Origin of the sequence: Paenibacillus sp. IHB B 3415 (assembly GCF_000802655.2) — a bacterium.
Lineage (GTDB): Bacteria > Bacillota > Bacilli > Paenibacillales > Paenibacillaceae > Paenibacillus_AQ > Paenibacillus_AQ phytohabitans.
In genome coordinates, this window is the sequence record NZ_JUEI01000073.1 from 57,672 (window position 1) to 104,143 (window position 46,472).

Genomic DNA, 46,472 nt, shown 5'->3' on the forward strand with positions numbered 1-46,472 from the left:
AAAGCCTCCGTGATCCGGGGCGGAATCTCACCGCGCAAAAGACGGTGAACTGCAAGACTCCGGGTATCCTGCTCACGCTCCTGCAGCAGCTGGAACAGGCTTTCCTCTTCCTCCTGCATGCGTTTGAACGCCATATCCAGGAAGGCCAGCTCATTTTTATTCACCACACCCAGGTCGCTCTTCGAGCGGATCGTCCGCACCAGCTGCCGGAGGGGCCTGGACAGCCAGGTCGCAAGAAAGATGGCAAGCAGCGTCCCGAGTAAAATGATAGCTCCGGTAAGCAGAATGATATTCCCCTGCATATCCCGTGATTTGATCATCAGCTCATCCATGGAGCTCCAGCTTACATTCCACCATCCGGACACTGCCGAACGGCTCCATGCGTATATCATCCGCTTGCCGTCCAGCTCGTGGAATGTATAGCCTTCACTGGATTCCTGGTTCAGTATTTCCTGAAGGTAAGGCAGCTTCTGACCGTCAGAGAGCAGCAGTGAATGATCATTGTAGGAAATGACTTTACCGTCCGAGTCCAGCAGGAGGTAGTTGCTGTCTCCGATCTCTGTAGCATGCAGATATTTGCCGATCTGGCTCTCTTTCAGGTTGACTACGATAATCCCGCGGGTGGTGGAGGACAGGCGGTTGAGGGGATAAACATACGACACAACATTTTCACCCGACTCCAGCTTACGGGGAACCCACACCCCGCTGATGCCTCTGCGTCCTTCAAGCGCTTCTGTGATCCAGTCGATGGACTCGTACCGTTCCAGCGTCGTGATGCTACTGTCAGTAGAGAACACATAATCCGAATCATTCAAATAAAAGTACGAAGAGTACACACCGTCTACCCGGCGGTTCAAGTTCAGCAGTTCTTTCGTCACGGAGAGTGCCAGGCTCACGTTGTTGTAATTTGCGTTAATTTCATCGTACGTCTCAAAGCTGCGGATACGGTCAAAAATATTCGTCGCCGCCAGACGCGACGTGTCCTGGGCCAGATTGGCAAGCGCGTTCTCATTTAACTTGCGGTTGGCATTCAGCCCGGCAAGCGTGGATTCTCCAATGGCTACTTCTGAGTTCTGTATAATCTGTGACCCGCTGTACCATGTCAGAATCGCTGTGGGAATTGCCATGATGCAGAATAGTATCAGTGCCAGCTGCAGGATCATCGGTGTTTTTTTCATATTGCTATCCCCCTAAGGATGTCTCTATATATAACTGCCTTGAAATTATCTTCTGTCCATACCTCAGCTGGCTGTATCAATATGTTATCGCTTACATTTAAATTTTCCAACCCCCTGAGACAATTAATCTGTGCCTCGCGGCCAATCTCTCCGTCCGGATCACTTCAACGTTTTTATTTTAACATTTCAGATTACATTTTACATATGTGTATAGGAAATTTTTTCAAACAAATTCGAAATATTGCAGACCACCTGACAATGATTTCTTAGCCGAAGCCCATTTCCGTCATTTGCAGGTGAATGCCACTTGACACCGGACCGATTTCCGTTTAAGGTTAGTTACATGAGTAATTAACCAATTAGGTGGTGAAGCGGTGGGTATCCAGATGGATGACAACCGGCCGATTTTCGTGCAGATTGCGGAGCTGATTGAGAATGACATCATCGATGGAACCGTGCCTGAGGAGACCCAGGTGCCTTCCACGAACCAGTTCGCAGCCTTTTACAGCATCAATCCGGCAACGGCGGCCAAAGGTGTGAATCTGCTCGTAGAGCAGGGAATCTTGTATAAAAAGCGGGGGATCGGAATGTTTGTTACAGCGGGAGCACGCTCCGAATTGACGAATAAGCGCAGACAGCAGTTCTATGAGCAATATGTGGTGGCAATGATCCGCGAGGCCGCGAAGCTGGGCATTACAACGGAGCAATTGTCTGAAATGATCCGTAAGGGGGATGAGAACCGATGATGGTTACGGGGAAGAAGCATGAAGCAGCGGCAGCTCCATCCGGCGCAAAGCTCGATTTAAGCCATGTAAGCAAGGTTTTCCGCGGAGGCCAGGGCGTTCATGATATCTCGCTGAGCCTGGAGCCGGAGATGATTCATGGACTGATCGGAGCCAACGGCAGCGGCAAAAGCACCCTGCTCTCCCTCATTGCCGGCCAGAGGTTCGCAGACAGCGGACTGATCACGTATGGCGGCGATCACGTGAATGAGCATGCACCGGCACTGAGTCAGATCTGTCTGGTCAAGACCTATGAACGCTCCTGGGAGAACTACTCATTGAAGGAAATCTTCAAGTTCGCCTCGATCTTCTACCCCCATTGGGATGAGCAGCTGGCCAGAGAGCTGATGGACAAATTCCAGCTAAAGGGCAGCAAGAATTACCAGCAGCTGTCGCGCGGCGGCCAATCCATGGCAGGGATCATTAAGGGGCTGGCGAGCCGTGCTCCGCTGACGCTGCTGGATGAGCCGGTAATCGGCCTGGATGCCTCGATGCGCGAAATCTTTTACCGGACCCTGCTTGAGGATTACAGCAATTATCCCCGCACCTTTGTAGTGACTACACATCTGATCGAAGAGGCGGAGAACCTGTTTGAACGGATGGTTTATATCAAAAGCGGACGTATCGCCTTCCAAGGTCCTGTAGAGGATTTTGCCGCAAACGCCGTCTATGCTTCCGGGCCCGCTACCGTGCTGGAGAAGCTGCTGGGGGATGTGCGGGTACTGCACAGTGAACGCCTGGGGGGCAAGCTGCTGCTTGCGCTTGAGGATCTCTCCGGCCCCGCCGAACGCAGAATGCTCCAGGATCAGGGCATTGAGCTGTCACCGGTTCCGCTGCAGAAGCTGTTCGTATATCTGACGCTGCGCGATGCAGAGAATTCGCTAGGAGGCGGAAACCGATGAGCTACCGGAGTTTAATGAAGTTTCACCTGAAGGATTACCGCAGAGGCGCCTTGATTCTGCTAAGTATATTCGTTTGTGTGGACACCGCCCTGGTACTGTTGATGAAATTTCTGCCCGCCTGGGATATGGGAACGGCGGACAATATCTTCAGCGTTAACCGGAATATTATGACTATCTTCATGATCGTCAGCATGATCGTTACGGTGGCCATTACCTTTCCGCTGATGAGCAGCTTCAGTGTGACCCGCCGGAACTTCTACGTCAGCTCGCTGCTGGCCCTGCTGGCCTTCTGTATAACGGCTGCGCTGGCGGAGACTGCCGTGTATCTGATCAGCCGGGCTGTTCTTCCTTTGATCGGACTCCCGGTTGATGTGGACCGGCCGCTCCTGCTCTCTGCGTACGTGTTCATGCTGACCCTGCTCGATGTCTCGGTAGCCACCTTCCTGATCGGCGCCTGTTATTACAGATTCAAAGTAATCACCGGAACCCTGCTGGCTATCGTGTATTTCGGAGCTGTCGCCCTCATTTCCCAAATGTTCCCTTCGATGGAGTACATGGAGAATTTCGCATCCTACCCGGCAGAATCCGGAATGCTAGAGCCTGGAACCACTCTCCTCCTGTGGGGGATCATCGCCCTGTGCGCGGGGGCCGGGTGGCTGGTATACCGCCGGACTGACATCCGGATGTAGCCGTCTTTCTGAAGAGCAAAAAACGCCCGGCTGCACATCAGCGGACGTTTTTTTGCATTCTTTTATAGAGATACGCAGACTGGTCTTCCGCACCTAATCCGCATTCACCGCTTCATCCTCGAACTCCCCGATGCTGTCATTGGAGCCGATAACCACCATAATATCCCCCTGATGCACATGGTCATGCGCCGTCGGGGCAACGATGATGCCGTCCTCACGGTTCAGGGCGATGATGCTGCAGCCGTATTTGGCGCGCGTGTTCAGCTCGGAGAGGCTTTTGCCGTCCATACAGGCAGGCACCGTCAGTTCAACAACCTTGTAATCCTTGGAGATCTCAATATAGTCCAGTAAGTTTGGTGTCACCAGCTGGTGGGCCACACGGATTCCCATATCACGCTCCGGAAAAATCACCCGGTCCACGCCCAGCTTCGACAATGCGCGCCCATGCAGTATCGAGATCGCCTTGCCGACCACCTGCTTGACGCCGAGCTCCTTGAGCAGAATTGCGGCCAGTATACTCCGCTCCATATTATCGCCGATCGCCACAATCCCGCAGTCGAAATTGCGCACTCCAAGAGAGCGCATAATCCCTTCATCCGTAGCATCCGCCATCACCGCATGGGTCAGCCGGCCGGTCATTTCCTCCACCCGCTCCTCCTGATGATCGATCCCAAGCACCTCATAGCCCATGGACATCAGCTCTAGCGCCAGACTTGAACCGAAGCGGCCCAGGCCGATTACAACAAACTGTTGTGCTTTCATGTCTCTATTTCCCCTTATCCAATTATCATTTTGCCTTCCGGATACTTATACAAAGGTTTACCCTGTTTCGGACCCAGTGCATAGGCCAGCGTCAGAAGTCCAAGCCGTCCGGCGAACATCGTCAGGCAGATCAGGATTTTGCCGACCTGTGTCAGCTCCGGCGTCAGTCCCAGACTTAGTCCCACATTGGCGAAGGCCGAGGTCGTCTCGAACAGAATCATCAGAAAAGGCAGACCCTCCGTAGTCGACAGCATCATCGATACCGCAACGATCAGCAGCAGAGCCAGCAGCGTAATGGTCAAGGCCTTGAATACGCGCTCCTGGGCCAGCCGGTAACGGAAGAGTACGATGTCCTCCCGGCCGCGCAGCATGGAGATTACTGCTCCGATCATCAGCGTGAAGGTCGTCGTCTTGATGCCGCCGCCGGTTGAACCCGGGGAAGCGCCGATAAACATCAGAATGACGATGAAAAACTGTGTCGCCTGGCGCAATCCTGTGATATCCAGCGTATTGGCTCCGGCTGTACGCGGTGCAACGGACTGGAACAGGGATGCCCAGATTTTGGTTCCGGGGTTCATAGGTCCCAGTGTCCGTGCATTGGTGAACTCGAAGATGAAGATCACTGCCATCCCTGTCAGAATAAGTCCGAAGGTCATCGACAGCACTACCTTACTGTGCAGCGACAGCCGGCGTTTCCGCCGGTACTCGGCCAGATCGGACATCACGATGAAGCCAATCCCGCCGGAAACGATCAGAAACATGACCACAAGATTGATCACCGGATCACCCGCGTACTCTGTTAAGCTGTTGTAATAGCCACCAAACAGATCAAATCCCGCGTTATTAAACATTGAGACTGCATGAAACAAGCCATAATATACAGCCTGGCCCAGCGGCATATCAAACGCCCAGCGGACCGACAAAAGGACTGCACCGGCAGCTTCAATCACCAAGGAATAGATCAATACCTTACGGATCAGCCGGACAATCCCCTCCATCGAGCTCTGATTCATCGCTTCCTGAAGAATCAGCCGGTCACGCAGTGAAATTCTGCGTTTGAATACTAACGCAAACAGCGTTGCCATAGTCATGAATCCGAGTCCACCGATCTGGATCAGCACCAGAATGACGGCCTGTCCGAATCCGGTGAGGTGGGTTCCGGTATCCACAACGGCAAGTCCGGTCACACAAGCGGCAGAGGTCGCAGTAAACAGCGCATCCATGAAATGAAGCGGCTCCCCGGCTACACTTGATACCGGAAGCATGAGCAGTAAAGTGCCTATCATAATTACTGCGGCGAACCCAAGCACCAGGATTTGCGGAGGAGCAAGCTTCAGAAATCTGAAGCCCGTTATCTTGGGAAACGGTGAAACCAAACTCCTCATCCTTTCAGGTTCCTTATTTGGAAGTTAAGAATTGTACAATATCAAATAAACATACAAAATTATATACGTTATTGCCTAACTTCACAAAGAATCATTTTCAAAATAAGCCGGAGTACAAATAAAGAACAATCTGCAAATAAACAAGCATAAGCTTGGACCTCTCCACGTAAAAGGATAATACGGCAATTTTTTGTAACTGCCGGGCAAGTAATATTATAATGGAATGTACAAGAGTATTTCATTTCAAGGAGGCGTTTCATGAATCCCGTCGGCCAGCCCCTACAGCAGCGGCCCCTTACCACCAAACTTATCCTTGCTGGAATTCTCGGACTTATTGTGTTTGTCATGTTCCAGGTCGCCCCCCAGCTCTTCCAGGGCTCCGGTGAGGACACAGCAATTATCAGCAAAAGCGAAGTACGGGGCAAAGCCGCCGCATTCGCAGCACAGCAGCTAGGCCACGAAGCTGGAGTGAAGGATGAATGGACTATCCTCTATAAGACAGACTCCTCTTTCTACGGCTATATGTCCCGGGAGAAGCTGCTTGAGGATTACACCAAGAACAAGCTGGACCAGCGGTACCCGTTCGATGTCTACCATGCTACGCTTTATACTTCCGGTGAAGCGGATGCCCTGCTCTCCGTGGATATCAATATGTATACCGGTGAAGTAGTCGCCTTTGCCCGCGGAGCCGAGGCCGATGCCGCAGGACTCGATTACGGGGAAAGGCCGGCCAAGGTTGTAACGAGCCCTGCCGGTACTGCAATAACTGCAAGCAGTGAAGCGGGTCTTACCCTTGAGCAAAAAGAAAAGCTGGCCCGCCCGTGGCTGCAGCTATGGGGTGCTAATCCGGCGAAGCTCCAGATAGAGACGGGCAGCGATGAGTACGGGCTTGTCTACACGGAGAGCTCGGTTAAGGTCGGAGATGCGCTGCTGCATTATAACTTTAACTTCTCCGGTGAGCAGGTCACCTATTTCCGCGCCGGATTCACTGCCCCGGCCTGGCATGATAGCTATGTTGAAGACCAGACCGCTCTTGCCAAGAAGCTCACCTTGTTCGGCTATGGTCTGCCTACACTGCTTCTGGGTATTCTTGCGCTGATCTACAGCATTCTGCGCCGGGGTCACACGTCCTGGAGGCGCGGGCTCTTCCTTAGCTCCGCCCACTTCCTGATTATGATGGTCAGCAGCTACAATGTGCTTCCCGAATCAGGCGGTGACAGTGCCGAAGCGCGGATTACCGCTGTAGTGATGTTCATCATCTATGTTCTGTACAGCCTGCTAATGTCCTCACTGCTCTACTTCTCACTGGTTGGAGGCGACGGCCTGTGGCGCGCAGAAGAGAAGCTTAACCCCTGGCCCCGTGCCAAAGAGCCCGGTTACGGCCAGTATGTACTGGACAGTATCCGCGCCGGATATGTATGGGCATTCGTCCTGCTCGGCGTACAGACCATCATGTTCATTATTCTGTCGTTCGCCTTGGATAACTGGTCCACCACGGACGCCAGCCAGTCTCCCTACAATATGAAATACGCCTGGCTGCTCCCGATTGTCGCCTGGCTTGCCGGTCTCTCTGAAGAGGCTGTCTACCGGTTGTTCGGCATCCGGATGCTCAAGAAGCTCGTGAAGAATACCTTCATCGCTGCACTGATCACTACGCTGATCTGGGCGCTCGGGCATACCCTCTATCCGATCTATCCGGTCAGTTCACGGCCGATTGAGCTAACCGTAATCGGTTTGCTGTTCAGCTATATTTTCCTGCGCTACGGCTTCATCGCTGTGATGTTCAGCCATGTGGTGTTTGACAGCATCCTGATGGGGGCCACGCTGATCTTCATGCAGGATAAGGTGAACATCGGCGCCGGTATTGTCACGATCATCCTGCCGTTCATCGTCGGCTACATCGTGTACCGCTTCAATCCTCCGCGGGGGCCGGAGCAAGCGGAGCCGGTCCAGCCTCTGACTTAGACATAGACGGAACCGTATCGATCCGCCCTGCATATCCAAAGGGGGCTGTCCCAAAAGCCATGAATGGCTGCTTGGGACAGCTCTTTATTTTGTAGTAGCATCAACGTGGGCACTTGGGTGGACGCTCCGCGAACGGACCGTTGCTCCAATTGCTGTTGTCCCCAGATTTTATTGATTCTCCTTAGCGGTGAAAATCCGGGGACAAAGGCGGCCGCTGCCGCTTTTCCGCGGGTCGTTCCGGGACGCTCCGCGAACGGACCGTTGCTCCAATTGCTGTTGTCCCCAGATTTTATTGATTCTCCTTAGCGGTGAAAATCCGGGGACAAAGGCGGCCGCTGCCGCTTTTCCGCGGGTCGTTCCGTCCTCTCCGCTGTTTAAGGGGGATACGAAACACTTTTTTCAACAAACACAAAAAAGAAATTGCCTGTTTGGTAAAATGGAGGTACCACCCAACCATTTCAAAAGGAGCGATTTCTTTGTACATTCAATAGTCCATGGACCAACTTTGCTTGCCAATGGATCTGGAAGAAGATATCCCGGAAAATCACCTCGTTCGTGTCATGGATGCAGCCGTCAACCGGCTGAACGACACCCTCTTTGACGCTGCCTATTCCCGGTGGCGGCCGCGACAGCTCCCCTCCTGAAAGGCTCACCATAGCGATCATCTACGCCAATCCCCAGCGCACTTATTCGTCCCGCCCAATCGTTTACAGTGACCCGATTACGGTATGCGGTATGCGGTGCTTAATTGCACTTCGTACAACTAAATCGTCTGATTAATAACCGATTCTCCGTTTAGTTGTATTTCGTACAATTAAATGGCCATTTGAACCTTAATTTTCACCATTCAGGCAGATTTAGTTGTACAGACTACAGTTATAAGAGGCAAGCCTGCCTTTTCGCAGTTTTTAATTGCACATTATACAACTATTAGTGAATTCCCACTTGGAACTGAATACATCAATTGCTGCATTGTTGGATGAACTCGGCGAGTCCTCCAAATCAGTGGTGAGAAACTTGAACTTGCGACGCGGGAGCTCGAAGAACGACTGCTGCAGAAGTCCAAAGATAAACCGCTGGGAGCCCGAAATAGGTGTCTCAAATAGAAGAAATTCTACTTATGGGACAACCCCTTCTGCTCATAATCCGGTAGGCACACCGTTTCTAGGCCTCGTCCTGCACAGATTGATACGGACGGCAGGGAAACCGGAGCCGGATCAGCGTCCCTTCACCAAGCGAGCTGTGAATGGCTACGCCATACTGCTTGCCGTACTGCAGCTGAATCCGCTGGTCCACATTGCGGATGCCATAGCCGATTCCCTGGCCCGCAGGCTCCAGAATCTGCCCGATCAGCTCTTCCTTCATCCCCAGCCCGTTATCCTCCACCTCGAGGATCATATCCGCTCCTTCCCGGTAAGCCCGGATGATCAGCGAAATCTCATCATCGTACCAGGCATGCTCCAGCGCATTCTCCACAAACGGCTGCAGAATAAACTTCACGCTCTCGCTCTCCAGAACCTCCGGTGCAATATCATAAGCCACCTGGATACGGTCCACATTCTTAATCCGCTGAATATCCAGGTAAGACTCGGCAATCTGCAGTTCCTGCTCCACCGGAATAATCATCTCCCCGCGGTGCAGCGTCAGCCGGTAGAACCTGGCCAGCGAACGGATGACCTCATGCAGCTTATCGATCTCCCCCAGCTTGGCCATCCGGCTGATCGAAGAGAAGGTGTTATACAGGAAATGCGGATTCATCTGGGAATGCAGCACCTGCAGCTCGGTCTCTTTCTTCTCCAGGCTGACGACATAGACCTCGTCGATTAACCGCTGTATAGTTGAAGCCATGTCGTTAAAAGCACTGCCGATTTCCGCAAACTCATCATTGCCCTGCACCGGCATCCGTTTGTGGAAATCCCCTTCCTTAAAAGACTTCAGGGAAGCGATCAGCTTCTGGAAGCTCCGTGCGAAATACTGGGACATCACCAGACTGATCAGAAAGAGCAGGATCAGAGTGATCAGACAGATGCCGATGGTCACATTACGGACCTGCTGTGAATTCTTCTGCAGTGAAGAATACGGAATCCAGGCCACTACGCTGGCGGGCATATTCGTAACCGGCTGTTTAATTTGCATATAGGAATCAGGCTGCTGAATATAGCCTGAAGCCGCTGAGGGCAGCAAATCCGGTTTAACCTTGTTCCGGGAGCTTATGAAGAGCAGGCGGTTGTCGTTATCCACGATGAACAGGATGCTGTCCTCGCCCAGTTGCCCTGAGCCGGCATCAGAGAAGATATACTTCATATTCGCCGTCATTTTGATCAGGCCGTTCAGCTGCAGTGTATCGTAATTGATCAAGGGACGCAGGTAGGAGATGCTCGCGTCCGTCCTGTCATTGCCCACCTGCCGCCATTCATAGGAGCCGTAATGCAGCTTCAGCCCTCTATACCAGTCTTCATTCTCAATACGGTCCATGTGAAATAGGGAATACTTACGGACATCGCCCGCTGCACTCTCGTTGTAATAGAATTCTCCGACATTAGGGTTGCTGACATACACGGACAGCTTAACCTCCGGGTCCGGCAGATTCGCAGCATTCTCCAGCCTCGGAAGAATATACTGCGACATGATGCTATATTTCTCCCAGCCGGAATGATAACCTGTCAAATAACGCGAGAGGGTCTGATCCGCGTACAGCTCGTCGGTGCTGCGGACCACATCCTTCAGCCGGTAATCGACGTTGCTGGCAATTTGCCTGACAGCCACCTCCAGATTGCTTCTGGTGTGCTCCTCAGTGGAACGCACGGAGGAGACATAGGCGTAGCTTCCGATGCCGATAACCGGTGTCAGCACCAGCAGCAGATAGGAAATAAGCAGCTTGTAGCCCAAGGGCATGTATACGGGTTTCGCACGCTTCCTCTGCATGCCGGATCAGCTCTGCTTTCTGTAATCGGCTGCGGTAATATTGAAATATTCACGAAATTGCCTGCTGAAATAAGCGATATTCTTGTAGCCCACCTTATCAGCGACTTCGTAGATTTTGTATTGATGCTGATCGAGCAGGAGAATCGCCTTCTCCATCCGGAGCCGCACAAGGTATTCATTGAAGCTCTCGCCTGTGTGCTCCTTGAACAGGACCCCGAGATGGTTCGGTGAATAGGCGAAATGGCTGGCCACCAGCCGTAAGGTAAGATTCTCCGTCAGCCGCTCCTGAATATAGGCCTCAATTTGCTCCATCAGCCGGCGGTTCTTATGCTGCTTCTTCATGAACAGGATCTCGGAAATCTGGAACAGCGTATACCGTAGCCAGCGCTTAATATCATCCACCGTCTCCAGATGATGAATGGCGTCCATTTGCTGCAGACTCTCATAGGTTTCGTTCAGCGTGCCCAGATAGGCTTCAAGCCGGGTGACGATATGAATGGAGAAATGATAGACCTTCACCGGATGCTCAAACAGGGCCGCCATCTCGAACAGCTCATCGATGCAGTCGCAAATATCAGCCAGCCTGTAGCCTGCCATAGCTCCGAACATCCCCTCCAATACAACGCTCAGCTCTTTAATATCCTGGGTCATTCCCGGCTTGTTCATTACGGGGGGAATCACCCTGTTCTTGCCGAGGAACATTTTACCGTTCATATATGCCTTGGCCTGGGAAAAAGATGAGGTCAGCGCTTCCAGAGCAAACACCTCAGCTCCATAACTCATAGTAATAGTGTAAGCAGTGTGCCCGCGAACCTTCAGCACCAGCTGCTGAAGCCACTCCTCCAGCTCCAGGCGCTGCCCGGTATACACGAAACCAAGCTGTGAACGGTTCAGCCGGCACCATTTCCCGGCACCGGCGGATTCGATCTCTGTCCCAATGTATTGGAACAGCCGGTCCAGACCGGCATAGACCTCCTCCGGGTGCTCCTGCACCCGCCGGAGGACATCATCTGCCTCAATCAGCACCGCGGAGGCGCTGGAGAAGGCCAGATCCAGCGGATACCGGGCCAGGAAGGCCCCCAGTGTCGCACCGTCAATACTGCCTTCCAGCAGGTGCTGCAGCACATCATTTTTGATGAAATCAAAGGACGCCATCACGCCGCCGTCTTCCGGACCTTTGCTCCGCTCAAGATTCAGTTCAGCCGTAGCGGTACGCAGCACGCCGATGAGCTCCTCATCATCAACCGGTTTCAGAATATAGGCATGCGCCTTCAAATCAAGCGCCTGCTTCGCATAGTGAAATTCCTGGTATCCGCTGATGAACACGATCTTCAGCCCCGGATTCAGCTCCAGCGCCAGGCGGGACAGCTCCATGCCGGAAACCACAGGCATCCTGATGTCCGTAATCAGCAGGTCAATCTCATGATTCTCGAGGTATTGAAGAGCGGCAAGCGGATTGCTCTCGCTGCAGACCACTTCAATGGCAAGCTCACTCCAGGGAATCAGGCAGCGCAGACCCTCCAAGTCATAATTTTCATCGTCCACCAAGACGGCTCTGTACATCGCAATCAGCACTCCTTCATGCGGAAAAGAGGGTACGTATCGTATCCCTCTTCTTTCCAAACGTTTAGTATTGCAGGGAATAGGCCTTGATCTTCTTAAGATTGTCCCGCCATACTCCGGTTTTCCAGGCGAGCAGCCTGTCATATCCCAAACCCGCTGCTTCCCTGTCTGCTTCCTCCATCAGCTGCCTGACCTCTTCCCCGCTTGCCGCAAAAATCATCCGGGGGATTACCTGCGCATACTGGTCTTTCAGTCTTTGTAGAATAATTCCCTCTTCGGAGGCAGGCGCCGGATCGAGATTGGAGAATTCGGTGATGTTCATCGCCGTCCTGAACGTTACCTTCGCTTGCCCGAGTGTTGTCCAGTCCCGGGCTTCCGCAGGCAGCAGCTTCTCGCGTCTGGCTTTGGCTGAATCAATATATGAGGTATTACCGTACCAGTTGAATTCCCCGATCTTCAGATCATCATACTGCTTCAAATTACGGCCAATATAGGAATCATTTGGAACCGGAATTCCATCCTCCACTTTATCATAAAACATTCCCTGCGGCCCGAAGAAAATAATGCGCTGTCCCTCCGGGCTCGTCGCCCAGTTCATATAGGAGAAAATGGCCTCCGGATCTCTGGCCCGGGTTGTAATCACATTGACATTCCAGCCCAGCGTATTGTATCCGGAAGGGTACACCTTATCTGGATCAACGCCTGCCCGGTGCACCGGCCAGATGATATCGTATCCGTCTTGCGGATCTTTGGCCGAGAGCTGATTATCCGCCTCGCGGCCGATCCCTTCCACGATGGCGTCATACGCGCCGAATATAGCGATCCGGCCGGTTTTGAGCTTCTCAAGCACCTGATCCCGGGTTTCGGTTAATAGATCCGGAGACGTCAGCCCTTGGCGGACCAGCCGGTTAGCCAGCAGCAGCGTCTCCAGAAATGCCGGATCCCGGTACACAGAAGTCAATCGGGAGCCGGCGGGCACACCGAAGATTTGTCCTGAACCTGGAGAGATGAAGCTTGGTGTCCGGTTATCCGCCGCACCGCTGTACAGCATGCCGATCATCTGTATATCCGCTTCGTCCCGGGTCTCCCCGAAGTCAATCGGGACGAGTTCAGGATACTTTTGCTGCACCCGCTTCAGATAAGCCTCCAGATCATCCCATGTCTCCAGCTTAGGGGAGCCAAGCGCCCGGTAGATCTTCTTCTCAACCAGGAAACCGGCGTTACCGCTGCCGTTGCTGCCGTTAATATACCAGTTCGGAATCTGGTACAGCTTGCCGTCTTCACTGCGCAGCATGTTCAATGTATCCTCGCCTATGGTCTGGACAAATTCAGGATATTCCACCAAATAAGGGTCGAGTGCCACCAGCTTGCCTGCTTTTTGCAGCCGTTCCACATCCTTGCCCCGGTCCATGACCAGCACATCGGGAAGCTGATCCGAGACAATCATCGCGTTCAGCTTCTGGGCGGCAGCCCCGCTGGATTGTACCGGAGTGAGCGTAACCTTCAGATTATCGGAGATCCACCGGCTATGCGGCCTGCCCTCCCAGGTCGGCGCCGTATACCAGTCATAGTTCACAAAGACGGTGAACTGGACCGGCTTCACCTTGGCAGCCAATGCTGAAAGGGCGGTGGCCGGATGATCCGCAGGCAACGTATTGCCGGGATCACCGGAACTGCCGGAATTGCTGCGATTAGCGCTATCAGCATTACCAGTCCTGTCAGTGGTATTGGCGTTACCGGCGCTACCGGCATTGACAGTTCGGCTTGAGTTCAGTGCGTTAGGGCCGTCCTCCGCAGTGGCCTCCTGCGTTTGGAGGTGTTTTAGTTTATCGCCGTTTGAGCAGGCAGCAAGACCACCCAGAACCAGCATAACTAACAGCAATTGCAGCAATTCGCCTCCCTTTATCCTATTGCAGGCAGCCCGCTTCTGCCTCTCCTGCAAGAACCGCAATAACATTGACCTATGCATAATCCTCACCATTTCTTTACGTTGATGCCTCTATTCTATCGCCAATGCCGCCCTGATTAATAGACCGACATTTCCCATAAAGAATAGCCGTACTGTGTGCCCCGCTCCGTACCGTTCACCTTCACATACCGCGCGCTGACCGGGGTGAAGCTGATATCGTCCAGTTCCCCGTCTCCGGTTGCCGCCGAATATGCCGTTGTCCAGTCCGTGCCATCTTCCGAAGTCTCAATGGTATAGGATTTGGCATACGCTCCCTCCCAGTTCAGCAGGACGCGGCTGACCGTCTGAGCAGAGCCGAGGTCAACCTGAATCCACTGCGGATCACTGAAGGCCGATTCCCAGCGGGTGCCAGGATCCCCATCTACTGCTCCTGCAGCGGGCTGTTTCGGATTCTCCGAAGCGGTAACCGCCTTATTCAAGGCGAGATTCACGGAAGGTGTTCCGCCGGTAATTACCTGCTGCACGGAAGCATCATTGTATCCAGCTGCAGTTACCGTAACCGCGTAAGTCTTCGCAGTTGGGAACAGCGCGGTGTTCAGCGTAATCTTACCGGCTGTCACGGTATAATCCGCTGCCGCCGCTGTAGTTCCATCCACCTTCACCGCACTGATTGCGCCTCTCCAGGCTGCATTATCCGTGAATGTCAGCTCAAGCAGCTGGCCGGCTGCATTCTGCGTTGTATCGGCTGCAAGGGCAGGCGGAGTAAGCGGCGTCACGGTGTCCCCGCTGCCGTACACTTCCAGTTCCCATAAAGAATACCCGTACTGCGTGCCGCGCTCCGTCCCGTTTACCTTCACATAACGAGCGCTGACCGGGTTAAAGCTGACATCGTCGAGGGTCCCGTCTTCAGTTGTGGTGGAATACGCTGACGTCCAGTTCGTACCATCTGCTGAAGTCTCGATCGTATACGATTTGGCATATGCTTCCTCCCAGTTCAGCAGGACACGGCTGACCGTCTGAGCAGAGCCGAGATCAACCTGAATCCACTGCGGATCACTGAAGGCCGATTCCCAGCGGGTACCCTGATCTCCGTCCACTGCACCCGCAGCCGGCTGTCTCGGATTCTCCGAGGCCGTAACCGCCTTGTTCAGGGCCAAATTCGCAGAGGTTGCTCCGCCAGTGACCACTTGCTGCACTGAAGCATCGTTATAGCCCGTTGCAGACACCGTAATCGTGTAGGTCTTCGCCGCAGGGAACAGCGCGGTGTTCAGCGTGATTTTACCGGCTGCCACGGTATAATTCGCTGCCGCCGCTGAGGTTCCATCCACCTTCACCGCACTGACCGCGCTTCTCCAGGCCGCATTATCCGTGAATGTCAGCTCAATCGGCTGGCCGGCTGCATTCTGCGTTGTATCCGCTGTCAGAGCAGGAGGAGTGAGCAGTGTCCCCGAATTCACCTTCGTCGGGTCAACCTTCACCAGCTTCTTGGCTTCAACTACAGCTGAGCCCGTAATTCCTCCCGCGTTGCGGAACGTAACGGTAATTGCCGCATTCGTCGGATTCCAGACCAGTGCACTATATGCCGATCCTTTCTTATACACAGTTGCACTATACCCGTTCGCTGCCCAAATGTCTTTGGTGCGTGATCCAAGAGTTGCCATGTTATGCACGAACCAGTACGTGTTGAACAATTCATTCTGCTGCGGAAGTGCCGGATTCCATTTATTCAGTACAGCCTGCGGATCGCTCAGCGCCTGAATCGGCCAGACAATATGGTACCAGTCCGTTTCCGGCCCGCCGTTATCGGCTACGAAGCCGCTGTATAATCCGGCAGCCTTAGCTGTGTCGAACCCGTAGCTGGTTAAATATTCTGCCGTAGGCAGCCAGTGAATCCCATAGACATACACCGGATTGCCGTTGAAAAAGGTTCCGAAGAAGTTCGAGCTTCCGTAAATCTGCCCGACAGATTTATGCGTATAGCCCGGCAGCCAGTTGTCCTGGTCGTAGTTGAACCAGTACTGCTGCACTGCTCTAAGCTCCGTCGTGAAGCCCATAATGGAAGCATCCCGGAATGCTGTGTTGCCGGTCAGTGTGCTCCACATATACTGGCCTACCCAGCCGAACAGTGATTCCCCTGCCGCTTCCTGGTTATTGCCGCTGTCATTGTCGGCATAACCGCCGGCCCATGAATGTCCTTCATACGGGTCGAAGTTGCGGAAGTACGGATATTTCGGATCGGTCTTCGACGGATTGGCATAGTCGCGGATCAGCTCATCAACCATCCCGCTGAATTTGTTCCTGAAGTCGGTATCGTAAGTGGCCAGTACAGCGGAAGCAAAGACATAATAGCCATACGTGAAATGATGGTCTGTAATGCCGGAGTTCGCGCCGAACTCGCTGTTCTTATAGATCAGGGTTCCCCAGTCGGAGTTGTAGTCAAAATAGTAGTTAGCTTCTCCCGAAGTGTACGTATACCAGTCTGTAAGCACCGTCTTCATCCGGGAGAGGAACAGATTCTTGTAGCTCTCGCTGCCGATTTGATCGGCGATCAGCACACCCATTGCCAGCGGATGCAGCTTCTTGCCCTGCCAGTACGCATCGGCCTGCATCAGATTGGTGGCGGTGTCCGTATCAAGCAGCGCCAAATAATTAAGCAGATCCTGACGGGAGTAGCCGGAATCGCCGGGCTCGGTGAACTGCGGCACAATGCCGTAGAATTTATCGGCAGTGGCAAAGGAATTGCCCTCCGTAACCTTCATCGTTCCGCGGATCGACGGGAAGGAGACAGCAGTCAGCGGCGTAGTAGTAACCTTCCACTGGTGGGGAAGCTGCGCCATCAGCGTTGTATTCGGGAAGCCTGAACGTTTGAGTTCTGTAGTCGCATTGAAGGTGGTAGTGACATCCGATGTGGTCTCGTTGAACGTATAAGCTACCTTCGTATCGGTCACGAATGCATATCCGTGCTGGTAGAAGTAATTCAGATTTGCGGGTGCCGGAAGAGCCGACAAGCTCAGGTAGTTCTGGCCTCCGCCCAGCTGGATTTTGAGCTTGGCGCCGACTTTCTTGAAGGTTGTGCCAGCCGGTGCATACAGCCCATAGTTTCGGGTAACCATTACGGGCGTTGGCGCGCCATTGGAATTCGTGACCGCAATGCCGATATGGTCTCCAGTAACCGTGGCGCCGTCAGCCGCCAGAATCGTATTATTGCTGTCATCGAAGAAGCGGGCCGTTGCCGGCAGATAGACTTCAGGACTGGCCGGATCGCTGAATTGTGAATAGAGATAAGGCGAGCCTTTGACGAAGGTCGTCTTCATCTTCTCAGCAGTGCCATCGCTTAACACGGCAGTTGCTGACCAGTCGCCGTAAGCGGTTATCCGGTTCGACATCCCTGAAGTATTAATGTTGCTGGCCATCAGGAACAGATCCGGGCTTCCCCCGGCTTCCTGCGCCTTACCATCGGCACTTAAGTAGCCTGCACCCGGGTTCAGAACGCTTAGTCCCTGCTTGGTATATTTCGATTTGAGCGGAAGGGTAATAATACCGTTGCCAAGCTGATTGATCATGATCGACTGCCACCAGTCATTGGAAGGCAGCGGCGCAGTCAGTGCATCAGATTTATACAGCGGATATTTGGGCTGTGGAACCGAGAGGTCATCGGCGGCATAGCTGCCTTGACCTACGGCCACTGTTGTCAGCGCCGGCAGTGCAGGAATGTTATAGACCGGCTTGGCATCACCTGTCACATAATCATACGCCTGGAATTCAAAGATCGAGTAACCGAAGGAGGTCGCTCTGCTGATGCCGTTCATCCGCAGATACCGGCCGGTGGCGTAGATTGGAAGATTAAGTGTGCCTCCGTCGCCGTGAAGCTCCCGGTAGATTGTAGTCCATGAACTGCCGTTATTTGAAACCTGGATATCATAGGTCCGGCCGGCGGCAGCCTCCCAATTGAGGATGACCCGGCCAAGCGTCCGTACGCTGCCAAGGTCTACGCTAAGCCATTCATTATCGGTAGCGTTGGAGGACCAGCGTGTAGCCCCGTTGCCGTCCACTGCCAGTGTCGGCAATGTGGAGCCAGCAGGGAGATAGTCAGCCACCTGATAAGACGATGCCGTCGCCGGCTTGTTCAAGGCCACGTTCGGCCCCAGCACTACCGGAGGAGGATTAACCCCGCCCGTGCCGTAAACCTCGAACTCAAAGAGGGAAATGCCGTATTGCGTCAGGCTCCGCACGGTTGCCAATACCCGCACATAACGGCCGGTGCCGCTGAGCGTGAGATCATCCACGCCGCCATCTCCCGTAGTTGTGGAATAGACATCACTCCAGTTCAATTCGTCCGCGGATACCTGAATTTTGTAGGACTTGGCGTACGCCCCTTCCCAGCGCAGGACAACGCGGTCTACTGCGGCAGATGCCCCGAGATCAATATAAATCCAGTTCGGGTCGGTTCCCCACGCGCTGCTCCAGCGGGAACCCGTATTGCCGTCAACGGCCAGATCCGGGGTGTTATTGCCCTCCGTGCCCGACGCATAGGCAGGCCGGTCCTGGGAGAGCAGATAAGAGCCAGCGGCATGCGCCCGGCCGGGCGGAATGACCAATGCGACACTTAGCAGCATGATTATGCTCAGAAAAAAAGCGGTGCCGTTTATGCCTTTCTTGCGTTTTAACCTTTTGGAATATGTCATTACCCTTAATCCTCCTCATGTCTATTGGTATGCAGCCATCCAGCCCATAACAAAATCTTTCCCGGTGTGATCATTAGCCTCCTTTACCTTGGTTTAAGCAGTCTACATCTCCACATATATAAGCGCTTTCATAGATTCAAGATAAGCGTACCTTTTACCGAAACCGGTTGCAATTATACAAATCAACGATTTTATGCAGAAAGTAAGGATTAACTTATTTTCGCAGCAAAAGCCCGGTCCTTCATCATCTAACGGATAAAAATCGAGACTACTTCTGGGGCAGCCTCCGGCGAAATTAAGGGCCCTAATGCTCCTCGTTTCTTTCGGGGAAACACATTGTATTCGATTTTTCGCATACATTTGGCCCGGTCAGCTTCACAGAAGCATATTGTATTCGATTTTTCGCATACATTTAGCCCGGTCAGCTTCACGGAAGCGCATTGTATTCGGTTTTTCGCATACATTTGGCCCGGTTACCTTCACGGGAGCACATTGTATTCGATTTTTCGCATACATTTGGTCCTCCTTTGGCCCGTCTTCCGGGGGGCAGCGGGATTTTCTGACGAATAGCATAATTTCCTAAGTCACTAAAAAACCGGCCCCATGGGGCCGGGGGCCCGGCCTCTGTTTCGTTACCGTTTGAGCCTATTTATAATGACGGTTCCTCATCCTTGAGCGCATCCAGAATCTGCCGGGCCAGCTTCTCGCCAATAGACAGAACACGGAAATCTTCCACGGAAGCTTCCTTGATCTTCTTCAGTGAGCCGAAATGCTTCAGCAGTGACTTCCGGCGCTTCTCCCCGATTCCCGGCACCGAATCCAGCTTCGAGGTGACCATGGATTTGCCGCGCTGTTCGCGGTGGAACGTAATTGCGAACCGGTGAACCTCATCCTGAATCCGCTGCAGGAGATAGAATTCCTGGCTGTCCCGGGCCAGCGACACCGGTTCGGCGGAATCCCCGACCAGCAGCTGCGCCGTTCTGTGCTTATCATCCTTGACGATACCGCAGACCGGAATGAACAGACCCAGCTCATTCTGCAGAATATCGATGGCCGAGGAGATCTGGCCTTTGCCTCCATCGACCACGATCAGGTCAGGCTGCGGCAGATTCTCCTTGAGCACCCGTTCATACCGGCGGCGGATGACCTCACGCATTGTCTCATAATCATCCGGCCCCTGCACAGTGCGGACCTTATATTTACGGTACTCTTTGCGGGCCGGCTTTCCGTCAATGAACACAACCATCGCCGAGACCGGATTCGTTCCCTGGATATTCGAGTTATCGAAAGCTTCAATCCGGTTAAGCGAAGCAAGTCCCAGACTCTGCCCCAGACTGCTCGCCGCACCGGAGGTGCGCTCCTCATCCCGCTCAATCAGGCGGAACTTCTCATCCAGCGCCACCCGGCTATTCTGGCAGGCCATGCCGACCATCTGCTTCTTGAGCCCGCGCTGCGGCACAAGTACCTTAATGCCTAGCCATTCCTGCAGGGCTGCCGCCCCTCCGGCCGCATCCACGGTTCCTTCAGCAGCCGCTTCCTGTTCCGCCGGATTCTGCGGCTCCGCTGCAACCTCCGCCCTATCCTCCGCTTCCAGCGCCGCCTGCATTTCCTTACTGCCCAGCATGCCTGCAGCAGTCTGCAAGCCCGTTACCGCAGCACCTGTACCGGTCTCTGGCGTTAGCGCTTTGACGGCTCCGTCACTCAGCATATCCGGCAGCAGGATCTCCTGCGGCAATGCCGGGTTATCGCTGTAATACTGCGTAACATAGGACATGAAATCACTGTACGCTTCCCCGTAGAACGGAAAAGCCGACGAGTGGCGCTGAATCATTTTACCCTGCCGCATATACAGGATTTGCACACACATCCAGCCCTTATCGACTGCATAGCCGAAGACGTCCCGGTCCTTGGTATCAACCGTGTTGATCTTCTGCTTCTCCATTAAGGCATCGATATGGATGATCTGGTCCCGCAGCTCCTTGGCCCGCTCGAAATACAACTCTTCTGCGGCTTCCTGCATCTTCTTCTGCAGATCCTTCTTCACCGCATCATGCCCCCCGTTCAGGAAGGACGAGATACTCTGCGTAATCTCCTCGTAAGCGGACTTCGGCACTTCCTTCTCGCAGGGAGCCAGACACTGGCCCATGTGATAATACAGGCAGACTTCCTTCGGCATCACCCCGCACTTGCGCAGCGGATACATCCGGTCCAGCAGCTTCTTGGTCTGCTGGGCCGCATAGCTATTCGGATACGGACCGAAATATTTAGCTTTATCTTTCAGCACCCGCCGCGTAACCTCAAGGCGCGGATGCGTTTCATTCGTTATTTTTAAATACGGAAAAGTCTTATCATCCTTCAGCAGCACGTTGTAACGCGGCATATGCTTCTTGATCAGATTGCACTCCAGAATGAGTGCTTCCATATTGCTCGATGTGACGATATATTCGAAATCAACAATATTGGCGACAAGCCGCTGCGTCTTGCCGTTGTGGCTGCCGGTGAAATAAGAGCGCACGCGGTTCTTCAGCACTTTGGCCTTGCCCACATAAATAATCGTACCCTCATCATTCTTCATCAGATAGCAGCCGGGCAGATCAGGCAGCAGCGCCAGTTTGTTGCGGATATTATCCATATAATCCATGAGTTCTCCCCCACCTGTTACTACACTGTTATAAGGTAAGTTTAGAATAGAATGTACTACAGATTCAAGCCTTATTATAGAACACCCGTTTCTATTTGACACACAAAGCGGGCCCCCCGGATACAGCGGATTTAATCTCTTATTGATGTTTAGCTACGATATTCTTAAGGGAATCCTTGGAGTTCAGTCCTACGACTTTGTCCACGGGTTGGCCGTCTTTGAAGAAGATCAGAGTAGGGATACTCATCACTCCAAAACGGGAAGCCGTCTCAGGATTCTCATCTACATTCAATTTAGCAATTTTTACGCCGTCTCCCAGCTCGGTGGACAATTCCTCCAGAATAGGGGCAAGCATTTTGCAAGGGCCGCACCAAGGTGCCCAGAAGTCTACTACTACAGTACCTTGACCTTCCACTTCATTAACGAAGGATTGGTCAGACACGTTCACGATAGCCATGATATTGTTCCTCCTCAAAGTTTTGTGAGCATCCGCTTCCTGAAACAGTATTGTTCAAAATACTTGGAAGCCTAAGCTTAGCTGTACGAAATAAGATCCGCTTCTATAGCCTGAGCCAAGGCGGCGAAAATTACTCCGAGAATATAGCGGGATAAAATGCTTCATGTAATATGATAACCAGATTACCATTTAGCGACACATCCACAGTATAACATAATTACAATGCATTTAATATATGTTTTATAAAATTATATTGTATAAAATCAAATTCCCCTGATTCGCGCGCCGATCTTATCTTTACATCTTCCCGGCAAGTTCGTATACTTGAAGAAAGCGCATTAATTGTCAATGACTTCTCTCACATGTATAACTGTAACCCACTTTGTGCAGTCATGCAACAGCAAGGAGGAAGAAGCGATGGATGTCAACGCGCAAGTCCGTGACCCGCGGGAGCATGTCAACGAAGAGCCCCGTAATGACCTTGGCGACCTAATGGCCGGTTTTTTTGGAATGACAGGATTTATGACCGTAGTTTTCTTCGGGATGGTTATCATCAAGTTCATTATGTCCGAATAAGGCTGCAGGCAGCAGAGCGACAGCTAAGTTTACGCAAAAGCTAAACGCATACGGAGAACTCATACCAAACAGCGGCGGGGCCAGGGACTTCAATGTCCGGGTCCGCGGGGCCAGGGACTTCAATGTCCGGGTCCCGCCGCTGTTTGTGTGCGGGCAGAGCAGCTCTTATTTCTGCTGAAAATCCTTTTTCGGCGAGCGGCACTGATTTGAATGGTTGAGTAACGCAAAATCCTGCACCAAATACAACATTTTCTTCGCTTAAGCGGCCCAAATCGAAAATTGTTGTATGAAAGGCAACATTCCACTCCCTCCAAGCAGTTAAGCGCGACAATTGCTGTATTTCGTACAACATTCCTCATGGACACCCCATTTCTTATGAACCCAAGTTGCAATACATACAACATTCACGCAACAGAAGCAACAAAAGACGGACCACTCATAAACTCCGCAGCCAGCTAAGCTGCGGGATTATAAATGATCCGTCCAGTTATCATATCATGCAGCGGAATTTATCTTACCGTACCCCGCTGATTGTCCCCATGGAGCGGAATGACATCCACAAACGGGGCGATCCGGTCCATCAGCCGCTGGCCTTTGTAGACCTCTTCGCCATCCTTGCTGGTCATGCTTAGATGCTTCTCCAGCCCATCCAGCGGATAGTTCGAGGTGTAGAAGGTCGGCTTGCGGTTCATCCGGTAATTCAGGATCGCACCCAGCACATGGTCACGGGCCCAGGGATTCAGGTTCTCGGCACCGATATCGTCAAAAATGAGCAGATCGCAGTTTTTCATCGTATCTACCATTTCCTTAAGCTTCTGGTTGTCCATCATGATTAGCTTCAATTCTTCAATGAAGTCCGGCATGTACACAATTACGCCGCTGTGACCGGCAATTGCAAGCTCGTGAAGCAGATAGCACATCAGAAAGGTCTTGCCTGTCCCGAAGCTGCCCTGCAGGTAGATTCCCCGCGAAGTCAGGCCCTCTGCCCGCACAGTCGCAATGTAATCAAATATCCGGTTCACGGCACTGGCCCGCCGGGGGTCCTTGCCCATAATGTCCATCTCATCATATCCGCCGTTCAGCACCCGCTCATCCACATAGAAGCTGCGGATCCGCTTGCGGATGTTATCCTGGTTATCCTGCGCGATCTTCAGCTTGCAGGGTGTCTTGCGCTCATATAGATCCGGTATACCGTTAACAGTCTCCACTGTAAGCTTGCTGTAGTGTCCCTGGAAATCATTCGGACAGTTCTCAAGGCCCGGGCAGTTCTTGCAGTGGCGGTCCTCCTCGACATACTGGTAGAGCCGGCTTAAGTGCAGCCGCAGCCGTGACTCATCCAGCTCCGGATGATCAGCCTGAAGCTGCTTGACCAGGGGATTATTAAACAGTCCCTGCTCCAGATCACGGGAGCGCTGGCGCAGAGCGGAATTGTTCATCGAACGCAGCACTTCGCCCATAGACTCCATCGCCGCACCTCGCTTTCTTTAGGGCGTTCTCAGGACGCCCTTTTTCTTACTTGCCTTAATCTCGGCCGCTTTCTTCATCATCGCCGCGAATTCCTCATCCGATACGGTCCCGGCACTGCCGTCATCCAGCACAATCGGGATCTCCAGCTTGCCGGAACGTCCGGTGTTCTTCGTATATGAACGCTGGCGTGTCCCCGCCGCAGCCGTGCCGGCAGAGCCGGAAGCCGCTCCTTTGCCCTTCACCTTGGACTGGTCGCGGATATAACGTACAGCCTTCTCGTAAGTATTTACCTGCTTGACCAGCATGTTGGAGGCAATGGCCTCCACGAAATTGCGGTTCATCCGCTGGTCGCCGCCGGAGGCCACCATAGTCATCAAATAGTGAATCAGTACATTGATGACTTCACCGTTCAGCTTGTAGTTCAAGTCGATCTTCTCGAAGATATCCATCAGCTGGCCCGGAACAGCCCCGGGGAAAAACGTCTGCAGCAGACGTGTATAAGGTTCGTTGCGCAGCATCATATTATATTGGTGAATGTCGCATTTGGACATAAATTGCGGAGGCACTTCTACATAGAACTCCATTTCGACAGACTGCTCCACCGGCGCACCGGAAGGATCACTCTCATCAGCGGCAGCAGAGCGCAGCGATACCACCTTGGCAGCGGCGATCTCACGTTTCTCCTGGCGCTTCATATCCTGGCGGAAATGCTGGCTGGCCTTGTACTGCAGTGTATCCAGAATCACCTCGCCATCCGGCGTGAAGACATCGTCCTCGTCCAGCAGGCGGCATAGATCCTGCGGGCCAAGCTCGTACTTGCGGGCCACATAATTAATAACGCCCATCTGGTTATGATCGAAACGCAGCTTCTCCACATGCGCACGGTTGACCGACTCACGCGGGAAACGCAGAATGATGTCGCTGTAGCCGATATTCGGCTCGCCGCCATCAACCGTTCCCGGCTGACGCACGGTAGCTACCTCGGCCAGCGCCTGCTCCAGTTCGTAATCAATGACATGAGTATTCAGCTCAAAAATATCATAAAAGGGCAGCGAAATATTCTCTTTACCGACCGACCGCCGGCTCCATTCTTCCGGTTCCCGGTTCCAGAACTGCTCGCGCAGCGACAATACGGCAAATTTGCCGATCTTATCCCTGAGCAGCAGCGTTAAATGCTGGGTCGCAAAAAATTCCGACGGCGACAACGGCGGCATTAGTTCGTACTCGTACATATAATCATCGTTCTCCGCGGCATAAATCCGGCAGGTCTGCAGCAGCCCCACCGCTTCCAGCCGTGAAGCCTGGTCAACTAAATATTTGCGGCCCTTCTCATTAGGCTCCACGCCCAGGGTCATAAAGAGCCTGCGCTGCTGCTCCACACCGGAGTACCCGATGGATTCAGCCGGAATATGCTCGAACAGCAGTCTGTACAGGCTGATGGCAAAAGCGCCGACCATCGGCTGATAGACCGAACCGAGCATTCGTCCATCCACATGGCTTAGACCGAATTCGCGGGAAACGCAGTACCGATGATGTTCGGTGAAATGATGCAGGTTGCTCATACGCATCTGCGGAAAACCTCCCCCTCTTCTATACGAATTCATATAGATTTCTATTCTATCACAAAACACCCGGCCGGAAATGTAAAAAAAGGCCCAAAAAAGCTGCTTTTCCCCCTATTATCGACAGCTTTGTAACACTTGCTGATTCTAGCGGAAAAGATAAGAAAAAACGGCTTCCCCTTAGTTTTGAAGGAGATCAGCCGTTTGTTGTCTTGCCTGCTCTGCACATTTCTCAGAACATTTTGTATCCGCCGAGCCGCAGCTTCTGAATGGTCCAGCCGCTCAGTACAGCACCGGCAAGGCCGGCTATACCGGTCAGATAATCGACTACATGAAAGGTAGAGAGATGCTCCCATAACGACATGGAGCTCCGGTCCCAGATGGAGTAGACCACTACTGGAAGAATAACGATTACGAACAGGTATGCGGGAAACCAGGTAGTCTTCATTAACATGTTAAGGATAAAGCCAATGCCAAACATCATGACAAAGAACAAAACGGCCAGAACAAACACTGGAATAAATCCCATCGTACCGCCATCCCCTCTCTCTATAAAGAACCGCACACCAAACCTTATTTAATAGTAAGTTTACTAGAAAAAATGTAGCGAAGCAATGAACATTATCGTCCAGTGGTTTGCGATCAGCGCAAATGGCGGCTGCAGAGTTTGCTCTTGGCCGTTCGCATGCGATACAATGCAAATAGCAAATGGAAACGGCTGCAGCGTCTTCATAAGAACGGTGCACGTTTCTTTTCGGAAATATGTTTATACATATTAAACGTATGCAAACTTTAAAGGAGTGAGAACATGAACGAAGCCGCTTTGACACTGGAAGGCTGGTATGCCCTGCATGACTTCCGCTCTCTCAATTGGACTGCCTGGACGGAAGCCGATGATGAAGAACGCGCTGTTGCCCTTGAGGAGCTGCATGCTTTCATGCAGGAATGGGGGCCCGTGGAAGAAGCCAAGGAAGGCAGCTCCACCGTGTATTCCATTGTTGGCCAGAAAGCTGATTTCGTGATGATGTTTCTGCGGGAAAGCCTGGAAGCATTGAATGCGCTTGAGACTGCTTTTAACAAAATCGCCTTTGCTCAATATACTACCAAAGCCTATTCATATGTAAGTATTGTCGAACTCAGCAACTACGCCGCAGGAGGAACTGCGGGAGACGGCAGCGATCCGATGCTGAATCCGCATGTTGCCGCCCGGCTGAAGCCTATTCTGCCGCAAGCGAAGCATATCTGCTTCTATCCGATGAATAAGAAACGGGAGCTTGCGGACAACTGGTACATGCTCGACATGGACAAACGCCGTGAGCTGATGCATTCGCATGGCCTGATCGGCCGCGGATATGCCGGCAAGGTGAAGCAGATCATCTCCGGCTCCGTCGGATTCGATGACTGGGAATGGGGCGTGACCCTGTTCGCTGAAGATGCCCTGCAGTTCAAGAAGCTGGTCTATGAGATGCGCTTTGATGAAGTGAGTGCCCGCTACGGCGAGTTCGGTCCCTTCTATGTCGGCAATCTGCTGACTGAGGAATCGTTCGAAGAGATGCTGAAGCTGTAAAACGGAGAATAAGCAACAGTATATAAAGGGAAGTCTTCCTCACAGGAAAGCTTCCCTTTATTTGGACTTTTGCAATAGTAACAAGAAACTCGCTTATGACGCTGCTGTCCAATAAACGCAAATAGACCGCCCCCTCGCGAAGGAATGCGGTCTATTTGTCGTGTCCTATTCACAAATCTATATCCTTCAATCGGACGGATTCTTACCATCAGCCTCTTCGTCCTCATCATCCTCGTCCTCATCCCGCAGACTCTCCAGATATTCAGCCGTCGCCCGGTCACGCGCGCGGCCCTTATCCTTCAGGCGCTCTATGGCCGGGAGAATGAGAATGTCGATTTCCTTCTGGATATTGTAAGCCAGATCATAACGTGTCTGATCCTCAAGATAAGAACCCACCTCGATCAGAGCATTGTACCGGTCCAGCTCCTCACGCGTCAACAGTCCGCGAACTTGTACGCTGCAATGGCGCATCTTAGAGGAATCTTCCTTTTTTGAGTACCAGCGGAATGCCGCCGATAATGAGCAGGTAGCGCATGTCTACAACCTTCTTCAGCTGCGCCGCTGTCCAGCCCTTATAGGTCTTGTCGCCCACTACTGCAATCCCCTGACCCTTGCCCAGCGAGGCTACGGTGCCTTTGTTGCTGAACGCGAACTTCTTCGGCTGCTGGCTGCGGATGGCCGCTACAAGATTATGCGCACAGCATTCTCCCTGCTGCATAGCAATCTGTGCCGTTGGAGGGTAAGGACGCCCTTCCGGATTAATCATGAGGGAACCGTCACCAATGATGAAGATATTCTCATGTCCTGGAGCACGCAGGTATTCGTCTACCTTCACACGCCCGCGCATGGCTTCGAAGCCGGCAGCTTCAATCAGACGGTTGCCGCGGATACCGCCGGTCCACACGATAGTGGAAGCTTTGATTTCTTCACCGGTTGCAAGGATGACACCGCCAGGCAGGCATTCCTTGATCGCCACGCCGAACTTGAAGGTTACCCCCTTCTTCGTAAGCACTGTCATGGCATGCTCGACAAGCTCCGGAGCAAAGCCCGGCAGCGCTGTAGGTGCAGCTTCTACATTATAGATGTTGACCATACTTGGATCGACATCATATTCTTTGCACAGTGCCGGAATCCGGTCTGCCAGTTCAGCCACAAACTCAATGCCGCTGAAGCCCGCGCCGCCGACAACAAAGTTGATATGCTCTTGTGCATTATTCTCATTCTTGTATTTGGCAAATTGATACTCAATATGTTCACGGATCAGCCGCACGGAGTTAATGCTGCGGATGGTCAGCGCATATTTGTCGAGTCCCGGAATTCCGAAGGTCTCAGGCTCGCCGCCAAGTGCGATTACGAGATAATCATACGAGAGGGTTCCGTCTTCCAGAATAACCTTCTTCTGCTGGGTACGGATCTCCTGTACGGAAGATTTAACAAGATCGATTTTGAATTCATCGATAAGCTTGGAGATGGATACGCGGGTATGCTCGATGCTGTCCGTTCCTGCTGCTGGCATATGCAGATGGGTCGTGAAATAATGATACTCATGGCGGTTCACCAGGGTTACATCCGCTTCATTATAATTCAAAGCTTTCTGCAGCCGCTGGGCGGTCAAGATACCTCCATATCCCGCGCCTAGGATAACAATTTTGGGAATACTGCTCATGTTCCGGCTCCTTCCAACAGGTGAATCTGTCTATGTGTTATTTTTTGTAAAAAAATTAGGTTTCTTTTGTGAATTTATACACTTAAATTCAGAAGAATTTCCAATTAAACTTAAAGGATTTCTAAAATAACCATATCCATTGTAAACCTTAGTATCGTTTTAATCAAATACAATCATACAACAAAATGTCACATTTTTCAGTGAAATCAAAGGCTTTGCAGCGGGGTGCCACAATGTTTATAATGAGTAGGTACGCAAGTATGGCAATTTGAAACTATCAACTCGGAGGTGTAATATTACGTGACACTAGAGCAATCCGTTCCTATGAGCGATCTCATCATCATAGGCGGGGGACCAGCCGGTATGTTTGCCGCTTTTTACGGCGGTATGCGCCAGGCTTCGGTAACACTTATTGAAAGTATGCCCCAATTGGGGGGGCAGCTTGCTGCTCTTTATCCCGAAAAATATATTTACGACGTAGCCGGTTTTCCCAAGATCACCGGACAGGAGCTGGTGGATAACCTTTCACGGCAGATGGAGCTCTTCCAGTCTGATATCCGTCTGGAGGAGAAGGTTGTATCTGTTGTGAAGCAGGATGAGCGCCACTTCATCGTCACCACCGATAAAGCTGAATATCACAGCAAAGCTATTATTGTCACAGCAGGTGTAGGCGCGTTCGAGCCGCGGCGCCTGGAAGTGCCTGATGCGCAGCGTTTCGAGAAAGCCAATCTGCATTATTTTGTAAGCGATCTGAATGCATATAAAGGCAAGAAGGTGCTGATCAGCGGCGGCGGCGATTCTGCTGTAGACTGGGCACTTATGCTTGAGCCTATCGCGGAGCAGGTAACCCTGATTCACCGCCGGGATAAATTCCGCGCCCATGAGCACAGTGTCGAGAATCTGATGGCCTCCAAGGTCAATGTTATTACGCCATCTGAGATCACTGAGCTGCATGGTGAAGAGTTCATCACCAAGGTAACCCTGTCTCATATCAAGACCAAAGAAACGCAGGAAATCGAAGTAGACAGTGTAATTGTCAATTTCGGCTTTGTTTCCTCACTGGGACCGATTGCCGAATGGGGAATCGAGATCGATGGCAACTCCATTGTGGTAGACTCCCGCATGGAGACCAGCATTCCGGGTATCTTCGCCGCAGGCGATATCACCACGTATCCAGGCAAGCTGAAGCTGATTGCTGTAGGATTCGGAGAAGCGCCGACTGCTGTGAATAACGCCAAGGTGTATATTGATCCCGAAGCGAAGCTGTCCCCGGGACACAGCAGTAATCTCAAACTCTAGAATTGCGTATAACCTAAAACCTACAATAAAAGGGTATCCTTTCAGGTTGATTCCACCTCAACTTGAAAAGATACCCTATTCTGTGTTACTTGCGGTTTGATTAATTCTGGGTGCTGTAAAGGTATGCTCTGATCTTTAGTGAAGAACCGCATGAACTGGAGAGTGTAAGTTCCGTTTGCGAATTTCAGCGAGTAGCAGAGCGATGAAATCATGCTCCAATTGCAGCTCTATCGCTCTATGATAAGAGTCCAGCAGCATCTCATCCGACAATTCAACCATAACGTTCACCTACCTTTCCTTTATTTGGATCTGAATCTATCATAGCAAACTATCATTATTCGAACAAGCGTTCTCATTATCCACAAGCTACTGTGGAGATCCTGTGCATAATATGTTAGTAAGGGTTGCAATGTCAGGTACTGCACGGTGGACTATGGGGATAATAGTTATGCACAGGGCAGATATCCCGCTTATCCGTAAAAATAATTTTTAGAATGTTCATAATTGGCTGGGATATTTATGTTCATATTACCTCGTAATAGACACGACTAAACGCAATATTATCTCATTATTGTATTTATCGTCAATTATTAAAATTTTCTTAATTAATTTCCGGTTATTTTGGTCTTGTATTTACTTCCAGAATCCATATTTTTCCCCGATGATCCACAGCATAATCGAAACCAAGCTCGCCGATACCAGGGAAATGCCGCTCCAGCAGCTCAATACAGACTAAAGTCAGCCGGCGCATCTCCGCTTTCTTGGAGGAGGTCCGGACTCTCGGCAGCGATCTGCTCAGACCCTGACGGCAGCTGAGCATCGTTCCCCCTTTACAGAGATTAGTAACGAACAATCCCGGCCGGGCTACTCTGCCTACCATGGAACGGAATTCCCAGTGATCGCCGTTCTTCACCACTTTGACCCGGTAATCAATCGGACGCCCGGAAATCCGGGCAAGGGAAATGCCTTGCTGGATCAAATATCTCCGCTTTACCTTGAACCGGTCCAGCGCGTACCTCATCGAAGCGAAATCACGATATATACGTGTATTATGCATATACGTGAAGCCGTAACCCCGTTGATCCCGGAACACCTTGATCACCCCGTAGCCTCCGCCGCCGACAACCGGCTTAATCACAACATTCCCGTATCTTCCCAGCATCGCTAACAATCCGGCAGCACTATATTCCCGTGTTCTCGGAATGTAACCGGCAACCCGTGAATCGCTAAGCAACGCCGCGGTCTTCAGCAACTTGCTTGCCAGTTCTCTCCCCGCCATTTTTTCGCCCTCTCCTTTCGAATTCCCAGCCTACCCTATAGATTACTCACGAAAGACCGCACCCTCCTGTATGATTGTCCGTGGTAACGGAGTCCACAGCAAAAAAGGGCATATAGCCGCAAGGGCCGTATGTCCCGGTGTTCCGTTTATTCCAGAGCTGGAATATTCTTAAAATTCGTTGTATTATAGCCTGGAGGGGAGGGTTTCCTAATGGCACAGTTTTTTGAAATCCTGTATTGGTTTGCGATGATCGGCATGTCTGTTGTACTGGCAGGAACCACGATACTCGTCTGCGCGCTGGGCTTCAAATTCATCAAAGACCGCCGCAGGGTTCTGGGCGCCGGCTGTATCGCCTTTTCCCTGGGGGCCGCTGCCCTGATCGTGTTCATGATTAATTTCAAATTCATCCTTCCGGCCTGAAGCAAAGCTCCCGGCAGCTATGGCAAAAGACATCCGTAGAGCAGACTGCCTTTTATCATTGCTGCCTTTGAGCGGAATCTCACGTATACATACCTCATAGATTTGCCTGAGATACTATATTCTATGACACCGTGAAGGGTTGGCCTGTGCCGATGGACAGCTTCATTAGCTGAGTCTTATCCGGTCCTTAGCACCCGGCAGCTCTCTTAATCTTAAATCCATCCCCCGGACCCGCTATGAATATGCCGCCCGGCTTCAAACTTGCTTATCCCCTCGGGATTTTCTTAAATATCATCCATAATTTCACATTATCATCATTTTACACAATATACCTTAAATGGTTCTATGTTAAGATTAGTAGCGTGAATACTCGAAAAAAGGAGAATATAACGTGTCGAAACCTGTATACGGCAAGCAAGCGGCTCCGTCCAAGACGATCGAAAAGAATTCCGGACCCGTGTGGGCGCTCTGCATTGCCTTCATCCTGTTCCTGGGGTGGACCCCCTTCCAGGTTGGATTGTTCAACGGAATGAGAGTGGAATTTGAGAAGCCTATTTATATGGCTGCCTTGCTGAGCGGTCTGCTCCTGCTGATCTGTGCTGTCCTGTACTTTAGGACCTTCAGGCTGGACGAGCAGCGCGATCTGCTTACCCTCGCCGCAATCCTGCTCCCGTTAACGTACGCCCTGTCACTGTTTGGCGCTGCCTCGCATTATATGGCCATGAACATGCTGTTCACCCAATTTACTTATGTGGCGGTCTTCATTACCAGCGTGTATCTGCTCCGCCAGAGGCAGCTTAATAATGTTATTCAGCTGGGTATCCTCGCAATCGCTTATCTGATCGTCGGTTTCGGTCTATTGAACTGGCTCGGAAGCTGGAAGCTTGCCGGCAGTCTTGTAGGCTGGTTCTCGGATACTGTGGTCAACGGCAAGTATACTGAAGCGGTGATGACCGATTCGAACGGGCTTCGCCTGACTTCCATTTTCCAGTATGCCAATACATATGCAGCGTTCCTGATGGCTTTTCTGTTCGTCGCCTTATTCGCGCTGATCCGCTCCCGGAAATGGTACGGACGGCTGATGCACGGATTTATGCTGGTTCCCTTCATAGTCTCCCTGCTGCTTACCTTGTCCCGCGGCGGTCTGGTCCTGCTGCCTGTGGTATTCATTATCCTGCTGCTTTTCCTGAAGCCTGTGCAGCAGATACTCTGGATTATTAATCTCGCCATTGCCGGCGTATTGTCTCTGCTGATTACGAATCCGGTAACCAGACTGGGTCTGGAGCTGAATACGGCATTCACTTCCTCTGCAGCCCTTGAGGGCTGGGGATACCTGCTGGGTGCATCATTCTGCGCCGCCGCTCTCTGCTGGGTTGTCCAGCATTACTTTGCTCCTTGGCTGAGCCGCAAGCTAGGCAGCACAGAATCACGCCGCTGGAGCGGAGTATGGATTCCTGTGGTATCCGTTGCCGGTGTGTTGATTATCGCCTTCCTGTTTATCGGAACCCGTGCGCGTAATATTCTGCCGGAGAATATCGGAACACGGCTGGAGAATATCAACTTCAAGCAGCACAGTGTACTTGAACGCTTCACCTTTTACAAAGATGCCATGAAGGTGGTCAAAGATTATCCGGTACTGGGGACCGGAGGCGGGGGCTGGGCGTCACTCTATGAGCACTACCAGAACAACCCTTACCTGAGCCGCCAGGTCCACAACTTTTTCCTGCAGTACCTGATTGAAGTGGGCATTCTCGGCTTTATCGTGTTCATGGGCTTCATCCTGTTCATTTTCTACAAGTATGTAAGAGGATATCTGAAACGCGACAAAGACGATTACAATAACGGGTTCTTCTATCTCATTATCGCGTTGTCGATTCTTGTTCACAGCCTGCTTGATTTCAATATGAGCTATGCGTTCATGGGGATTCTGGTCTTCCTCGCTTTGGGAGGGATGACCGTTGTCATGGAGAGCAGACCGCTCCGTCTCGAGTGGAACAAGCTCTGGATCAGAGCCGGGTATTTCGGGCTGCTGGGTATCGGCACCGGGTATCTGCTGTTCCTGTCTCTGGGGTATATCAGTTCCAGCTCTGAAGCCTATACTGCCAAGAAGCTGATGAACGTCAGCCAATCCTATGAAGAGATCAAGGCCCCTCTGGTAAAAGCACTCAAAACCCGCCCGAATCATCCCGAATCGGCGGCTTATCTATCCATGCTGGATCAGCAGGTATTCACCCAAACACAGAATAAACAGTTTCTGGACGAATCCTATACGGTGTTAACCCGCGCACTTGAAGATGAGCCCTATAACAAAGATCTGCTATCCCAGCTGGCGAAATACTATGATCTGAAGGGCCAGAGTGAAGAGTCTTACCGGGTGTATCTCGATAATGCGGACAAGTTCATGTGGGATATTAACTGGTATGATCATCTGATCAGCCGGGCCTCGCTCCTTGGGCTGGAGGCCTATGCGAAGCGAGATGAAGCAGGGGAACAGAAGTATTTCAACAGTGCGCTGGCTTCCTACAAACATGTAACGGACGGCATTGAGCATTTGAAGACTCTTCCACCCGAGCAGCTTCAGGGCCGTGAATTCTTCGTCACTTCAACGATTGCTCTGAACGCAGGCCGGATTCAGGTCCTGTCCGGTGATGAGGAAGCCGCCCGAACAACAGTGCAGCAAGGCTTCACCAACGGTTACGAAGACTTGACGGAGACCGCAGCCCTCTGGGATACAGATTGGTACAGCGCGGTGATCGGCCGTTCCCAGGAGCTGGGAGCTGCAGCCTTGAAGCGGGCACTGGAGGCTTATGCACTGGGCCAGACGGATCTGGGGGATCAGGAGACGGTTAACAAGGAACGGTATTTCAAAACCGGTCTGGACGCTTATGCCCATGCAGCTGCGGATGAAGAATGGTTCAGTGCCCTTCCGGCTGAAGATCAGCAGGGACGGGGATCGATGATTACTTCAGTTATGCTGCTGAACGCCGGTAAGATCCAATATTTATCGAAACAATGGCAAGCCGCCGCAGCCACACTGCAGCAAGGGCTGACTGAGGATTATAACGATGCCGTCAACCGGGAAACGGCCCGCTGGTATCTCGCTGTACAGCAGAGAACCCAGAGTGCCCAGGATCAGGCAGTGTATGACAAGCTGATTACGGCTGATCCGGAAGAAGCAGTCAAGATTAACGAAGTTGCCGTTATGCCGCTCTAACTGTACTATTGCCAGACTAGCGAACAGCAAAAGGAAGCTGTCCCAAAAGCCATGAAACGGCTTCTGGGACGCCTTCTTTTTTTTGCGTAAGATCAACGTGTGCACTTGAATGGACGCTCCGCGAACGGGTTGTTGTTCCAATTCAGCCGCGTGCCGCCATATACTCGTCCTTCAGGATAGAGTATTGGTAAGAGTCCAGCCACCTCCCCTTATGCCGCATATGTTCTCTCAGATGTCCTTCGTATACCATTCCTATGTGTTGCATGACTCTGGCAGAGCCGATATTCTCCGGGCGGCAGGTCGCGTAGATCCGGTGAAGATCAAGGTCATTGAAGCCCCAATCCAGCAGCGCGGCGGCAGCCTCACTTGCAATACCCTGTCCCCAATACAACCGGTTATAGCAATAACCGATTTCTCCCTGCCCTTCTCCGCTGATATGTATCCCGCAGCCGCCTACCAGTACATTCTCCTGCTTCAAAACGACTGCGTACTCGAACTCCTGGCGCGGCTTCTGCTGCTGCATATCCAAGGTCAGCCGGATGTAGCTCCAGGTATCCTCCAGTGAATTGGGTCCCCAAATCATATACTTGGCCACTGCCGGATCGGAGGCATATTCATGCACCCGCTGGACATCCTCAGACATGAATTCCCGGATCAGCAGCCGGTTTGTTTCAAACTGCATGCTCGGTCACATCCTTATGCTTACTGTTGTAATCCGGGGAAACTTCATGGCTCAGCAAGTTCAATTCTTGCATATTGCTCTGCAAAATCTTCCCCTTGGTTCAACGCCTGGATTAGCTTGAGAAGTCCTTCATCTCCTGCAATGGAGAACCACCGCGTAACTTCATAACAAGCCAAATTGTAATTCTTCCAGGCTTCCGGAGTTCCGTAACTAAAGGCATCATACGAATCTAAAAGGCCGTAATCAACAGGCTTCTTCCCTTTATCCGTTACCTGTTCCCATACTGCTGTGCTATTAGACAATCTCCCGTCTACCATCGAAGCCAGACCTTCATCAAACCACACGGGCACTACATTGCGGTTGCGCAGTCTTTCCCTCAATTCAGCGTGGGTGAATTCATGCGAAATCACATTTTCATTAAACCCGTCCGGGCCGACCACAATATAGTTATTCCAGGGCAGGTAATAGGTTTGTCCGGTCGGATTTTCAGTGTATTTCCCCAGACTCCTGGAAGTTAGCGCCACAATCAAATACGGAGTTGAAGTTCGCTCACCAAAAATAGCCGTGACCTTCTCTTGTGCAAGCTCAACGTAATATAGCAGCTGATCCTGCAGTTCCTTTGACATATCCGGCTCTATATAAACATCCGGTGCCACTTCAACCATGTTAGAGTAATTGACCAAGGCAGCATGCACCGGCTTGGCATAGACTCCCCAAGAGATCATCAGCAGCGCTATTAACATTATACCTGACGCAGCTATCACCTTCATTTTTCGGGTCAATTTCAGCATCTAGTTAAACAATCCTCTGCCAATAAAGTTAGCCGTAACCGGCGGCTTCCCGATCTCCCGTGACCATACAGACAATTGACCGGCGTGATGGATCTCGTGGGCAATCAGATGCCGCATAACTTCCCCGTATTTGTGGGGTTCGCGTTCCCCTTCATCCGTGATATCAATCATAACGCGGTCTTCCAGACTATCATTCCAGTCATAGACAAATGGAGCGAGCTCCTCATGGCACCGCGCGGATAAATCCTTGACCTGCTGCAAGCTGGCCACTTCCCCGAATGAAGGAATCTCAATCTCTTTCTCTTGTATCCCGCCACAGATCCAGCCATACTCGACGGTCACAATGTGATAGAGCGTAGGAAGAATGTATCCTATGCCTCCAGTGCGTAATTTCATCAGCTCTCCCCCGTCAACTGTACCGCACCAGTCAAACCAGTCTTTGCGCACCTGCCAATTATACTCGAATAGCTTAAACATGCCGCTGCCTCCAATACTCGTAAATTTCATTACGCCTACTATTCATGATTCGCGATATATCCCTGTTATCCTCCCCTCGTAAACCAAGTGTCATTAACTCATATCCTCGCTCTCTTCCCCTATATCCGGCGGTTTGTGAAGTATTGATTATAGCTGTACTTTTCACACGTAACGTATAATCTCGTAGATCAGACTTTTACATTGATCAAATCGTTCCAATAAGGAGAGGTTTTAATCATTGTGAGAAAATCAAAAAGCTTGTCAGCTATGTTTGTAATTTTCCTGCTCCTGTTCTCGTCTATTCCACTATCCCTATCTGCAGAGGAAGTACGCCAAGAAGAACAGGTGGATCTGGGACCTTGGGCATTTAGCGCCTTTGGACCGGGTACAGTACCAGCTACGAACCCCGAACCTATTGTTCAAGATCCAAATACAGTAATAATGAGTACGTACGGCGGAAAGATTGCTTCTGGAGAGGAGGGACTTTCCTTTTATTACAAAGAACTTCCCGTTGACACGAACTTTGAGCTCCAAGCCAAAGCTACAGTGAATTTATTTAACAGCAGATCCAGCGTCAGCACGCCTAATCAGAAATCCTTCGGTCTTATGCTTAGGGATACTGTTGGAACAAATGGAGATGACAGCAAAAACATTTCTAATTATGCTGCAGTCGGTGCGTTGGATCAGGTAATGAAAGGATTTTATAAAAAAACCTCACAAATAAAGCTTCCTGCATTTAGCGGGATCAATGCCCCTGCTGCGGGAGAAACCTATAATCTCAGCATTAAAAAATCGGGCAATACCTATCTGCTAAGCATCGGTGAGCAAACTCAAATCGTAACGCTCGACGATACGTTCACGGATACCATCTTTGCCGGGATTTATGTGGCCCGAGATGCGGAAGTAACCTTCAGCGGGATAGATATCAAGGTCGAGGCCAAACGTGTATCCCACTTAATCGCTGATACGAGCGGGATGACCAAAACCTCCTATCTGGTGGGTGAACCCCTTGATCTGACCGGACTGGCCGTTAAGGCTGTCTTTTCTGATAGCAGTGAAGCCGTTTTGTCTTCCGCTGATTATATCGTAACCGGCTTTGATAGCAGTAAGGCCGGGGAGAATACGATCAATATTAATTATAACGGCGCTTCAGCAAGTATCCCGCTGCAGATTATTCCGCTGACAGTGACCTCATTATCGGTAAGATATGAGCCGGCCAAAACGGTCTATTATCCGGGAGATACGTTTGATCCAAAGGGACTTGTGGTCGTTGCTGACTATAATGATCATTACCTGATCACAGAACTGAACAGCAGTCTCTATTCGCTCTCCATCGGCGGACAGTCCGTTACTGAAGCATCGCCGCATGTGTTTACGGATTCAGGTCCGTATGAAATCAATATCACCTCCACAGAGACTCCATCCATGGCGGCTGCTTTCCACGTTGAAGTCATTGACGCTGCCTTGTCCAAGCTGGAGATTAGACATGAACCCAAACAAACCGTCTATTACATCGGTGATTCCATCCAGTTAGAAGGATTAGCAATTTATGCCCATTATTCTGATGACACTCAGATCCGCCTGACCAAAGATGAATATACCGTCTCTCCCCTCAACACCTCGGTACCAGGAGATAAAGAAATCATAGTTGCCCATAAAGGATTAACAGCAACCTTCCATGTTAAGGTTCAAATTAAAGAGCTAACCGGTATCGAAGTAACAGGCTATCCGGCAACGACCTTCTTTATAGGCGATAACTTTAACAGCGATCATCTGATCGTATCGAAAGTCTATGACAACTTGGACCGGGAAGTCCTAAGCGATTTCATCCTCGATAGCGCCAGGTTTGATAATCAAAAGTCCGGAGTGTATGAAATCGGGATCATCCCTGCGGATACGTCCATACAACCGATTACGTATTCTGTCACGGTAAAAGAGAAGATTGAACCCGTCTGGCGCAGCATTCAATTCGGCCAATCCACATCTGCTGCTAATAACAAAATCCTTCCGCAAGAGGACGGTGCAATAGAGCTGATTGCGCTGGAAGGCGGCGGCAAGGTTACTGAGGACCACGATGGCATTACCTTCTATTACACAGAGCTTGATGCGTCAGAAGATAATTTCATGCTGTCTGCGGATATTAGGGTGTCGGCTTTTGCCAAAACTCCATATGACGGACAAGAGTCATTCGGCATCATGGCACGGGATGCCATTGGGACGCCGGGAAATTCCAGCGTATTCGCCTCGAATATCGCTGCCGTCGGTGGTTACAGCGGCGGTACCAAAAGCGCAATCGGCACCCAGCTGTTTGTCCGGTCCAGCATCTTGAAGTCTGACGGAACCGGAAGTAAAGGCATTCAGACCATCATGCTGAGGAATGAACGGCCTGCCCCCGGCAATACGGCTCCTGCAGCTCCTTATCGTCTAACGCTCTCCAAGACGAATAGCGGCTTTACTGGACAGCTTAACAATGATCAGGGAGCTATCATTTTTGAGCCGGATATTCTTAACGTACAAGATTCCAAAATGTATGTCGGATTCTATGCGGCACGTCTCGCCACGATTAATATCCGCAATATCCAGTTGACGGTGACGTCAGCAGCTACAGATTCTCCTAAGGTTGAACCACCGGCAGCTCCGGTTGCCCCAAGCTTAAGCATCCTATCTCTAAGCAGGACCTCTACACCACAATATCAAATGATTGTTCGTCCTAATGTCAACGGAACCGTAACGGTAAAGCAAGGCTCTAAGGTCATCGCCCAGGATATCGAGGCTAAGGCCGATAAGCGACTTGCGGTTCCGGCGCTACTCGGTGATCAGGGGGATACGAACTTCAGCATTACTTTTGTACCAGATGATACCCAGTATTTGACCTCTTACGATAAAATCGTCCATAACTTCACAGTAACCATGAGCAGCTATGGGGAGGGAGAAAATATCTATGTATCTCCTGCGGGAACAAGTGCCGGGGATGGTACGGCTGATCTCCCGCTTGATCTCGACACCGCCATTGAATATGTCAGACCAGGTCAGCATATTATCGTGCTAGACGGCACTTATGTGCGGAAATCACCGCTTGTCATTCAGAGGTACAATGATGGAACCGCAGCCGCTAAGAAGTACCTGGAGGCGGCACCAGGGGCAAGACCCGTCATCGATTTTGACAAAAAAACAGAAGGCGTGCTGCTCAGCGGGAACTATTGGCATGTGAAGGGAATTGATTTCACCCGCTCGGCGCCAAATACGAAAGGCTTTACGGTTGGGGGGAATTATAACATCGTTGAGAATAGCCGCTTCTATGCAAACGGGGACACGGGGCTTCAAATCAGCCGGACGGACGGAACGGCACAAGAACTCGCCGAATGGCCATCCTACAACTTGATTCTGAACAGTACCTCCTTTGATAACCGCGATCCGGCAGACAATAATGCAGATGGCTTTGCCGCGAAATTGACTTCAGGTATTGGAAATATTTTCAGAGGATGCCTGGCACATAATAATATTGACGATGGCTGGGACTTGTACACCAAGGCAGGCTCAGGCGCGATCGGTCCAGTATTAATCGAGAATAGTGCAGCCTTCAATAACGGATATTTAACAGACGGAACGGTTGGCGCCGGTGATAAGAACGGATTCAAGCTGGGGGGAGAAGGCATCCACGTCCCTCATACCATCCGCAATTCCATTGCCTTCGGAAATGGCGCATATGGTTTCACCAGTAACAGTAATCCGGGTGTGATTGCTATTAACAATATCGGATTTAATAATACGCGCGGAAATATGAGCTTCACCACTTATGACCAAATTACAGCAGACTTTAAGATTGACGGCTTCGTATCCTACCAGACGAGCAGCATCGGGAAAGACCAGTATCCAGCTGCTTTGGCTGCCGACAATAACTTTATGTATGATGGTACAGCGTCAGTCAATAAGTCAGGCAAGCAGCTGACAGATGCTAACTTTGCTAGTTTGAATCCGGTGAACTCTTATACGAGGGATGCGGAGGGAAATATCATCTGGGGTGACTTCCTGAAGTTCATTCCTTTTGAAGAGCCGGGAACGGGAACTCAACCGGAGCCAGAACCGGAACCAGAAACAGAGCCAAGTCCAGGTCCTTCCGCTACACCGGCTCCTTCTGCCACACCGGGTCCTACGGCAACACCTAGTCCCACAGCTACACCAATTCCAGCTGCTGCTCCAAATAGCGGCGGTTCCGGATCAGCAGCTGGAGATTCTTCGACTACAGTACTCCTGCTGGACGGCAGCGTCAGAATTGAACTGCCCATAACGGTTGATGCAGGGAAAGCCAGCGCCCTACTGATGGATTCCTCTTTACAAAAAATAATTGCTTTGGCCAAAGCTGATTCAACCGGTAATAAAACAATCCGGATTCCGATTACTGTTGATCAGGCCAAGGACATCAAGGAATATGAGATAAGCCTCCCTGCTTCAGCATTTCGCACAGGAGCTTCTGCCCTGCAGATAGAGGTCAGCTCGTCACTGGCCACGATTATGTTACCGGACAGTCTCTTCCCTGCAGCAATGCTCGACGGCGTGAAGACTGTAACTTTATTAGTAAGAACAGCCGATACGGAAGGACACCTTAAAGGGAAGTTAGGAGACAGCCCGCTAATCGGGTATGAGCTTCGCCTGGATGGGATAAAGCTTCAAGCAGACAGCCTGCAATCAGCCATACAGATCGGACTTCCGCATTCACCAGCTGTTCCTGCAGCGGACAATGCCTTTATTGTTGTGTGGCATGTCAATGACAAGGGAATCATCCTGCCTGTAATCAGCGGGGATTATAATGCAGAGAGGCAGCAGGCCATTTTCTCAACCACTCTTTCGTCCGGCCACTATGCAGCGGTCTATAATCACAAGACATTCCAGGATATCCCCCATTGGCATTGGGCAAAGTCCGCAGTGGAAGTACTCACTTCCAAAGGTGTAATTAACGGTATATCTGAAACTGAATTCCGGCCGGATCAGTCCATTTCACGTGCGGATTTCGCACTTCTACTAGTTCGGGGTTTGGAACTTAACGCAGCAGAAGGGGGCGGCTTCGCGGGGGCATCTTCTACGCATCCGAATGAGCCGCTCTCCCGGCAAGAGATGTTTGTAATGGCGGCTAGAGCCCTAAAGGCTACAGAAGTTTGGAATCCGGGTACGATACCTGCCTCCGGTTTAGACGGCTTTACAGATCGCCACCTAATCACCATTGATGTGGCCGATGATATTGCAGCACTGGCAGCAGCTGGTCTCATTAAGGGAGACGGCCGGCAGCAGCTCAAGCCCACTGCATATTCCACGCGTGCCGAAGCGGCGGTGCTAATTTACCGAATTCTTATGCGCAAATAAAAGAGAACCCCAAAACCATAGTGAAGTGGTTTTGGGGTTCTTTTATGCCTGAACCCACTTTATTTGGTTATAAGATTAAAGCATTTATGAGCGTACAAATGGTACGGGAAATAAGGTCTATAATGTAATTAACATCCCAAATACACAAAATCACAACAGGATTTTCGAAAGGAAATCTTGGAGAATTTTCTTCACTGGTAAGTTAGCAGTATATAATAAGTCATTTACACGTTGAAGTATTTTAGGATTGTCTAATATCAGTTTTTTACTTTCTTGATCTGTAAAACTTCTTAGCGTGTCAACGCATATCTCGAATAACTCCTCATCATTAGTATCGAGCAAGGATAGTAGAATATTAAGTTCAAGTACATTGCACTCATTATCCAAACAATATGCTAATTTCTTCTGCCAATCTATTGGTTTACTAAGCACTTGATTAGATAGTTCGTCCCAATCACTTGGGTTAAACTCTGTAAGCATCTCGCTTGCAATGACACAACCATCATCGTACCAAGAATCTACTGTTGTATCAGTAGCTAAAAGGTTATCTAGTTCTTTGTACATTTTGATGCCTCCACTTATTTTAAAATTAAAAACCTGACGGGCGAGGCGCGTTTATCGTGCCTGTTGGATAACCGCTTGTTACATCTCCACCAACTTTGATCACGTCAATTACCACACCATTTATAGTAGCCCTATGCCAAGTTGCTCCATCCCTTAATCTTGTAGAAATAGCAGGAGTATTACCAACATTAGTAATGTCCCTTATAATTTGTTCATCACTCCAGGATTCTGGAAATAAGGTAATTGTTAATGCTATGCGAATGTCCTCCTATTAAATCATTTTTCGGAATCCTTCGTTGTCCTTCTAGTATCTTTGTTTCCATTTCCGGACTAATTACTGTTTTGGGAATAACGACACTACCACCGTTCCCCGGCCCCTCAATCCTACCCGCACCGCCACCCATTTCCTCCATCGCATCCATAAACTGCTGCTGCACCGGCATCTTCGGCAGTGAAGGTCCATCGGGTATCTCCCCTGCCTTAAAGGCCAGCCCTTCCGGTGTCTGTAAGACCGGACCCAGCTCCGGGAGCTTCGACCTGATTCCTTTCAGGGTATCCTTCGCCGCCTGGCTGACGACGTCTTCCACCCCGCTGAACACTTTCCTGGCTTTGCCGATTTTGGTGACCTGCATTCCCGGTACAAGGAGGGAAGCTACCGAACCCAGCATAATATTTACTTCTCGTTTCTCTCTTATTATTGAAATTGGTAATCAACGGATCTACATTGGTTCTCCATCAAAATACATTATTTTTCCACTCAACAATACATCTTCTTTGCATTCATTTTCGAACCAATCAACGTTTCCTTTTATAATATACGCTCCCTTTTTACTAAAATAGCAGATATCTTCACCTCCAGGACCGAAGAGTATAGCAATGCAATCCAAGTACTCAACTATTTTAAAAACCATTACATACATTATCCTGTTCTGAGATAAAGTATCTTCATAAAATTTATCATGCCTAAAAGTAATCCTATAGTCGTAAATGAACTCATCTTTGAAAAAGAATGTATCTATAGCATTCGCTGGATGTTCAGCGGGATACTCTCCCTTTTCTCTTACAGTAATTTGAATTCCAATTTCCGGTTTAAAATTAGTTAATTGATAATTTATTTCTTGATTATCACTAGTGGAAATAATCTCAATACCTTCTTGAGAGAATAAATCTTTTACCTCTTTCAAAGTAATTTTTCTTCCTTTAATATATAAACTATATTCTACTGCCACTTATTAATCCTCCTCACTACGATTCAGGGAATAATAGTTAAGATCGAACCATTCTTATTTTATTTCTAATTTCACTCCAAACCCCCCTCACACTTTTCGCAGGACTTGGAGAATAACAATCAAATATTGTACCCCCTATACTAAAATCAGGTTTCTTATCCAAACCTATACCATCATTTGGTCCTACCTTTGGATTCTGTTCAATATCATACCCATATTCCGCTAATTTTTTTGCAGCCTCGTTTTCCCTTTCTAATGCCCTGATTTTTTCTGGACTTGCATTTTTCTCGATTTTAGCCGGGTTTCCTTTGGGTAAAGCATTCGCATCTGGGAGTTTACTAGGTATAGTTCGTTTAAACCCGCTGCCAATCCCATTCGCACCGCCACCCACTTCATCCATCGCATCCATATACTGCTGCTGCACCGGCGTCCTCGGCAGTGAAGGTCCATCGGGTATTTCCCCTGCTTTAAGGCCAACCCCTCCGGCGTCTGCAATACCGGACCCAGCTCCGGGAGCTTCTGCTTGATCCCATTCAAAGCATCCTTCGCCGCCTGGCTGACGACGTCTTCCACCCCGCTGAACACTTTCCCGGCTTTGCCGATTTTGGTGACCTGCATTCCACATAGACCTTGTCCACATAAAAAGCCAGCGTCGTCTCATTTTCTTTGCTGCTAGCGGTAATCGGAGTACCATCCGGCAGTTCCAGCGGCGGACCGTTCAGCCGTCTTGCAGATTCGATCTGCTCCTGGACCTGCCTCACAGCCTCAACGATCCTGATCTCCTCCAGCTGGCTTCTTGCATAGGCTCCAGGGCACTCTTCTCCATCGCCATCCGCAGCAGATACTCTTCGTTATGTATTAGCGGTACACTTTCCGCCGTGATCGACGAATCATAATCGCAGGCTTTGACAGCCAACTGCTTGAAATAGCCGCTTAGATCCTTCCCTGCTTCATATTTTTCACTACTTCACATTTTAATCCATATGTTACTTCTGACGAATTATAATCATGTCTTCGTCAATTAATCTAAGATCTCACGAGCTTCAGCCTTACAGCTTGAGGTCAGTTCATCACTAGCCACGATTATGTTGCCAGACTATATATCCTCTGCGGCCCATATGCAGCTGTCTATAATCACAAGACATTTCAGGATATTCCCCATTTCCATTGGGCATAGTCCGCTGTTGAAGTGCTCGCTTCCAAAGGTGTAATTAACGGCAGTTCAGAATTGGCCGGAGCAACCCGTTTCACGTGCTGATATTGCTTTTTACATAAACGCAAAACAGCTCCCAGCTTGTTTGCAAGATGAGAGCCGCTTCACGCTTATATTTTCATAAAATGATGATCCTATAATCTCTATCTATAATAATAAACTTGTCATTAAAATCTATAGATAAACCCTCGTATTTCTCGACAAGCATTTCATTAAGCGTTAATAGATCTGACCCTTCCCGAACATACAAATACATTTCGTTAATATTTCGAGTTATAGGATCAAGATGCATCTCAACTTTCATAATATCATTTGAATTTCTTTCAATAGTAGTTATTTTGTATACTATTTTCTCGACATCTTCCTCCACATTTGAATCGTTTCCAAACATTTCACCAAGTGATGAATAGTTCGGTTTTCCCCTCCTGAATATTTCCACTAACCCTATAACTAACTCCTGTAATGAACTTTCTGAAAATTTCAACTTTAACAATTCCCATGAGTTATCAAACATCCAACTCATATCATTGGGATCATTATCACTATCGTCCAAAATTCCAATAACTACAGGTTTTCTATAAAGAAATTTCGAGTTAATTCTTTCATCATTATTTAAAAACATTAAAATCCCCTCCCATCTTCTCTGCCATTTTACTATATAACCTATCCCATACTGCCTCTGTGTTACCTTCTTTAAATAATGCTTGAACCATAGGATCACTGGAAAGCTCTCTTTGTGTTTGTTTAAAAACTTTCTCAACATCCAGTGGATGTATCGCCCATCCAAGAGTTCCTCTCTTAATACTGAACGTTACCCCATGTGGAGTCACAGCTCTTATTTCTGCCATATCAAAATATACCACTGTTTCTAGGTCAGCAATACTAAACCTACTACTACTAGGATGATTATGAGTAAATGTTGTATCCTTTGCTATATCTTTATAAGAAGAAAGGTCAATTTTTGCTTGTTCCCCATCAGAGATTAATCTACCAATCACATTGCCGTCATTATCGAAAAACAGACCATGCTCAAACGGCTCATTTCTAATACCATCTTCCAAATATTTAACTGTTGAAGGTGCTTTGTCTACTTTCCCTATACTGGATAGTAAATTTTGACCACCCGAACCCTCACTTACTACACCTATGTTAGAATCTGCACTACTAGATTTACCCTTCCCCTCAGATAACGGAACATTTACCTTTTTCACCCTGGACGCAGATATTTCACCCGCACCGGGGTGCAGCGGAAGGCTTCTCTTTAT

The 46,472-nt window shown here is 50.4% G+C and carries 38 protein-coding genes and 1 pseudogene (1 of these 39 only partly in view); 10 read left to right on the forward strand and 29 right to left on the reverse strand.

The features are described from left to right. A protein-coding gene (locus QW71_RS27670; RefSeq protein WP_039306949.1) for an AraC family transcriptional regulator crosses the window boundary here: on the reverse strand, positions 1–1,178 show its 5' portion. 1,090 nt of this gene lie to the left of the window's left edge; the window shows 1,178 of its 2,268 coding nt (coding positions 1–1,178); it begins with the start codon at positions 1,176–1,178; its stop codon lies off the left edge, out of view. A 374-nt stretch (positions 1,179–1,552) separates the two neighbouring features. On the opposite strand from QW71_RS27670, the gene QW71_RS27675 reads away from it, so the two are divergent. Genes QW71_RS27675 through QW71_RS27685 form a run of 3 tightly spaced genes read left to right on the forward strand, consistent with a single transcriptional unit; the run spans position 1,553 to position 3,551 of the window. Further along, positions 1,553–1,924, forward strand: coding sequence for a GntR family transcriptional regulator (locus QW71_RS27675; RefSeq protein WP_152679870.1), 372 nt, complete (start codon positions 1,553–1,555; stop codon positions 1,922–1,924). Continuing rightward, positions 1,921–2,862: an ABC transporter ATP-binding protein gene (locus QW71_RS27680; protein ID WP_052770321.1), complete on the forward strand. Its 942-nt coding sequence runs from the start codon at positions 1,921–1,923 to the stop codon at positions 2,860–2,862. Before QW71_RS27675 ends, QW71_RS27680 begins: the two co-directional genes overlap by 4 nt. Continuing rightward, positions 2,859–3,551 carry a hypothetical protein gene (locus tag QW71_RS27685; RefSeq protein WP_039306952.1) on the forward strand — a complete coding sequence of 231 codons (693 nt, stop codon included), beginning with the start codon at positions 2,859–2,861 and terminating at the stop codon, positions 3,549–3,551. The genes QW71_RS27680 and QW71_RS27685 overlap by 4 nt, the downstream gene beginning before the upstream one ends. A gap of 93 nt (positions 3,552–3,644) precedes the next feature. Here QW71_RS27685 and QW71_RS27690 read toward each other — a convergent pair whose 3' ends face one another. Then, complete coding sequence (locus QW71_RS27690) at positions 3,645–4,313, reverse strand: TrkA family potassium uptake protein (RefSeq protein WP_039306954.1); 669 nt, start codon at positions 4,311–4,313, stop codon at positions 3,645–3,647. 14 nt (positions 4,314–4,327) lie between these two features. Then, on the reverse strand, positions 4,328–5,698 hold the full coding sequence (locus QW71_RS27695; RefSeq protein WP_047014017.1) for a TrkH family potassium uptake protein: 1,371 nt from the start codon (positions 5,696–5,698) through the stop codon (positions 4,328–4,330). 258 nt (positions 5,699–5,956) lie between these two features. On the opposite strand from QW71_RS27695, the gene QW71_RS27700 reads away from it, so the two are divergent. Then, on the forward strand, positions 5,957–7,663 hold the full coding sequence (locus QW71_RS27700; RefSeq protein WP_039306958.1) for a CPBP family intramembrane glutamic endopeptidase: 1,707 nt from the start codon (positions 5,957–5,959) through the stop codon (positions 7,661–7,663). Positions 7,664–8,121: 458 nt separating this feature from the next. Here the strand turns inward: QW71_RS27700 and QW71_RS40645 are convergent, their stop codons facing one another. The 7 genes from QW71_RS40645 to trxA form a co-directional block, all read right to left on the reverse strand. Beyond that, positions 8,122–8,328, reverse strand: a complete 207-nt coding sequence (locus QW71_RS40645; protein WP_039306960.1) for a hypothetical protein — start codon at positions 8,326–8,328, stop codon at positions 8,122–8,124. Between the two features lie 499 nt (positions 8,329–8,827). Next, positions 8,828–10,588 carry a sensor histidine kinase gene (locus tag QW71_RS27710; protein ID WP_039306962.1) on the reverse strand — a complete coding sequence of 587 codons (1,761 nt, stop codon included), beginning with the start codon at positions 10,586–10,588 and terminating at the stop codon, positions 8,828–8,830. Positions 10,589–10,594: 6 nt separating this feature from the next. Further along, on the reverse strand, positions 10,595–12,151 hold the full coding sequence (locus tag QW71_RS27715) for a helix-turn-helix domain-containing protein (RefSeq protein ID WP_039306965.1): 1,557 nt from the start codon (positions 12,149–12,151) through the stop codon (positions 10,595–10,597). A gap of 64 nt (positions 12,152–12,215) precedes the next feature. Next, positions 12,216–14,042, reverse strand: a complete 1,827-nt coding sequence (locus QW71_RS27720; RefSeq protein ID WP_052770324.1) for an extracellular solute-binding protein — start codon at positions 14,040–14,042, stop codon at positions 12,216–12,218. Between the two features lie 134 nt (positions 14,043–14,176). Then, positions 14,177–18,745: a discoidin domain-containing protein gene (locus tag QW71_RS27725; RefSeq protein ID WP_047014018.1), complete on the reverse strand. Its 4,569-nt coding sequence runs from the start codon at positions 18,743–18,745 to the stop codon at positions 14,177–14,179. Positions 18,746–19,394: 649 nt separating this feature from the next. Then, complete coding sequence (uvrC, locus tag QW71_RS27730) at positions 19,395–21,386, reverse strand: excinuclease ABC subunit UvrC (protein ID WP_039306968.1); 1,992 nt, start codon at positions 21,384–21,386, stop codon at positions 19,395–19,397. 139 nt (positions 21,387–21,525) lie between these two features. Next, positions 21,526–21,843: a thioredoxin gene (gene trxA, locus QW71_RS27735; protein WP_039306971.1), complete on the reverse strand. Its 318-nt coding sequence runs from the start codon at positions 21,841–21,843 to the stop codon at positions 21,526–21,528. A 417-nt stretch (positions 21,844–22,260) separates the two neighbouring features. Between trxA and QW71_RS40100 the strand changes: the two genes are divergently transcribed. Further along, positions 22,261–22,419: a YqzM family protein gene (locus tag QW71_RS40100; protein ID WP_144026185.1), complete on the forward strand. Its 159-nt coding sequence runs from the start codon at positions 22,261–22,263 to the stop codon at positions 22,417–22,419. A gap of 40 nt (positions 22,420–22,459) precedes the next feature. Here QW71_RS40100 and QW71_RS27740 read toward each other — a convergent pair whose 3' ends face one another. The 4 genes from QW71_RS27740 to QW71_RS27755 all read right to left on the reverse strand — a co-directional run bounded on the left by QW71_RS27740 (position 22,460) and on the right by QW71_RS27755 (position 25,977). Then, complete coding sequence (locus QW71_RS27740; protein ID WP_039306974.1) at positions 22,460–22,771, reverse strand: hypothetical protein; 312 nt, start codon at positions 22,769–22,771, stop codon at positions 22,460–22,462. Between the two features lie 157 nt (positions 22,772–22,928). Continuing rightward, entirely contained in the window at positions 22,929–23,885 is a 957-nt protein-coding gene (gene dnaI / locus QW71_RS27745; protein ID WP_039306977.1) for a primosomal protein DnaI, read from the reverse strand. An 18-nt stretch (positions 23,886–23,903) separates the two neighbouring features. Continuing rightward, on the reverse strand, positions 23,904–25,454 hold the full coding sequence (locus QW71_RS27750) for a helicase DnaB (RefSeq protein ID WP_039306980.1): 1,551 nt from the start codon (positions 25,452–25,454) through the stop codon (positions 23,904–23,906). A 226-nt stretch (positions 25,455–25,680) separates the two neighbouring features. Continuing rightward, on the reverse strand, positions 25,681–25,977 hold the full coding sequence (locus QW71_RS27755; RefSeq protein ID WP_039306983.1) for a YuiB family protein: 297 nt from the start codon (positions 25,975–25,977) through the stop codon (positions 25,681–25,683). 279 nt (positions 25,978–26,256) lie between these two features. Here QW71_RS27755 and hemQ point away from each other — a divergent pair, with 279 nt between their 5' ends. After that, positions 26,257–27,015, forward strand: coding sequence for a hydrogen peroxide-dependent heme synthase (hemQ, locus tag QW71_RS27760; RefSeq protein WP_039306986.1), 759 nt, complete (start codon positions 26,257–26,259; stop codon positions 27,013–27,015). A gap of 186 nt (positions 27,016–27,201) precedes the next feature. Here hemQ and QW71_RS27765 read toward each other — a convergent pair whose 3' ends face one another. After that, positions 27,202–27,486, reverse strand: coding sequence for a hypothetical protein (locus QW71_RS27765; protein WP_039306989.1), 285 nt, complete (start codon positions 27,484–27,486; stop codon positions 27,202–27,204). Between the two features lies 1 nt (position 27,487). Further along, positions 27,488–28,681: an NAD(P)/FAD-dependent oxidoreductase gene (locus QW71_RS27770; protein WP_039306992.1), complete on the reverse strand. Its 1,194-nt coding sequence runs from the start codon at positions 28,679–28,681 to the stop codon at positions 27,488–27,490. 324 nt (positions 28,682–29,005) lie between these two features. On the opposite strand from QW71_RS27770, the gene QW71_RS27775 reads away from it, so the two are divergent. After that, positions 29,006–29,980: an NAD(P)/FAD-dependent oxidoreductase gene (locus QW71_RS27775; RefSeq protein ID WP_039306995.1), complete on the forward strand. Its 975-nt coding sequence runs from the start codon at positions 29,006–29,008 to the stop codon at positions 29,978–29,980. A 135-nt stretch (positions 29,981–30,115) separates the two neighbouring features. On the opposite strand, the gene QW71_RS39320 is transcribed toward QW71_RS27775, so the two are convergent. Continuing rightward, positions 30,116–30,259 (reverse strand): sporulation histidine kinase inhibitor Sda, encoded by a 144-nt coding sequence (locus tag QW71_RS39320; RefSeq protein ID WP_042217282.1) that lies wholly within the window; start codon positions 30,257–30,259, stop codon positions 30,116–30,118. Positions 30,260–30,596: 337 nt separating this feature from the next. Beyond that, on the reverse strand, positions 30,597–31,259 hold the full coding sequence (locus tag QW71_RS27780) for a YheC/YheD family protein (protein WP_039306998.1): 663 nt from the start codon (positions 31,257–31,259) through the stop codon (positions 30,597–30,599). Positions 31,260–31,469: 210 nt separating this feature from the next. Between QW71_RS27780 and QW71_RS27785 the strand changes: the two genes are divergently transcribed. After that, the gene (locus QW71_RS27785) at positions 31,470–31,679 is read left to right on the forward strand and encodes a hypothetical protein (protein ID WP_039307001.1); all 210 of its coding nucleotides are present in this window, start codon (positions 31,470–31,472) and stop codon (positions 31,677–31,679) included. A gap of 391 nt (positions 31,680–32,070) precedes the next feature. Further along, the gene (locus QW71_RS27790) at positions 32,071–34,893 is read left to right on the forward strand and encodes a PglL family O-oligosaccharyltransferase (protein WP_039307004.1); all 2,823 of its coding nucleotides are present in this window, start codon (positions 32,071–32,073) and stop codon (positions 34,891–34,893) included. Between the two features lie 142 nt (positions 34,894–35,035). Here QW71_RS27790 and QW71_RS27795 read toward each other — a convergent pair whose 3' ends face one another. The 3 genes from QW71_RS27795 to QW71_RS27805 are packed head-to-tail and all read right to left on the reverse strand — an operon-like array spanning position 35,036 to position 36,843. Continuing rightward, positions 35,036–35,575, reverse strand: a complete 540-nt coding sequence (locus QW71_RS27795) for a GNAT family N-acetyltransferase (protein ID WP_039307007.1) — start codon at positions 35,573–35,575, stop codon at positions 35,036–35,038. Positions 35,576–35,619: 44 nt separating this feature from the next. Beyond that, positions 35,620–36,366: a hypothetical protein gene (locus QW71_RS27800; protein WP_039307011.1), complete on the reverse strand. Its 747-nt coding sequence runs from the start codon at positions 36,364–36,366 to the stop codon at positions 35,620–35,622. Next, complete coding sequence (locus tag QW71_RS27805) at positions 36,367–36,843, reverse strand: DinB family protein (RefSeq protein WP_039307013.1); 477 nt, start codon at positions 36,841–36,843, stop codon at positions 36,367–36,369. Between the two features lie 240 nt (positions 36,844–37,083). On the opposite strand from QW71_RS27805, the gene QW71_RS27810 reads away from it, so the two are divergent. Further along, positions 37,084–42,201, forward strand: coding sequence for a bacterial Ig-like domain-containing protein (locus tag QW71_RS27810; protein ID WP_039307015.1), 5,118 nt, complete (start codon positions 37,084–37,086; stop codon positions 42,199–42,201). 150 nt (positions 42,202–42,351) lie between these two features. Here QW71_RS27810 and QW71_RS27815 read toward each other — a convergent pair whose 3' ends face one another. The 8 genes and pseudogenes from QW71_RS27815 to QW71_RS40650 all read right to left on the reverse strand — a co-directional run. Continuing rightward, positions 42,352–42,765 (reverse strand): hypothetical protein, encoded by a 414-nt coding sequence (locus QW71_RS27815; protein WP_039307017.1) that lies wholly within the window; start codon positions 42,763–42,765, stop codon positions 42,352–42,354. Positions 42,766–42,790: 25 nt separating this feature from the next. Further along, positions 42,791–43,027 carry an EndoU domain-containing protein gene (locus QW71_RS41550; RefSeq protein ID WP_306766074.1) on the reverse strand — a complete coding sequence of 79 codons (237 nt, stop codon included), beginning with the start codon at positions 43,025–43,027 and terminating at the stop codon, positions 42,791–42,793. Continuing rightward, complete coding sequence (locus tag QW71_RS41555; protein ID WP_039307020.1) at positions 42,981–43,433, reverse strand: hypothetical protein; 453 nt, start codon at positions 43,431–43,433, stop codon at positions 42,981–42,983. Before QW71_RS41555 ends, QW71_RS41550 begins: the two co-directional genes overlap by 47 nt. A gap of 51 nt (positions 43,434–43,484) precedes the next feature. Next, positions 43,485–43,994: a hypothetical protein gene (locus QW71_RS27825; RefSeq protein ID WP_039307023.1), complete on the reverse strand. Its 510-nt coding sequence runs from the start codon at positions 43,992–43,994 to the stop codon at positions 43,485–43,487. Positions 43,995–44,031: 37 nt separating this feature from the next. Further along, a complete protein-coding gene (locus QW71_RS40105) occupies positions 44,032–44,403 on the reverse strand; it encodes a hypothetical protein (RefSeq protein WP_152679871.1) in 372 nt (123 codons plus the stop codon). 124 nt (positions 44,404–44,527) lie between these two features. Beyond that, positions 44,528–44,755 (reverse strand): hypothetical protein, encoded by a 228-nt coding sequence (locus QW71_RS40110; RefSeq protein WP_152679872.1) that lies wholly within the window; start codon positions 44,753–44,755, stop codon positions 44,528–44,530. Between the two features lie 570 nt (positions 44,756–45,325). Continuing rightward, positions 45,326–45,829, reverse strand: a complete 504-nt coding sequence (locus tag QW71_RS38315; RefSeq protein ID WP_052770329.1) for a hypothetical protein — start codon at positions 45,827–45,829, stop codon at positions 45,326–45,328. After that, positions 45,816–46,472: pseudogene (locus QW71_RS40650) on the reverse strand (hypothetical protein); the annotation flags it as partial. The gene QW71_RS38315 and the pseudogene QW71_RS40650, both read right to left, overlap by 14 nt.

Excerpts from the sequence above, each read along its gene's own strand:
- QW71_RS27680 (WP_052770321.1), top strand. The coding sequence starts at position 1,921 with ATGATGGTTACGGGGAAGAAGCATGAAGCAGCGGCAGCTCCATCCGGC.
- QW71_RS27685 (WP_039306952.1), top strand. The coding sequence starts at position 2,859 with ATGAGCTACCGGAGTTTAATGAAGTTTCACCTGAAGGATTACCGCAGA.
- QW71_RS27690 (WP_039306954.1), bottom strand. The coding sequence starts at position 4,313 with ATGAAAGCACAACAGTTTGTTGTAATCGGCCTGGGCCGCTTCGGTTCA.
- QW71_RS27695 (WP_047014017.1), bottom strand. The coding sequence starts at position 5,698 with ATGAGGAGTTTGGTTTCACCGTTTCCCAAGATAACGGGCTTCAGATTT.
- QW71_RS27700 (WP_039306958.1), top strand. The coding sequence starts at position 5,957 with ATGAATCCCGTCGGCCAGCCCCTACAGCAGCGGCCCCTTACCACCAAA.
- QW71_RS40645 (WP_039306960.1), bottom strand. The coding sequence starts at position 8,328 with ATGATCGCTATGGTGAGCCTTTCAGGAGGGGAGCTGTCGCGGCCGCCA.
- QW71_RS27710 (WP_039306962.1), bottom strand. The coding sequence starts at position 10,588 with ATGCAGAGGAAGCGTGCGAAACCCGTATACATGCCCTTGGGCTACAAG.
- QW71_RS27715 (WP_039306965.1), bottom strand. The coding sequence starts at position 12,151 with ATGTACAGAGCCGTCTTGGTGGACGATGAAAATTATGACTTGGAGGGT.
- QW71_RS27725 (WP_047014018.1), bottom strand. The coding sequence starts at position 18,745 with ATGACATATTCCAAAAGGTTAAAACGCAAGAAAGGCATAAACGGCACC.
- uvrC (WP_039306968.1), bottom strand. The coding sequence starts at position 21,386 with ATGGATTATATGGATAATATCCGCAACAAACTGGCGCTGCTGCCTGAT.
- trxA (WP_039306971.1), bottom strand. The coding sequence starts at position 21,843 with ATGGCTATCGTGAACGTGTCTGACCAATCCTTCGTTAATGAAGTGGAA.
- QW71_RS40100 (WP_144026185.1), top strand. The coding sequence starts at position 22,261 with ATGGATGTCAACGCGCAAGTCCGTGACCCGCGGGAGCATGTCAACGAA.
- QW71_RS27740 (WP_039306974.1), bottom strand. The coding sequence starts at position 22,771 with ATGTTGTACGAAATACAGCAATTGTCGCGCTTAACTGCTTGGAGGGAG.
- dnaI (WP_039306977.1), bottom strand. The coding sequence starts at position 23,885 with ATGGAGTCTATGGGCGAAGTGCTGCGTTCGATGAACAATTCCGCTCTG.
- QW71_RS27750 (WP_039306980.1), bottom strand. The coding sequence starts at position 25,454 with ATGCGTATGAGCAACCTGCATCATTTCACCGAACATCATCGGTACTGC.
- QW71_RS27755 (WP_039306983.1), bottom strand. The coding sequence starts at position 25,977 with ATGGGATTTATTCCAGTGTTTGTTCTGGCCGTTTTGTTCTTTGTCATG.
- hemQ (WP_039306986.1), top strand. The coding sequence starts at position 26,257 with ATGAACGAAGCCGCTTTGACACTGGAAGGCTGGTATGCCCTGCATGAC.
- QW71_RS27765 (WP_039306989.1), bottom strand. The coding sequence starts at position 27,486 with ATGCGCCATTGCAGCGTACAAGTTCGCGGACTGTTGACGCGTGAGGAG.
- QW71_RS27770 (WP_039306992.1), bottom strand. The coding sequence starts at position 28,681 with ATGAGCAGTATTCCCAAAATTGTTATCCTAGGCGCGGGATATGGAGGT.
- QW71_RS27775 (WP_039306995.1), top strand. The coding sequence starts at position 29,006 with ATGAGCGATCTCATCATCATAGGCGGGGGACCAGCCGGTATGTTTGCC.
- QW71_RS39320 (WP_042217282.1), bottom strand. The coding sequence starts at position 30,259 with ATGGTTGAATTGTCGGATGAGATGCTGCTGGACTCTTATCATAGAGCG.
- QW71_RS27780 (WP_039306998.1), bottom strand. The coding sequence starts at position 31,259 with ATGGCGGGGAGAGAACTGGCAAGCAAGTTGCTGAAGACCGCGGCGTTG.
- QW71_RS27785 (WP_039307001.1), top strand. The coding sequence starts at position 31,470 with ATGGCACAGTTTTTTGAAATCCTGTATTGGTTTGCGATGATCGGCATG.
- QW71_RS27795 (WP_039307007.1), bottom strand. The coding sequence starts at position 35,575 with ATGCAGTTTGAAACAAACCGGCTGCTGATCCGGGAATTCATGTCTGAG.
- QW71_RS27800 (WP_039307011.1), bottom strand. The coding sequence starts at position 36,366 with ATGCTGAAATTGACCCGAAAAATGAAGGTGATAGCTGCGTCAGGTATA.
- QW71_RS27805 (WP_039307013.1), bottom strand. The coding sequence starts at position 36,843 with ATGTTTAAGCTATTCGAGTATAATTGGCAGGTGCGCAAAGACTGGTTT.
- QW71_RS27815 (WP_039307017.1), bottom strand. The coding sequence starts at position 42,765 with ATGTACAAAGAACTAGATAACCTTTTAGCTACTGATACAACAGTAGAT.
- QW71_RS41555 (WP_039307020.1), bottom strand. The coding sequence starts at position 43,433 with ATGCTGGGTTCGGTAGCTTCCCTCCTTGTACCGGGAATGCAGGTCACC.
- QW71_RS40105 (WP_152679871.1), bottom strand. The coding sequence starts at position 44,403 with ATGGATGCGATGGATGAAGTGGGTGGCGGTGCGAATGGGATTGGCAGC.
- QW71_RS38315 (WP_052770329.1), bottom strand. The coding sequence starts at position 45,829 with ATGTTTTTAAATAATGATGAAAGAATTAACTCGAAATTTCTTTATAGA.